This window comes from Micromonospora sp. CPCC 206171 (assembly GCF_036906755.1).
GTDB classification, from domain to species: Bacteria; Actinomycetota; Actinomycetes; order Mycobacteriales; family Micromonosporaceae; genus Micromonospora; species Micromonospora purpureochromogenes.
This window is the reverse complement of sequence record NZ_JBAKHT010000003.1, coordinates 342,485-396,785: the sequence shown is the minus strand read 5'-3', so window position 1 is coordinate 396,785 and position 54,301 is coordinate 342,485. Positions and strand designations below refer to the sequence as shown.

The following is a 54,301-nucleotide window of genomic DNA, read 5'->3' as shown; positions in this document are numbered from 1 at the left end:
GGGTCTGGAGCACCAGGAGGTCGAACCGGCCGTCCCAGGTGACCCGGCCGGTGCGGTAGATCCGGGCGCCCGCCTCGTCGAGTCGCCGGGCGGCCTTCGGTGTGATCGAATATCCCGGCCCGGTGGCCAGCCGGAGCGGGTCCAACCAGCCCTGGCGGACCATCCGGGAGACCGCGGTGCGCACGGCCGGAGGAGCGATCCCGAGCGGCGCCAGCAGCTTCACCAGGGCGGCGACCGGTGCACGGCCACCCCTCGGTCGGAGGTAGTCGCCGTACAGGTCGAAGAGTGCCGACCGTGCCTGCATGACCGCACATTGTGACAGGCCTTCTCAAGATAAGCTAGATGCTGTTACATCAATGCTGCTCCGGTTTGGGTCCGGCGGTGTTCATCAGGGAAAATCGTTGGTCGACACCTCCGCGTACGTTGCGGGTGGTCGTGACGAAGTGGCTGTGGGGCAACCCACCGACCCTGATACAGGTCTGAGGGGAGACAACATGGCGGCGATGAAGCCGCGGACGGGCGACGGTCCGCTGGAAGTCACCAAGGAGGGCCGGGGCATCGTCATGCGGGTCCCGCTGGAGGGCGGTGGCCGGCTCGTCGTCGAGATGACTCCCGACGAGGCCAATGCACTCGGTGACGCCCTCAAGGCGGCCGCCGGCTGATCGACCGACAGGCCGCGCGGCGACGCGCGGGCGGTTCGTCGTATCCCTGAGCCACCGGCCACGGCCGGTGGCTCAGGGTCTTCACCTGTGTACGCGGGTGGCCAGGCCCCGCACCACGATCCTTTCCCGGAGGTACGGTCCAGCGTGCTCGCCATCCGTCTGTCAGCCGGTCCGGACCGGCTCGACACCCTCGTCCTGCCCGTCCGCGCCGGGGCCGACACCGACGGGGGCGACACCCCGGCGACGCTGGCCCCGACCGGGCCGGCCCTGCCCGACGAGGTGCTGGCGGAGGCGACCGCCCTGCTGCCGGCCACCCGGCTGACCGGCCGGGCCGGTGAGACGTACGCGCACCTGCGCCCGGCCCGTACTCCGGCCCGGCTGCTGCTGCTCGGCATCGGCGACGGCGCCGACCGGGCCTGGCGGGCCGCCGGGGCGGCGTTGACCCGCGCCGGCAAGGATGAGACGCACATCACGTTTTCGGTGCCGACCGGCACCGGCGCGGAGGCCGTCCGCGCCCTCGTCGAGGGGCTGCTGCTCGCCTCCTACCGGTTCCGGATGACCGAGGCCGGTGAGTCGCCCGCCCTGACCGGGGTGGACCTGCTGGTCGACGACCCGGACGCGTACCGCGACGCGGTCGAGGTGGCCGAGACCACCGCCCGGATGACCCGGCTCGCCCGGGACCTCACCAACACCCCGTCCTCGGTGAAGAACCCGCAGTGGTTCGTCGCGCAGGTCGAGGCCGCCGCGGCCGACGAGCCCGACCTGCACCTGCGGGTACGCGGGCCCGAGGAGCTGGCCGCCGAGGGCTTCGGCGGCATCCTCGCCGTCGGCGGCGGCTCGGCCAGCACCCCCCGCCTGGTGGAGCTGGACTGGCGGCCCGCCGACGCCCGCACCCACGTGGTGCTGGTCGGCAAGGGCATCACCTTCGACACCGGCGGCATCTCGATCAAGCCGGTGCCGGCGATGAAGCTGATGCGCAAGGACATGGCCGGCGCGGCCGCGGTGGTCGCGGCGACGCTGGGCGCGGCCGCGCTGCGGCTGCCGGTGCGGATCACCACGCTCGCCCCGCTGGCGGAGAACATGGTCAGCGGGTCGGCGTTCCGCCCCGGCGACATCGTCCGCCACTACGGCGGCCTGACCAGCGAGACCACCAACTCCGACGCCGAGGGCCGGCTGGTCCTCGCCGACGCGCTGGCGTACGCGGTCCGGGAGCTCCAGCCGGACCTGCTGATCGACCTGGCCACCCTGACCGGCGCCAACGCGGTCGCGCTCGGCAAGCGCACCGGCGCCCTCTACAGCGAGAACGACCAGCTCGCCGCCGACCTGCTGGCCGCCGTCGACGCCGCCGGCGAGGCCGCCTGGCGGATGCCGCTGGCCGCCGACTACGTCGAGCACCTCGGCAGTGACCTGGCGGACCTGCACAGCTCGCCCGCCGTCGGCGCCGGCTCGGTGACCGCCGCGCTCTACCTGCGCGAGTTCACCGGCGACCTGCGCGACCGGTGGCTGCACATCGACATGTCCGCGCCGTCCTGGGCCGACGGCGACGACGCCGAACTGACCCGGGGCGCGACCGGTTGGGGCGTACGCGGACTGCTGCGCTGGCTGGCGACGCTGGACTGAGCCGGCGGTCCCGGCCGGCGCGCGGCGGACGCCGGGCCGGGCCGTCGGCGGCGGGTCAGCACTTCACGGCGGCGAGCAGGCCGTGCCCCACCGGCAGCAGCGCCGGGATCCAGTGCTCGGACTCCCGGAGCGCCTTGATCGTCTCGCGGACGGTCACCGTCTCGGCGTCCCGCGCGGCCGGGTCGCCGATCCGCCCGCCGGCCAGGGTGCCGTTGAGGGCCAGCACCCCGCCGGGTCGCAGCAGCCGCAGCGCGGCGTCGACGTACGCGGCGAAACCGGTCGCCTCGGCGTCGACGAAGACCAGGTCGTACGCGCCGTCCGCGAGCCGGGGCAGCACGTCCAGCGCCCGGCCGGTGATGATCCGGGTACGCCCCGACGGGAAGCCGGCCTCGACGAAGATGCGCCGGGCGATCCGCTGGTGCTCGACCTCCAGGTCGATGGTGGTGAGCACCCCGTCGGCCCGCATCCCGCGCAGCAGCCAGACGCCGCTGACCCCGGTGCCGGTGCCGATCTCCACCACCGCCCGGGCGTTGCCGGCGGCGGCGAGCAGGCGCAGCGCCGCCCCGGCCCCGGGCGTCACCGCGTCGAGGCCCACCTCCCGGGCGAGGCTGCGGGCGGTCCGCAGCACGAGGTCCTCGCCGACGTACGACTCGGCGAACTGCAGCGCCTGCGCCGTCGGAGTGCCGGAATTGGCGACCGTGGCGATGGGACACCTCCGGGCGGCGGGAGTGGTGCGGGGGGCGGGTTGGCGGTATGAGCCTAGAGGCGAGCCTTCCGGCGCGCAGCCGCGCCGTCCGCCGTCGACGATCACGCCCGGCAAGAGCTGATGCCATCCGGCTCATCCGTGCAATCCTGGAAGCGGTATCCCTCGTTTCGCGACGGCCGCCGCACCACGCGGCACGGGGGGTCGGGGGACGGACTGGGAGGCACCGACGTGACCGACGGCTGGGACTGGCGCCAGCCCGGCGGGACTCCGGCACCGGCGGGACCGCCGGCCGGGGCGACGCCGGTGGGGCCGCCTACGGCGCCGCACGGCGCCCCGGGCGGGACGACATCGCCCTGGTGGTCCGACGCGTTGGCCGACCCGTGGCGGGACCCGTACGCGCCGGCCGCCGTGGTCATCCCGGGCGCCCCCGACGCCGGGGCCGCGCCGGAACCGGTCAGCGACCCGGACGCCCCGGGCCGGCCGAAGCTGCGCCAGCTGCTGCTCGTCCCGCTGATCACCGCGCTGCTCGCCGGGTCCCTCGGCGGCGCCCTCGGGTACGCCTTCGCGGTCCGCGGCGGGGCCGGGGGCGGGGTGGCGCTCGGCGCCCGGCCGGCCGAGGCGCCGGGCCTGGCCCAGCGTCGCCCCGAGTCGCTGGCCGGGGTCGCCGAGAAGGTCCTGCCCAGCGTGGTGACCGTCCGGGTGTCCAGCCTGGGCGGGGTGAGCGAGGGTTCGGGCTTCATCGTCAGCGCCGACGGGCACGTGATCACCAACGACCACGTGGTCTCCGGCGCCACCGGCCGGGCCTCGGTGGTGTTCAACGACGGCAGCACCGCGCCGGCCACGGTTGTCGGCCAGGACCCGGAGTCGGACATCGCGGTGATCAAGGTCAGCCGCAGCGGGCTGCGCCCGGTGGAGTTCGGCGACTCCGACGCGCTGGCGGTCGGCGACCCGGTGCTCGCCATCGGCTCGCCGCTCTCGCTGGCCAACACCGTCACCGCGGGCATCGTCAGCGCCCTGGACCGCACCATGCAGGCCGGGGATCCCGGTGGCCCGGTCCGCTACTACGCGGCGATCCAGACCGACGCGGCGGTCAACCACGGCAACTCCGGCGGCCCGCTGGTCGACTCCGCCGGCCGGGTGATCGGGGTCAACTCCACGATCAAGTCACTGGTCGCCGAGGGGCAGGAGGCGGGCAACATCGGCCTCGCCTTCGCCATCCCGATCAACCAGGCCAAGCGGATCACGCAGGACATCATCGGCACCGGCAAGGCCCGCCGTACGGTGATCGGCGCGCAGGTGGGCGGCGCCGGCACGATCACCGGCGGCGCCGGCGTACGGCTGGCGGCGGTGGAGCCGTCCGGGCCGGCGGCCGGCGCCGGGCTGAAGGCCGGGGACGTGATCCTCAAGCTGAACGGCCGCCCGATGACCGAGCCGACCGACCTGATCGCGCTGGTACGCAAGTTCGCGCCGGGATCGGTGGTGACGGTGGAGTACCGGCGGGGATCGTCCCGGCAGAACACCTCGGTGACGCTCGCCGCAGACGCCAAGTGAGGACCGGTCACCCCCTCCCGGCCGGGCACCCGACGTGCGTAGTCTTGCCTTGACGCCGACGAGGAGGCCCCAGCAGTGCTCGACAACCTGAACTGGTGGGAGATCGGTGCGCTGCTGCTCCTGGCGCTGCTGATCTTCGGTGACCGGCTGCCGAACGTCATCAACGACGGCCTGCGGATGGTCCGCAACCTGCGCGGCATGGCCCGCAACGCGACCGGTGACCTGAGCCGCGAGCTGGGCACCGACATCCAGCTGGAGGACCTGCACCCCAAGGCGTTCATCCGCAAGCACCTGCTCAGCGAAGAGGACGAGCAGGCGATCCGGAAGCCGTTGCAGGGCGTCTACGACAACCTGCGGGCGGACGTGACCGGCGTGCACAACGAGCTCAAGGACGTCGCCGACGCCGCCGACCCGCGCGGCAGGGGCGGCCGCAAGGCCACCGCCACCGGCGGCGCGCCCGCCCCGGCCCCCCGCCCCAGCTACGACGACGCCACCTGACCCACTTCCCCTGGCCCCCCGGGTCGCGCGCGCTTCGCGCGCCCGCCCCGGACACGGCGCGCGGAGTGCGCAGATACAGAGAAAGAGTGGCCTCCCGCGCTCGGAAGGCCACTCTTTCTCTGTATCTGCGCGGATCTTGGGGCGCGCGGAGCGCGCGGGTGGGGTGGGGCGGGGTCAGCGGCCGGCGGGCTTGAGGCCGAGGGGCTTGCCGAGGAGGGACTCGCGGCGGACGGCGAGGCGGTCGGCGACCTGGGCCAGCGCCTTCGAGGCCGGGGCGTCCGGCTCGGCCAGCACGATCGGGTTGCCGGCGTCGCCGCCCTCGCGGACCCGGGTGTCGAGCGGGATCTGGCCCAGCAGCGGCACCTGCGCGCCGATCGTCCGGCTCAGCGAGTCGGCCACGGCCTGGCCGCCACCGGCGCCGAAGACCTCCATCCGCGAGCCGTCGGGCAGCTCCAGCCAGGCCATGTTCTCGATGACGCCGACCACCCGCTGGTGGGTCTGCAGGGCGATCGCGCCGGCCCGCTCGGCGACCTCGGCGGCCGCGGCCTGCGGCGTGGTCACCACCAGGATCTCGGCGTTCGGCAGCAGCTGGGCGACCGAGATGGCGATGTCGCCGGTGCCCGGAGGCAGGTCGAGCAGGAGCACGTCCAGGTCGCCCCAGTAGACGTCGCCGAGGAACTGCTGCAGCGCCCGGTGCAGCATCGGGCCGCGCCACACCACGGCGGCGTTGCCCGGGGTGAACATGCCGATCGAGATCACCTTCACGCCGTGCGCCTGCGGCGGCATGATCATGTCCTCGACCCGGGTCGGGCGGCCGTCCGCGCCGAGCATCCGGGGCACCGAGTGGCCGTAGATGTCGGCGTCGACCACGCCGACCGAGAGGCCCCGGGCGGCCAGCGCGGCGGCCAGGTTGACCGTCACGCTCGACTTGCCGACGCCACCCTTGCCGCTGGCCACCGCGTACACCCGGGTCCGAGAGCCGGGCTGGGCGAACGGGATCACCGGCTCCTCGGTGGCGTTGCCGCCGCGCAGCTTCGACTGGAGCTCCTGGCGCTGCTCGGGGCTCATCACGCCGAACTCGATCTCGACGCCCGTCACGCCGGGGACGGCGCCCACGGCGGCGGTGATGTCGGAGCGCAGCTTGTCCTTCAGCGGGCAGCCGGCGACGGTGAGCAGCAGCTCGACGCGTACGACGCCGTCGTCGCCGACCGCGGCGGAGCGGACCATGCCGAGGTCCGTGATCGGGCGGCGGATCTCCGGGTCGTTGACGGTGGCCAGGGCGGCCTGGATCGCGTCGGAGATGGTGCTGACGGGAGCTGACATGCTCGCAATGCTACGTCGGCGGTGATCCGTCGCCGCCGCCAGCGGGGCCGGTGTGAGCGAATCGATGGGGCCGGGTCGGCGCGCCGGTCAGCCGTCCGGGCGGCCGTCGCGGGCGTAGTCGCCGTCCAGGTCGTCGCGGGGCTCGTCGAGGCCCTCACCGCCCCGCCGGACCGCCTTCTCCTGCTGCCGGCGCTCCAGCCGCTGCCGGCGCTGGGCCGCCTCGTCCAGCTCCTCGGCCAGCCGGGCCAGCTCGGAGCGGAGGAAGTCCCGGGTGGCCACCTCACCCATGGCGATCCGCAGCGCGGCGATCTCCCGGGTCAGGTACTCCGTATCGGCCTTCTGCAGGGTGGCCCGCCGCCGGTCCTCCTCCAGCGCCACCCGGTCCCGGTCGGCCTGCCGGTTCTGCGCGAGCAGGATCAGCGGGGCCGCGTACGAGGCCTGCAACGACAGGATCAGGGTGAGGAAGGTGAAGGTGTACGGGTCGAAGCGCAGGTGCGCCGGCGCCAGGGTGTTCCAGCCGAACCAGAGCGCGATGACCACCGTCATGTAGACGATGAAGTTCGCCGTGCCCATGCCCCGGGCGATCCCCTCGGACCACCGGCCGAAGGCCTCCGGGTCGAACCGGGGCAGCTTGAGGCCCCGGGGCTCGCGCGGCTGGTCCAGTCGCTCGGCCCGTCGCTGGTCAGCCATCGGTGCCGTCCGTCCCCTCGGCTCCGCCCGTCGCCTCGGCGGGGCCCGGGGCCGGTACGGCGTCCCGGTCCCGCCAGTCGCGCGGCAGCGAGTGGTCGAGCACGTCGTCGACCGTGACCGCACCGACCAGCCGGTTGTTGCGGTCCACCACCGGCATCGCGACCAGGTCGTAGGTGGCCATCCGGCGGGTGATCTCCGGCAGCGGGGTGGTCGGCCGCAGCGGGTCGATGTCGTTGACCACCACCCCGCCGAGCATCTCCGCCGGCGGCTCCCGCAGCAGCCGCTGGAAGTGCACCATGCCCAGGTAGCGGCCGGTGGGCGTGGTCATCGGGGCGCGGGCCACGAACACCTGGGCCGCGACGGCCGGGGAGAGCTGCTCCTCCCGGATCCGGGCGAGCGCCTCCGCGACGGTGGCGTCCGGCGGCAGGATCACCGGCTCGGAGGTCATCACGCTGCCCGCCGTACCGGAGGCGTAGCGCAGCAACTGGCGGACCGGGTCGGCCTCGTTCGGCTCCATCAGGTCCAGCAGCACGTCCTGCTCCGGCGGCGGCAGCTCGTTGAGCAGGTCGGCGGCGTCGTCCGGGTCCATCTCCTCCAGCACGTCGGCGGCCCGTTCCCGGTCCAGCGCCGCGAGGATCTCCACCTGGTCGTGCTCCGGCAGTTCGCTGAGCACGTCGGCGAGGCGTTCGTCGTCCAGCGCCGCCGCGACCTCGTTGCGCCGCGCGTCGGGCAGGTCCTGCAGGGCGTTGGCCAGGTCGGCCGGGCGCATGTCCTCCAGTACGGCGAGCAGGTTGGCCGTACCCCGGTTGGCGGCGATGCCGCTCAGCCCGCGCACCCGGTCCCACTCGACCTGGTGCAGGTGGCCGCGACGGGTGAGCCGGCCGGTCTGCTCGCGGACGGCGACCCGGGACAGCGACCACTCACCACCCCGGCTGCACTCCATCGCCACGTCGACCACCGCGCCCGGCTGCCCGCCCGGTTCGAGCTGGACCCGCCGGTCCAGCAGTTCCTGGAGCACCAGCAGCTCGTTGGGGCGCTTCTCGAAGCGGCGCAGGTTGAGGGTGCCGGTACCGAGCACCACCGCGTCCGCGTCGATGGACGTGATCCGGTTGATGGACAGGAAGATCCGCCGGCGCATCGGCATCTCGGCGACCAGACCCACCACCTCGGGGGGACGTTGGGTCGGCCGGATCCGGGCCACCGCGTCACGCACCCGACCCACCTGGTCACCGTTCGGGTCGAAGACGGCGACTCCGGCGAGTCGGGCGATGTAGACCCGGTTCGGCGTGCTCACGGGCACCAGCCTAAGCGCCTAGTGTTTATCAACATGTCGACCTTGGCCTACGAGATCGTGGACGTCTTCACCGATCGCCCGTTCGCCGGCAACCCGCTGGCCGTGGTGTTCGGCGCCGAAGGGCTCGCCACCGAACAGATGCAGGCGCTCGCGCTGGAGTTCAACCTCTCGGAGACGGTGTTCGTGCTGCCGCCCACCCAGGTCGGGGCCACCTACCGGGCCCGGATCTTCACTCCGGCCGCCGAGTTGCCGTTCGCCGGGCACCCCAGCGTCGGCGCGGCGGTCACCGCCAGCCGGCGCGGCATGTTCGGTGTGGGCAGTATCACCCAGGAGTGCGCTGCCGGGGTGCTGCCGATCGAGGTCGGCGAGACCGGTGCCACCCTGACCGGCGGCACCCCCACCCTCGGGCCGGAGCTGGATCCGGAGCCGCTGCTGGAGATGGCCGGCCTCACCGCGGACGACCACGCCGGCCCGGCGCCCCGGGTGGCCGGCTGCGGGCTGGAGTTCCCCTACCTTCCGGTCCGCCCGGACGCGGTGGCCCGCGCCAAGGTAAACGCGGCGGCGGCGGAACGGTACGGGGTGGAGCATGTCAGCGTCTTCTCCTGGGACGCCGAGACGCAAACCGCGCACGCGCGCGTCTTCGTGCCCGGGCTCGGCGTCCCGGAGGACCCGGCCACCGGCTCGGCCGCCCTCGGGCTCGGCGTCTGGCTGGTCGCCAGCGGGCTGCTCCCCGGCGAGGGGCGCTCCGCGTACGCGGTCCGCCAGGGCATCGAGATCCACCGCCCGTCGGCACTGGCCTGCACGGTGACCGCGGCCGACGGGGCGGCGGTCGGCGCCACCGTCTCCGGCCAGGTCATGGCGGTGGCCCGGGGCGAGATCCTGGTCCCGCCGTTCGTCGGTTGACCGGTGACCGCACGCCCCACGTACGAGAGGATTCCGGTGTGACGGACGAGGTGGACGCCCCGGTGTCGACGCCCCTGGTCGACGAGGCGATGAAGAAGGCCGCCGTGGCCTGGGTGAGTGTCGGCGACGGCCCGGCGCTGGCGCTGTGGTGCGTACCGCTGGAGGGGTCGCTCTTCGTGGTCAGCGGGCCGGGCGAGCAGTCCGCGCCCGGGCTGGCCGAGGCGGCGCAGGCGCGGGTGACCCTGCGCGGCGACCACGGCGGGCGGATCGTGACCTGGCCGGCCCGGGTGATCCGGTTGGCGCCGGGCACCGAGGCGTGGGAGACCTCCGCCCCGCTGGTGGCGGCGAAGCGGCTGAACGCGCCCGGGCCCACCGCCGACCTGGTGGCCCGCTGGGCGGCCGACGGCTGCGCGCTGACCCGGCTCGCCCCGGCCGGCGCACCGGACGCCGGCACGGACCTGCCGGCCGGCTCGCTGGCCGAGGTGCCGCGCGAGACCCCCGCCGTGCGTCCCACCCGGAAACCGTTCCGCCTGCACAAGGTCCGCCGCCGCTGAGCCGGCGGCCCGGCGCTCAGCAACCCACCGGCACCGCGTCGACCAGCTCGACCACCTCGCTCAGCGAACCGACGACCAGGCCGTCCCAGTCCGGTTCGGCGTCGAAGACCAGGTGCCCGGCCAGGTCGGGGGCGGCCAGCCGCACGGCGGTCATCCCCGCCCGCTGCGCGCCGGTCAGCTCCCGGCTGCCGCCGTCACCGACGTAGAGGCAGTCCTCGGGTCGCACGTCGAGCCGACGGCAGGCGGCCAGGTAGAGCGCCGGGTCCGGCTTGCACCGGCCGAGGTGGACGGAGAAGATCCGCGCGTCGAGCAGCGGGGCGACGGCCAGCTGCGGCAGGAACGCCGGCAGCTCGTGGGTGCAGTCGCTGACCACCCCGGTGCGGACGCCCCGCTCCCGCAGCGCGGCGAGCGCGGGTACCGCGTCGTCGCGCAGCCGGGTGTCGGCGCGTACCGCCCGGTGCCGGGAGGCCACCGCCGCCCGGACGGCGTCGTCGGAGGGGTGGACGCCGGCCTGGGCGCAGACCCAGCGCAGCGTCGCCTCGGCGTTGCCGTGCCGGCCGCTGGCCCGCTGGTAGAAGGTGCGGTCGAGGACTGCGGCGAGCGTGTCGACGGGACAGCCGAGCAGCTCGGCGGTGGTTTCGTGGGCCGGGCCGCGCTGGACGCAGCGGGTCAGGGTGCCGAAGAAGTCGAACAGCACCGCGGGGTACCTGGGCATGGGAAAGCGCCTCCGGACGTCGAGGGATCGCCGGCGCGGACGCGCATGATCGTAACGGAGCGTTGACGCTCAGTGGTGACCGAAGGTGTGTGAGTATTGCTCCCCGTGCCTCCCAGCCCGCACCGGCCGACGGTGGACCCGCTGACCGTCGGCGTCCTCGCGCTCGCCGTCGCCGCCGTCTCCTCCTCCGCCCCGCTGATCGCCTTCGCCGCGGCCCCGGCGCTGGCCGTCGCATTCTGGCGCAACCTGCTCTCGGTCGCCGTGCTCGGCCCGTTCTCGCTGGCCCGCCGCCGGGCCGAGGTCCGGGCGCTGACCGTGGGTGCGGGCCGGCGGGAGGGCTGGTACTGCGTGCTCTCCGGCGTGGCGCTGGCCGCCCACTTCGCCACCTGGATGCCGAGCGCGCAGCTCACCTCGGTCGCGGCGGCGACCGCGCTCGGCGCCACCCAGCCGGTCTGGCAGGGGCTGATCGCCCGCTGGCAGGGCCGCCACCTGCCGTACGCCGTCTGGGTCGGCATCGCGGTGGCCGTGACGGGCGCGGTGCTCGCCACCGGCGCGGACGTCGCCGTCTCCGGGCGGGCCTTCGCCGGTGACCTGCTGGCGATCACCGGCGGCCTGTTCGCCGCGGTCTACACCGCGTTCGGCGAGCGCGCCCGGGCCACCATCAGCACCGCCACCTACACCACCATCTGTTACGGGGTGTGCGCGCTGATCCTGCTGGTGGTGTGCCTGGTCGGCGGCGTGCGACTGCGCGGGTACGACTCCGCCACCTGGCTGGCCATCCTCGGTCTGGTCGCCGGTGCCCAGTTGCTCGGGCACTCGATGTTCAACTACGCCCTGCGCCGCGTCTCGGCCACCACGGTCAGCGTGCTGATCCTGCTGGAGGCGCCCGGTGCCGCCCTGATCGGCTGGGTCTGGCTCGGCCAGCTGCCCCGCCCGCTCGCCCTGCCCGGGCTGGCCCTGCTGCTGGTCGGGGTGGCCGTGGTGGTGCTCGGTGGCGCCCGCGCCGGCCGCCGCCCCGAACCGGCCCCGGTCCCCGCCGACGCCGCCCCGCCGGCGGCCTGACGCCGGGTCGCCCCGTCCCCGCCGGCCGGCCAGCGGCCCGGCGCCGAGGCCGCCCGGCCTGCCCCGGACCGGCCCGCTCGGCCCACCGCCGGTTGCCCACCCGCTGGGCGGTTCGCGGGAGAACGCCGATTCCACCGCCACGACCGCCGTCGGAGCGTGAGAGTGCGGGGGGAGGTGTGGCGAGATGGCGCGGCGACCGGGCGACGAGGACGAGGCCGACAGCGGCACCGTCGTCACCCCGTCGGCCGAGTTCCCGCCGCTCGCCCCGGAGGAGCTGGGCACCCTGCGCCGGATCGGTGAGCGCTGGCGCGCCGACCATCCCGGTGAGCTGCCGATCGACCCGACCCTCGGTCGGCGCGGGGGACACCCCACCCCGACCCGTTTCGGCCGGCTGGCCCCGATCGCCATGTTCCGCCGGGAGCAGCCGGACGAACTGGTCGCCACCGAACCGGCCAACCTGCCCGGCACCCGGTTCGGCCGGGCGCTGACCCGGCTGCGCCGGGCCGTTTTCGGGCCGCCGCTGTCCAGCGCGGCGGTGCTCTACGAGCGGATGCGCAAGCTGGTGGCGCTGCCGGTGCTCTCCTCCGACCTGCTCAGTTCGGTGGCGTACGGGCCGGAGGCGATGCTGGCCGTGCTGGTGCTGGCCGGCAGCGCGGCGTTGGGGCTCTCCCTGCCGCTGGCCGCCGCGCTGGTGGTGCTCATGATCGCCGTCGGCGTCTCCTACCGGCAGACCATCCACGCCTACCCGCACGGCGCGGGGTCGTACATCGTCGCGGGGGACAACCTGGGCGCCGGGGCGGGGCTGACCGCCGCGGCCGGGCTGATCCTCGACTACGTGCTGACCGTGGCGGTCTCGGTGGCCGCCGGGGTGCACGCGGTCACCTCGGCGCTGCCCGGGCTGGCGCCGTTCGCCGTCCCGCTCGGGGTGCTGGTGATCGCGGTGCTGCTCGCCGGGAACCTGCGCGGGGTCCGGACCGCCGGCAACATCTTCGTGCTCCCCACGTACGCCTTCGTGGTCGCCCTGCTGGCGTTGCTGGTGGTCGGCTACCTGCGGGTGGCCGGGCGCGGCTTCACGCCGGTGCCGCCGCCGGCGGTGCCGGCGGTCGAGGGGCTCGGCCTGCTGCTGGTGCTGCGGGCCTTCGCCTCGGGCGCGGTGTCGATGACCGGCATCGAGGCGGTTTCCAACGCGGTCCCGGCGTTCCGCCCGTCGGAGTGGCGCAACGCCCGCACCACGCTCGGCTGGATGGTGGCGATGCTGGTGCTGCTCTTCGCCGCGCTCACCCTGCTGTTCCACCTGGCCGGCCTGGTGCCGAGGGCGGACCAGACGCTGCTGTCCCAGCTCGCCCGCAGCACCTTTCCGACCGGCCCCTGGTACGGCCTGATCCAGGCCGCCACCGCGCTGATCCTGATGCTGGCGGCGAACACCGCCTTCAACGACTTCCCCCGGCTGCTGTTCTTCATGGCCCGGGCCGGCCACGCGCCGCGCCGCTTCCTGCACATGGGGGACCGGCTGGCCTTCAGCAACGGCCTGGTCGCCCTCGCCGCGACCGCCGCGCTGGTCTTCGTCGCCTTCGGCGGGTACACCGAGGCGCTGATTCCGCTCTACGCGGTCGGGGTGTTCCTCGCCTTCACCCTCTCCCAGGCCGGGATGGTGGTGCACTGGCGCCGCCGGCGCGCGGCCGGCTGGCGGCGCCGGCTGGCGGTCAACGCGGTCGGCGCCACGCTCTCCGGGCTGGTGCTCGTCACCGCGGCGGTCGCCAAGTTCACCGAGGGCGCCTGGGTGGTGGTGATCGCCGTACCGCTGCTGGTGCTGCTCTTCCACCGGGTGCACCGGCACTACCGGAACCTGCACGCCGCGCTGGCCCTGCACCCGCCGCCGGTCGCGCCCGTCGCCGCCGGGCCCGCCGAGGGCGAGGAACTGCCCCAACAGGTACGCCACCTGGTGGTGGTCCCGATGGCCCGGCTCAACCGGGCGTCGCTGCGCGCCCTGGCGTACGCGGTGTCGCTGGGCCAGCCGACGCTGGCGGTGCACATCGCGCCGGAGGAGGCGGAGGCGGACCGGTTCCGTGAGCAGTGGAGGGCCTGGGGGGACCACGTGCGGCTGGAGACCATCGTGTCGCCGTACCGGGCGGTGATCGGGCCGCTGGCGCACTACCTGGAGGCGCTGCACGACAGCGGGCCGGAGCTGGTGCTGACCGTGATCGTGCCGGAGGTGGTGCTGCGCCGGAGCTGGCACCGCCCGCTGCACAGCCGGACCGAGCAGCGGCTGCGCCGCGCGTTGCGGCCGCTGTCGGGGGTGGTGGTCACCAGCGTCCCGGTGCACCTCAGCGAGTGACCGCCGGGCGGTCAGCGGTCGTGGACCTCGATCACCCGGGTGGTCGGTGCCGCGTCGCCGATCGCGGCCCGCTGGGCCAGCCGGTCCGGGTCGGCCAGGAACCCCGCCAGCCCGGCCCGCGAGGCGAACCGGATGAGGTGCACCTCGGTCCGGTCGTCGGTGCTGTGCCACCGCCGTTCCAGCCGTCCGCCGTGCCGGCCGAGCAGCCCGAGCACGGCGTCCTCGTACCGGTGGCCGGCGTCGACGGCGTCGGGTGCCAGGTCGACCACCGCCACCAGGAGCAGGCCCTCGCCCGGCGCGCTCATCCGTCGAGGCCGACGGCCTCGGCGCTGGCCGTCCAGAGCCGGGCGGCGAGCTGTGGGTCGGCTGCCTTGCGCAGCGGCCGGCGCAGCTTCCGGTCGGCGTAGTAGGCGCCGTCGACCAGCCGGGACGGATCCTGGTTGGCCAGCCAGACCAGCGTCTCCGCGCCCCGCTCCGGGCTGCGGAACGGCAGCAGCCGCATGCCGAGGGCGACCAGCCGGCTGTCCGCCCCGAACCGGGTCCGCACCACGCCGGGGTGGAAGCAGTACGACCGGACGTCCGGCCAGCGCCGGGCCGCCTCCGCGGTGAACAGGATGTTCGCCTGCTTGCTGGTGCCGTACGCGCGGACCGGCCGGTACGGGTGCAGCGTGGCGTTCAGGTCGTCCGGGTCGAGCGCCCCGCTGCGGTGCGCGCCGGAGGCCGTCACCACCATCCGGCCGACCCGGTCGGCCAGCAGGTTGCTCAGCAGGAACGGGGCCAGGTGGTTGGCCTGCATCGAGAGTTCGAAGCCGTCCACGGTGGTGAGCGGTTCCAGCACGATCGCCCCGGCGTTGTTGGCCAGCACGTCGATCCGGTCGTACGCGGCCCGTAGCCGCTCGGCGAGCCCGCGTACGTCGTCGAGCACCGCGAAGTCGGCGCGGAACAGCTCGGGGCGCTCGCCGCAGGCCTCGCGTACCCGGTCGCCGGCCGCCTGGAGCCGGGCCGGGTCCCGCCCGACCAGCACGACCCGGTCGCCCCGGCGGGCCAGGGCCGTCGCGGCGGCCAGGCCGATGCCGGAGCTGGCCCCGGTCACCACCACGGTCCGGCGGCCAGTGAGATCTTCCACAGGTCCATTCACCCCGGTCACGGCACGAGGTTACCGTGGCGTCACAACGCCCTTTGGGATCGTTAAGTTCTCGTTCTCGTCATCCAGGTGGCGTCGGCGTGCCCGCCGGACGCTGGAAGGAGCGCATCCTATGGCCGCAGTCGGTCGCCCCCGCCGGTCCTGCCTCGCCGTGCCGGGTTCCAGCGTGAAGATGCTCGGCAAGGCCCAGGGCCTCCCCGCCGACCAGGTCTTCCTCGACCTGGAGGACGCGGTCGCCCCGCTGGCCAAGCCGGACGCCCGCAAGAACATCGTCGCCGCGCTCAACGAGGGCGACTGGGCCGGCAAGACCCGGGTGGTCCGGGTCAACGACCTGACCACCCCGTGGACCTACCGGGACGTCATCGAGGTGGTCGAGGGCGCCGGCGCGAACCTCGACTGCATCATGCTGCCGAAGGTGCAGAACGCCGCCCAGGTGCAGTGGCTGGACCTGACGCTGACCCAGATCGAGAAGACCCTGGGCCTGGAGGTCGGCCGGATCGGCATCGAGGCGCAGATCGAGAACGCCGCCGGCCTGGTCAACGTCGACGCCATCGCCGCCGCCTCGCCCCGGGTGGAGACCATCATCTTCGGCCCGGCCGACTTCATGGCCTCGATCAACATGAAGTCGCTGGTGGTCGGCGCGCTGATCCCGGACTACCCGGGCGACCCCTACCACTACATCCTGATGCGGATCCTGATGGCCGCCCGGATGCACGACAAGCAGGCCATCGACGGCCCGTTCCTGCAGATCCGCGACGTCGACGCGTTCCGCGAGGTGGCCAAGCGCTCCGCGGCGCTGGGCTTCGACGGCAAGTGGGTGCTGCACCCCGGCCAGATCGACGCCGCCAACGAGGTCTACCAGCCGGCCCAGGCCGACTACGACCACGCCGAGCTGATCCTCGACGCGTACGAGCACTACACCTCGGAGGCCGGCGGCAAGCTCGGGGCGGTGATGCTCGGCGACGAGATGATCGACGAGGCGTCCCGCAAGATGGCCCTGGTGATCGCCGCCAAGGGGCGCGCCGCCGGGATGACCCGCACCTCCAGCTTCACCCCGCCCTCCGAGTGAGCCGTACGCCGCCGCCCCGGGCGACCGGGGCGGCGGCACCGGTCAGTAGGTGCTGCTGTCGTAGGTCGACGGGTCCTGGTTCGCCAGCCAGACGAAGAACACCACGATGGCGATGGTGGCCAGCAGCGCGATCACGGTGGCGATCCAGCCCACGATGATGCCGGCGGTGGCGAAGCCCTCGCCGCCTTCACCCCGCTCGCGGATCTGCTTGCGGGACACGTGGCCGAGGATCGCGCCGATGAGCCCGATCCAGCCGCCGAGCCCGTAGCCGCAGAGGCCGAGCGCGCCGAGGATCGAGACGACCATCGCGGCGATGGCCAGACCGTTGGTCTGCGGGGCGGGCGGGTAGCCGTACCCGGGGTAGCCGGTCGGGGGCGGGTAGCCGTGCGGCTGGTACGGATCGACCGGCGCCGCCTGCGGCGGCACGGCGGCGGCGTACGGGTCCGGCGGGGCGTACGGGTCCCGGCCCGTCGGCTGCGCCGGGATCGGTTGGCCGCTGACCGGCTGTGTCGGGTCGCCGGCCGGGTTGCTCCAGCCGCCGCCGGGCGGTGGGGGATAGGTCATCAGGTCTCTCCGTCGCGTGTGGGTGCGCCGTCAGGGTAGTCATGACCGGACAAACCCGAGGTCCCCGTGGTGCCGCGTTGCCCGGGACGTCGCGAGCGGGCAGGATCTCGGCATGGCTATCGACGCGCGTGGTGCCGACCGTTCCGGCAGCCGACCGAGGCGGGACGTGAGCCGCCCCGGCCTGGCCCGGCGCACCCGCGCCGTCGCCACGGCCGGGCCGGACGACCAGGACGAGCCGGTGCCGGTGGCCGAACCGGTCACCATGCGGTTGGACGGGCGGGTCGCCCTGGTCACCGGTGCGGGCAGCCCCGACGGCATCGGGTACGCGACCGCGCGCCGGCTGGCCGACCTGGGCGCCCGGGTGGCGATCGTCTCCACCACCCGGCGGATCCACGAACGGGCCGGCGAGCTGGGCGTGACCGGCTTCGTCGCCGACCTCACCGACGAGTCCGAGGTCGGCGCGCTCGCCGACGCGGTGGCCGAGCAGCTCGGCGACGTCGAGGTGCTGGTCAACAACGCGGGCCTGGCCAGCCGGGCCAGCCCCGAGGTGCTGCGCCCGGTGGCCCAGCTCAGCTACGACGAGTGGCGCGGCGAGATCGACCGGAACCTGACCACCGCGTTCCTGTGCAGCCGCGCCTTCATCGGTGGGATGGCCGAGCGGGGCTGGGGGCGGATCGTGAACCTGGCGGCCACCGCCGGGCCGGTGAACGCGCTGCCCACCGAGGCGGCGTACGCGGCGGCCAAGGCCGGCGTGGTCGGGCTGACCCGCGCCCTGGCGATGGAGATGATCGCCGACGGGGTGACCGTGAACTCGGTGGCCCCGGGCACCATCTACACGGCGGCCTCGACGGTGGCCGAGATCAAGCAGGGGATGGGCACCCCGGTCGGGCGCCCCGGCACCCCCGACGAGGTGGCCGCCGCCATCGCCTTCCTCTGCTCGCCGGCCGCGTCCTACATCACCGGGCAGATGCTGGTGGTGGACGGCGGCAACAGCGTCCGTGAGGCGCAGTTCCGCTGACCCCGCCGAGGTCAGTTGTAGGTGCCGCCGCCGTCGGAGTTGGCCCAGATGGCGAGGCCGATCCAGCCGCAGCAGACGAGCAGGCCGATCGCGGTGAAGACGTAGCTGAGGATCAGCCCCCAGGTGGCGAGCTGGTCACCGTCCTCGCCGGTCCGCCGGATCTGCCGCTTCGCCAGGTGGCCGAGGACGATCCCGGCCGGGGCGAAGACGAAGGCGAAGACCAGCGACAGGATCGCCATGGTGTTCGGCCCGCCGCCGCCTCCCGGTGGCGGGCCGTACTGGCCGTACGGGCCCTGCGGCGGGTACGCCGGCTGCTGCGCCCACTGCTGGTGCTCCTGCGGCTGCCCCCACTGCGGCTGATTCGGCTGCTGGCCCCACTGCGGCTGGTCCGGTTGCCGGCCCCACTGTTGCTGTTCGGGCTGCTGGCCCCACTGGGGCAGCCCGGAGGGCTGGCCCGGCTGCTCGTACGGCGACGGCGGCTGCTCCGGCTCGCCGGGTGGTGGATGACTCACGTCCGTTCGCCTCCTCCGCCGCAGGTCACAGCGCCTCTCTCTTGCGGACGCTACCCGCAGCGGTGAACCTTTTCACAGCGGTTGTGTGGACTGGTCACCTTGGCCTCGACGGTCCCGGGGCCGATACTGACCGAGCGTTCAGTTACCCATGAGTAATGCGCCGATCCCCCGGAGGCTGAGATGGCCAGACTCGCCCAGACGCCCGGCCTGACCGACGTGCAGCGGTCGATCCTGGAAACCGTCCGGGAGTTCGCCGACAAGGAGATCATTCCGCACGCGCAGCGGCTGGAGCACGCCGACGAGTACCCGACCGACATCCTCGACGGGATGCGGGAGATGGGCCTGTTCGGTCTCACCATCGACGAGGAGTACGGCGGCCTGGGCGAGTCCCTGCTGACCTACGCGCTGGTGGTCGAGCAGCTGTCGCGGGGCTGGATGTCGATCTCCGGCATCGTCAACACCCACTTCATCGTGGCGTACCTGATCTCCCAGCACGGCTCCGCCGAGCAGAAGGCCCGGCTGCTGCCGAAGATGGCCACCGGCGAGGTGCGCGGCGCGTTCTCGATGTCAGAACCGGAGACCGGTTCGGACGTCTCGGCCATCAAGTCCAGGGCCGTCCGGCAGGGCGACAACTACGTCCTCAACGGCCAGAAGATGTGGCTGACCAACGGGGCGTACTCGTCGGTGGTGGCCACCCTGGTCAAGACCGACACCGGCGCCGAGTCGGTCTACGGCAACATGAGCACCTTCCTGCTGGAGAAGGAGCCCGGCTTCGGCGAGACCGCGCCCGGCCTGACCATCCCCGGCAAGATCGACAAGATGGGCTACAAGGGCGTCGAGACCACCGAGATGGTGCTCGACGGCGTCACCGTCCCCGCGTCCGCCGTCCTCGGCGGCGCGGACCAGGTCGGCCGCGGCTTCTACCAGATGATGGACGGCATCGAGGTCGGCCGGGTGAACGTGGCCGCCCGGGCCTGCGGCATCTCCATCCGCGCCTTCGAGCTGGCTGTCCAGTACGCCCAGCAGCGCCGCACCTTCGGCCAGCCGCTCGCCAAGCACCAGGCCATCGCTTTCAAGCTCGCCGAGATGGGCACCAAGATCGAGGCCGCCCACGCGCTGATGGTCAACGCCGCCCGACTCAAGGACGCCGGCCAGCGCAACGACGTCGAGGCCGGCATGGCCAAGCTGCTCGCCTCGGAGTACTGCGCCGAGGTCGTCCAGGAGGCGTTCCGCATCCACGGTGGCTACGGCTACTCCAAGGAGTACGAGATCGAGCGGCTGATGCGGGAGGCACCCTTCCTGCTCATCGGCGAGGGCACCTCGGAGATCCAGAAGACCATCATCTCCCGCGGCCTGCTCAAGGAGTACAAGCTCTGAGGCGGTGCGCCGGTCACCGTCCGGCCGGCTCGGCAGCCGGCTCCGGGGCGGTGACCGGCCCGCCCGCCAGCACGTACGGGCGGGACCGGTACTCCTCGATCGCGGCGGCGAGCCGCTGCTCGGGCACCGCGGTGTCCCGACCGCCGACCACCGGCGCCGGCTCCAGCGACGGCCACCGGACCGGTCGCAGCCGTACCCCGTTCAGCCGGCCGTCCCGCTTGTGCAGGCTGACCCGGTCGATGTTGGACCAGTCGTAGGACTGGCTGCCGTAGCGGATCCCGCCGGCGGTCAGCGCCAACCGGCCGGTGAACCGCGCCTCCTGGTAGGCGATCCGTCCCACCGCCGCCGCCGCGCCGAGGACCAGCAGTGTCCGGACGATCCGGCCCCACTCCCGATCGCTCGGGAACCACGAGGTGATCACCAACGCCGGCCCGGTCACCAGGGTCAGGTCCGCCAGGAGATCCGTCCAGCCGGCCAGCGACCGGCGGGCCACCAGTCCGGGCTCGACCGCGTCCCGGCCGGCCACCCGGGCCGTCCAGGTCAGCCGGCCGTTCCGCCGCGGCCACCAGCGCCGTCCCAGTTGGTGCAGGCCGAACATCAGCCAGGCGACGCAGGCGAAGCCGTCGAAGGTCGCGGACCGGGACAGCGCCAGCAGCGGCGTGGCCACCGCCACCGCGACCACCGCGGCGACGGCCAGGGAGAGCAGGCGGCGCGACCTGAGCCCGTCCCGGGCCGGGGGCAGGCGCGGCGTCCGCAGCAGAGGCATGGGCGCAGGGTACGGTCCGGCCGCCAGCACGGGCTGGCCGACCGAACCCGGCCGCTCAGCCCAGCCGGGTCAGCCCGGCGGCGGCGCGCTCCACGATCAGGCAGCGGTCCTCGACGTAGTCCATGCCCGCCTCCTCGGCGATCCGCCGCGCCTGCGCCGAGACGATGCCCAGTTGCAGCCACACCGCCGGCGCGCCGATCGCCGCGGCGTCCCGGACCACCTGCACGGCGTCCGACGCCGGCCGGAACACGTCCACCAGATCGACCGGGTGCGGGATGTCGGCCAGCGACGCGTACGCCCGCTCGCCGAAGAGTTCGTCGACCGTCGGGTTGACCGGGATGATCCGCCAGCCGTACCGCTGCATCTGCAACGGCACGCTGTGGGCGGCCTTACGGGGGTCGCGGGACGCGCCCACGACGGCGATCACGGCCGAGTCGGCGAGGATCTGCTGAGCGGTACGCACCCGCCGACTCTAACCTCACCGGGGCGGTGGCCCGCCGACTACAGCAGCGACAGTTGCTCGGCGGCGGGCGGTGCCTCGGGGGCCGGCAGCCGCCGGTTGTCGCCTCGCTCGCCCCGGTGCAGCCCGTGCCGGCGCGCCGCGATCCGCACCCGCGCGGTCAACTCCCGCTGGTACGCCTGCGGCGCGTACGCGCCTGCCCGGTAGAGCTCGCGGTAACGCGGCACCAGGTGCGGGAACTCCCGGGCCAGCCAGTGCGCGTACCACTCGCGGGCGCCGGGTCGGAGGTGCAGCGCCATCGGGGTCACGCTGGCCGCCCCGGCCGCCGCCACCGCCGCCACCGTCGCGTCGATCGACTCGTCGCTGTCGCTGAGCCCGGGCAGGATCGGCGCCATCAGCACGCCGACCTCGAAACCCGCGTCGGTGAGTGCGCGCACCGCGTCGAGTCGCCGGCGCGGGCTCGGGGTGCCCGGCTCGACCGCCCGCCACAGCGCCTCGTCGACGAACCCCACCGAGTACGAGACGCCCACCCGGGTCACCTCGGCGGCCTGGCGCAGCAGCGGCAGGTCCCGCAGGATCAGCGTGCCCTTGGTCAGGATGGAGAACGGGTTGGCGAAGTCGCGCAGCGCCTCGATGATCGGCGGCATCAACCCGTACCGCCCCTCGGCCCGCTGGTAGCAGTCCACGTTGGTGCCCATCGCGATGTGCGCGCCGCGCCAACGCGGGGCCGCCAGCTCCCGCCGGACCAGCTCGCCGGCGTTGACCTTGACGATCACCTTGCGGTCGAAGTCCGCACCCGCGTCGAGGTCCAGGTAGGTGTGGGTGTTGCGCGCGAAGCAGTTGTGGCTCACCACGCCGTTGGCGATGAAGTCGCCGGTGCCGGTGGTGATGTCCCAGAGCGGAAGCTCCAGCCCGAGTGCCTCGATGCTCGTCACCCTGAGCCGGGCCTGACACTTCAGCGCGGCTCCCTCGATCGACCGCTTGCGGCTGATGGCGGGATCGGTCAGATGGAAGAAGCGGAGCCGCTCCGGCAGACCGCCGGTCAGGCGCAGTTGCCTGACGCGGTTCGGTCGCCCTGGATCCTCGAGCACGGCCCTGAAGCCGAAGCGGCTCAGGGCCGCCGCCGTCTGTTCGATGATCGTGTCGTCGCCGTTGCTGATCCTCAGTGCGCCCCGGCTGCAGCTTCCCTCCGCGTCGAAGATGCCGGCGAGGAAGCCGAGCCGCCAGTCGTCGGTCGGGTCCGCGGGCCATCGGATCAGGTCGCTGATCATTTGGACGTGCCGCCGCTTCGACGTGCGGATGCCGGCCATCGCCTGCCGGTTGCGCGTGACCGCTGAGAAGGAGAAGCGATGTGTCTCGACATCAGCCTCGCTGAGGTAGCGCTCCGTCCTTCGCAACGCTTCGTCGTCGATCAGCGCCAATCGGAACTGGTGCACGGTCCCGTAGGAATAGCTGTGGGTGCCGAGGTGGGCGTCTCCCCGCACCATGCCGCAGAGGTAGCCACGGCGGTAGTCGGCGGACTCCTTGGGGCCGGTCGCGAAGCGGCCGGTGCCGATCAGGCGGTTGTTGGTGGTCAGGTACGGGCGCTGCCCGCGGCCGTTCATCGCTCCCGTGACGTACTTCCAACCCCGCTCGGACAGGAAGCGGTGGTCACCGCTGGCGATCAGCGAGGTGCCGTCCTCCAGGGTGACGCGGTAGGCGGGCTTCGTCGTCGACCACTTGTCGAGGACGGTGGTCACGACGTAGCGGCGGTAGGCCCCCTCTTGGGCGGTGCCGTAGATCCGGTCGCCCGGCTCCAACTCGCTGATCGGCTTCGTGCGACCGTCCGCCATCAGGATCGGGGTTTCACCCGAGATGCAGTACACACATGCATGGCTGCATCCCCGGTACGGGTTGATCGTCCACTCGAACGGGACGCGGGACGCGCCGGGCACCTTGTTGATGATCGACCTGGCCCGCACCTCGTAGAAGGTCATGCCGGCGAAGCCGGGGGTGTCGAAGGTGCGGGCGATCGCGCCGGGCAGCGCCAGCGGCAGGGGTGGAGTCGCTGGCGCTGACCCGTCGGGATGCCCCTCGTCCGGGGGAGCGGAGAGGTTCTCCCAGCGCATGACCCTCATTCGAACATGTGTACGAGGAGAGTGCAAGTGACCCGCCGGACACCGGCTCCCGCCCGCCGGGCGGCGGGTGGAGGATGGAGCGATGGAGAGGTCGACCTTCGTCTACGACGGGGACTGCGCGTTCTGCACCCGGTGCGCCGAGTTCATCGAGCGGCGCATCCCGACCGGCGCCCGGGTGGTGCCGTGGCAGTTCGCCGACCTCGCCGCGCTCGGGCTGACCGAGGCCGAGTGCGAGGAGGCGGTCCAGTGGGTCGGCGCGGACGGCTCCCGCGCCGCCGGGCCCGACGCCATCGCCCGGCTGCTCGGCGACAGCGGTCCGCTCTGGCGGGTGGCCGGCGCGGGGCTGCGCGTCCCGCCGGTCCGCCGCGCGGCCTGGCCCGCGTACCGCTGGGTGGCCCGCAACCGGCATCGGCTTCCCGGCGGCACCGCCGCCTGCGCGCTGCCCCAGGAGGCGCGGGAGCGCCTGTACGGCCCGAGCGGCCGCCCCACCACCGACGCCTGACCCGCCGCCGGGCTACGGCGTCGCCGGCCCGACCGCCGGTGCCGGGCCGGGCACCGGCGGCGCCGCAGCGGGTACGTCGTCCGGTGCGGACGCCGGCCCCAGGTCCTTCCGCGCCAGGTCGGACGGCGCGGTGCCGTCGCGCCGACGGGTGATCAGCCGGCGGGCCCACACCACCGGCCTGATCCGCTCCAGCGGCAGGAAGCTCGTCATCGCCACCAGGTGCGGCGCGAACGAGATGGTGATCGTCGCGATGGTCACCAGGTGGAACGAGTAGAAGAAGCCGACCGTGGCCGCCCGCCAGCGCTCCGGCAGCAGGAACACCACGGGGCTGAGGAACTCGAAGGCGAGGATGCCGAACTGGGCGACGATCAGCAGGTACGGCACCTGCGCGATCAGGTCGGCGAAATCGGTGCCGCGCCGGATGATGGCCCGGGCGAGCACCGAGCCGGTCGCCCAGTCCGGCCCGCCGAAGCGCAGCTTGGCCCAGGCGGCGAGGAAATACGTGCAGATCACGGCGATCTGGGTGACCCGCAGCGCCCAGCCGCCGGCCTCGGTGCGGGTCGGGTCGCCGTGCCGGGCGCGGCCGGCGGTGGGCAGGGCGGCCAGCGCGACGAGGAGCCCGATCCGGTCGTGGTCGACCTTCCCGTAGCTCATCGCGATGATCATCCACTCGAAGTAGAGCGCGAAGACCGACCAGCCGAGCAGCCGGGGCGCGCGGCCGGTCGCGGCGAGCAGGGCCAGTGGCAGCAGCGTCCAGAAGATGGCCGCGACCATGGTGGGGGTCGGGGTGGGTAGCGGGAGCAGCCGGCCGATCAGCAACGGCTGGTAGAGCTCGCCCGGGACGTCGACCCGGGTGCGTACCCACGGGGTGAAGACGACCAGGTCGGCGGCGACGAAGAGGTAGATCAGGGTGCGGAAGGCGGCCACCCGGCCGCGGGGGACCGCCTCGGTCAGCCAGCGGGTCACCGTGCCTCCCGCCAGCGCACCGTGGTCTCGTCGGTCCACCGTCCGGTGGGCCGGCCCTGGTGGATGCCGTACCAGCGGATCACGATGCGGACCTCGACCAGTTCCGGCGCGCCGGGGTGGCGTTCGGCGTACGCGTCGGCGACCTGCCGCAGCAGCGTCGGGTCGGCGGCGTAGCGGTCCTGCTGGCCCTCGATCTCGGCGCGGCGGATGCCGGTGGCGTCCTGGCCCAGCGCGATCACCGCGCCGGTGCGGTCGACGCCCTCCACCCGGGTGTCGGGGGCGGGCGCGTTCGGTGGCTCCGACGTGGAGTACATCCGGAACGGCCCGAACGGGAAGTGATCGTCGACCCCCCAGAGGGTGCCGGTGAGCAGCAGGGCCAGGCCGAGCGCGGTCGCGCCCAGCCGGACCGCGCGGCCGCGGGGGGTCAACGTCTCCATCGGGTCGTGACGATACGGGATCGGGACGTCACGACGGTGTCCCTGCGCGGTCCACCGCCGGCCCTGCGTGTCGGCGGGTACGCCGACGGCCGGACCCCCTGCTGGGGCCCGGCCGTCGTGGGTGGTGCTCAGTGCTTGTGGTCGGCCAGCTGCTTGCGTACGTCGTCCATGTCGAGGGCCTGGACCTGCTCGATCAGGTTCTCCAGCGCCGACTCGGGCAGCGCGCCCGGCTGGGCGAAGACGATCACGCCGTCCCGGATCGCCATGATCGTCGGGATGGAGCGGATGTCGAACTTCGCGCCGAGCTCCTGCTGCGCCTCGGTGTCGACCTTGCCGAAGACGATGTCCGGGTGCTTCTCCGAGGAGCGCTCGTAGACCGGGGCGAACCGCTTGCACGGGCCGCACCACTCGGCCCAGAAGTCGACCAGAACGATGCCGTCGCTCCCGGTCACCTCGTCGAAGTTGGCCGTGGTCAGCTCAACCGTTGCCATTGCACTCTCCGATCAGCGGATTGCTTTTTCGTCCCGTAGAACCAGGGCAGCCCTGGTTGAATTCCCGACCCGGGCGGGCCGAAACCGGCGCGGTCCCGGGTGGCGCCGGCCGGCGGTCGGGCAACCCATCGAACCGCATCTGTCGATCCCGCGCTGCGGAACGCAAATGCACTGCGCACTTGCGTCACCTCCCGTGATGGGAGCGTTTCCAAGGAGATCCGCGTCACCCTCCGGTACGAATCGGTAACTTCAGCCTTGACAAGGGGTGATTGCGCCGCTAGAGATCGCGTAGCACGGTGCCGTCGACTACTCACAGTGATGTCACAAAAGGGTAAATGTGACGTCCGTCTCTGTCGATGTGTCCACCTCGTACGGCAGAATCTCAAGCATCAGAGCGTGGGCGGCGGGTGCCGGGGAGGGCCCCGCCGCTCATTGCGTCTCCCCCCGGATGCGCCCGGTGTGACATTTCCACTCGGCCTCCGCCCCCGTCATCGCCTTAACCACCGGTAAGGCATGCTGTGCCGAACTCCATCGCCGCCCGTCGAAGGGGACAAGGATGCAGTTCGGCCGCTACTTCGAGGAGTTCGAGGTCGGCGCGGTCTACCGGCACTGGCCCGGCAAGACCGTGACCGAGTACGACGACCACCTCTTCTGCCTGCTCACCATGAACCACCACCCGCTGCACATGGACGCGCACTACGCCGAGTCGGCGAGCCAGTTCAAGCGCAACGTGGTGGTCGGCAACTACATCTACTCGCTGCTCCTCGGTATGTCCGTACCGGACGTCAGCGGTAAGGCGATCGCCAATCTCGAGGTGGAGTCGCTGCGGCACGTCGCGCCGACCTTCCACGGCGACACCATCTACGGCGAGACCACCGTGCTGGACAAGCGCGAGTCCGGGTCGAAGCCGGACCGGGGCGTCGTCGCGGTGGAGACCCGCGGCTACAACCAGGACGGCACCCTGGTCTGCGTCTTCCGGCGCAAGGTCATGGTCCCCAAGAAGGAGTACGCCGCCGCGGCGGTGCCGGACGGCGTCGACCCGGAACGGCCGAGCTTCCCCGAGCCCCGCTGACCGCAGCCTCGACGGGGCCCCTTCCCACCGTGTTCTGGTTGGGAAGGGGCCCTTTTCGCGATCCGGGGCATATGCTGACGCCGGAGGTCTGAGATGAGCCACTCCCTCGCCGGAGAGCCGCCCTCTGCCGGACGCCGTGCCGCACCGCTGACCACCGCCGTCTACTCCGCCGCCGAGTGGGACCTGCTCACCACCCTGCCCGGCCGGGTGCTCGTGGCCGCCGCCTCCCCCACCCCCGGCCGCCCGCCCCGCGGCGTCGCCGCCGGGCTCGCCGGGCTCGACGCCGTGGCCGCCGGACGGGCCTCCGACAGTGACCTGGTGCGCGCCGTCGTCACCGCCATCTACGCCCGCCACGACGGCGCGCCGGCCCAGACCGACCGGCTCGCCGACCTGGTCGACCTCCTCGCCGCCTGCCGGGCCGCGGTACGCGTACTCGGCCGGCGGGCCGACCCGGCCGACTCGGCCGCGTACCGGCAGTGGGTGGAGTCGGTGGCCGCCCGGGTCTGCCGGGCCGGCGATCCGCCCGGTCCCGCCGACCGACGGTTGCTGGACCGGCTCGGTGGTGCCCTGGGGCTGCGGTGACCGGGGTGGCGTCCGGCGTTGCCCCGGCCGGCCGTACCCTCTTGTGACCGTGACCGAGGACCAGCTCGACGTGGGTGTCGGACCGTGGCCCGGCGACCCGCCGGACGACCCGCGCTACGACCCGGAGTTGCTCGCCGCCGGCGACCGGCGCAACGTGGTCGACCGCTACCGGTACTGGCGGCGCGAGGCCGTCGTCGCCGACCTGGACGAGCGCCGGCACGACTTCCATGTGGCGATCGAGAACTGGCAGCACGACTTCAACATCGGCACGGTGGTCCGCAACGCCAACGCCTTCCTCGCCGCCGAGGTGCACATCGTCGGGCTGCGCCGGTGGAACCGGCGCGGCGCCATGGTGACCGACCGCTACCAGCACGTCCGGCACCACCCGACGATCGAGGAGTTCGTCGCCTGGGCCGCCGGGCGGGACCTGCCGGTGGTGGGCATCGACAACCTGCCCGGCTCCCGGCCGCTGGAGACCACCACGCTGCCCCGCCGCTGCGTGCTCCTCTTCGGCCAGGAGGGACCGGGCCTGTCCGACCCGGCCCGCGCCGCCTGTGACCAGCTCTTCTCCATCGCCCAGTACGGCTCGACCCGGTCGATCAACGCCGGCGTGGCCAGCGGCATCGCCATGCACGCCTGGATCCGCGCCCACGCCGGCCCGCCGCCCGGCTGAGGCCGCCCGAGGCTCGCCGGAGGGAAACGGCCGCTCCGCTTGACGGGCCGCTGGCAGGGGGCCACGGTGGGGATGTGAGTGTCGTGGTGAGTTGTCCGAGGTGCGCCGGTCAGGTCCGGCTCCCCGACCTGATGCACCCCGAGTCGCGGTGCGCGCGGTGCGGCCCGGTCGCGCCGCTGCACGTACCGGAGCACATCGGAGCCGAGATCATGGCGAGCGTGGTCGACCGCGTCGTCGCCGACGAGAAGGCCGAGCGGCCCCGGGTGCCGCTCTGGTGTCCGTGGCCGCTGCCGCAGGGTTGGACGGTCACCGGGGTCGGCTGGGCCGGGGACGACCCCTCCGGCGTACGGGCCACGGCGGTCGCCTGCGCCGGTCCGGCGCCGCTGGGCGGGGGACCGGCCGAACTGCTGCTGGTGGCCGAGGAGCCGGGCGTCGGGCTGGGCGCCCGCTTCGCCGGGGTGTCCGGGCCGGACCCGGGGCCCGAACTCGCGGCGGCGCTCACCGGCCCCGGCCCCGGGCTCGGCCACCCGGAGCACGTCGAGCCGGCTCGGATCAAGGTCGGTGGCCACCCGACTCCACTGTGGCTGGTGAATTCGGCCGCGGATCGAAGCGCGTACGCGGGCGAGGCTCGGGGAATGTGGCTGCATGCGATAGCCTGGCCGGCGAGCGCGGGTCACCTCCTCGCGGAAGACGTCGTCCTGCACGACCTTTCCGAGTGGACACCGCCCGAGCTCGTGTACGGCGCACCGTCACCCAACCTGCACGGCAGGGCCTGACCGCCCTGACGGACATGTCAGGGAACGGACGCAGATATTCACTGTACGACACCATACTGATACTCTGGGTGCCGCTGCGGTAAACGGACCCGGCCCCGCGCGAGAGGATGGCCCGCTATGGTCAAGAAGGTCCTCACCTGGGCCGGCGTCGCATTCTTGATCTTCTTCGTCGCCTACCGGCCGAACTCCGCCGCGGACGTCTTCAAGTCGCTCGGCGGCGGCATCATGGACATCGCCCAGGGTTTCGGCGACTTCTTCACCAGCCTCGTCGCCTGACCGCCCATGGGCAGCCCCTCCGGACCCCCCTTCGATCCCGACGATCCCGACCGGGAGCGCCGGGAGCGGGACACCGAGCCGATCCCGCGGTTCCGTCCCGACGACGGTCCGGGTTACGGCTCCGGCCCGGGCCTGGGCGACGGTCCGTCCCTTTCGGACGACATCGGCTACGGCGAGGGGCCCGGATACGCCGGTGAGGGCCGCTCCGGGCGGACCTGGGCGCGCGACCCGGAGGCCGGCTACCAGCAGGCCACCATCTCCGAGGAGGAGTTGGCCGGGCTGCGGGTGGACGCCTCCGGCATGCCGATGGGTCCCCGGCGGGTGCTGCCCCTGGAGGACGAGCCCAGCTCACTGGTCGCCCGCTACCTCTTCCCCACCGAGCGCTACCGCGGCGAGTGGAAGCGGCACTGGATCCACCTCGCCACCCCGATCGTCGTCGGCATCGCCGCGACCTTCATCCTCGGCTACCTCTCCGGCTTCCTCGCCGGGCAGGACGTCGGCGCCCTCACCACCGTCGCGGTGCTGCTCTGGTTCGCGGTGATGGGCTGGGTCGCCTGGCGGGTCGCCGACTGGTGGTACGACCGCTTCATCCTCACCAACAAACGGGTCATGGTCGTCAACGGCATCATCACCCGCCGGGTCGCCATGATGCCGCTGGTCCGGGTCACCGACATGAAGTACGAGCAGACCCCGACCGGGCGCGCGCTCAACTACGGCACCTTCGTGCTGGAGTCGGCGGGCCAGGAGCAGGCGCTGCGGGAGATCAAGAACCTGCCCAACCCGAACGAGCTCTACCTGCGTGTGGTCGAGGAGATGTACGAGCCGCAGGCGGTCGAGGCGCGGCTGGGCAAGGAGGCCGACGAGGCCAAGGCCGACGACGGCGCCTGAAGCTTTTCGTCCGTTCATCGGAGGAACTGCGAACCTTTCGCCGTCGACCCCGCCGCCTCGGCCATGGCACCCTACCTGCAGCAACGGGTGCGGAGGTGACGCGTGGCCGAGCGGGACCCGCTCGAGGAGGAGTTCCGCGACTTCGTCGCGGCGCGCTCCAGTGCCCTGCTGCGCACCGCGTACCTGCTGGCGGGGGACTGGGCCACCGCCGAGGACCTGCTCCAGACCGCGCTGACCAAGACGTACCTGGCCTGCAAGCGGCTCGGCGGGATCGAGGCGATCGAGCCGTACGCCCGGCGGGTCATGGTCAACACCTCGACCAGTTGGTGGCGGCGGCGCTGGCACGGTGAACGCCCCACCGAGGTGCTGCCCGAGCGGGCCGGGGCCGACGAGATCGAGCAGCAGCTCGACCGGGACGTGCTGTGGCGGCACCTGACCGCGCTGCCCGCCCGGCAGCGGGCCGTGCTGGTCCTGCGCTTCTACGAGGACATGTCGGAGGCGCAGACCGCCGCGCTGCTGGAGATCTCGCCCGGCACGGTGAAGAGCCAGACCTCCCGTGCGCTGGCCACCCTGCGCCGTCGACTCGGCGAGGAGGCGGCCCGGGAACTGCCGGAGACGGCGACCCCGACCGAAGGGCGGCCCGCGTCGTCCGGGGCGGCTGCGGTCGTACCCCCGGAACCGGCCGGCCCACGGCGTGCCCCGCAGGCCGGGCGACCGGGGCGGACGGCCGGGAGCGGCGCGACCATCCCGTCGCCCCGCCCGGCCGAGGCCCGCGGCGCCGTCCGGGACGTGCCCGCCGGAGCGGGTCGGCGGCCCGAACTGCCCGCGCCCGGTGCCGTCCGCCCCCGGGCGGCCGTCCCGGCGGAGACCCGGTGAAGCCGACCCCGGCCGCCCGGGACAACCAGACCGGCGGCCCGGAGCGTCCAATGGCTGTGACGCAGGACGACCTGGAGCGGGCGCTGCGGGAGACCTTCTCCCGCCGGGTCGCCGTGCCTCCGCCGATGGCCGCCGATCCGGCGGGGCTGGCCATCGGCCGGGCCCGGCGGGTCCGCCACCGGCGGACCCTGACCGGGCTGTCGCTGGCCGCGGTCGCCACGGCGGCGGTGACCGCCGGGATGGCGCAACTCGGAGGCCACCCCGGCCGCTCCACCACGCCCACCGTGGTGCTCGGCGACCCGCGCGGCGGCGCCACCGCGGCCGCCTGGCCGGTCGCCCCCGATCCACCGGCCCCACGCGCCGAGGGAGAGGTCGAACTGATCGTCGGCGGTGCGCTGGTCACCGCCGAGGGAAAGCGGTACGACCTGGGCATCGGCCCGGTCGAACGGGCCCAGCGGCTGCCCGAGCACAGCGGCTGGCTGGTGGTGGGGGCACCCACCCCGGCCGGACGCACCCTCTGGGTCGTGCCGTCCGGCGACGCCCCGCAGGTGCTGCTGGCCGGTGCCGAAGCGGTCGTGCTCAGCCCGGACGGCCGGCAGGTCGCCTGGCGGGACGGCGACGGGCTCTTCGCGGCCGGCCTGATCGCCAACCGGCTTCTCGCCACCGCCGGCACGACCGCCGCGCACGGCGCCGCGCCGGTCCGCTTCATCGGCGACCGCGTCCTGGTGCGCTCCCGCACCGGCGGCCACCTGCTGTGGCGGCCCGCCGCCGGTCCGCTGCCCGACGGCGACCGCCGGGTCCTCGACGTCTACGGCGCACTGCCCGACGGCCGGCCCGTCGGGCGGGTGCCCGCCGACGGGAACCCGGGCCGGTCCTGCCTGGCGGTGCTCGACCCGGCCGATCTCGCGCCGACCGCCACCGGCTGCGCGGCGCCGCTGGCCGGGGACGGCCTCGGGGCCGTCTCGCCCGACGGTCGGTGGCTGCTGGTCAACGGCCGTACCGGCGGGACCGACGGCGCGCTCCTGGTCGACCTCACCGGCCCGGAACCGGGCCACGCCGCCCGGGCCGCCGGCCCGACGATCAGCGGCGACGTGGCCTGGAACGGCGCCACGACGGCCGCGTACGTCGACCGGGGCGGGGCGCTGGCGCGGGTCGACCCCGACAAGGTCCTGGCCGGGGGACGGGCCTCCACCACGATGCTGAGCGGGGTCACCTCGGGGGAGCGCCCGGTCGTGGTGGCCGGCGTCTCCTGACGGCCGGGCGGTAGCGTCGGAGCGTGATCTCGCGCCCGGCGATCGACCTGCACACCCACTCCACCGCCAGCGACGGCACGCTGAGCCCGGCCGAGCTGGTCCGCGCCGCCGCCGACGCCGGGCTGGACGTCGTCGCCATCACCGACCACGACACCACCGCCGGTTGGGACGCCGCGGTGCGGGCGCTGCCCCCCGGTCTCACCCTGATCCGGGGCGCGGAGATCTCCTGCCGGTGGCACGGGGTCGAGCCGGCCGTGCCGCTGCACCTGCTCGCGTACCTCTTCGATCCGGACCACCCGGAGCTCGTCGCCGAGCTGGCCCGGGTGCGGCTCGCCCGCGAGGTGCGCGGCGAGCGGATCGTCGAGCTGCTGCGCGCCGACGGGATCGACATCAGCTGGCCGGAGATCATGGCCGCGGCCGGCGGCGGGACGGTCGGCCGGCCGCACATCGCCGCGGCGCTCATCCGGGCCGGCCTGGTCGCCACCACCACCGAGGCGTTCGGGGCGGACTGGCTGGGTGAGCGCTACCGGCTGCCGAAGGAGGACGTGGACGTGTTCCGGGCGGTCGAGCTGATCCGGGCGGCCGGGGGCGTACCGGTCTTCGCCCACCCCCGGGCGACCCGGCGGGGCCGGATCGTGCCGGACGAGCTGATCGTCGAGCTGGCCGCGGCCGGGCTGGCCGGCCTGGAGGCCGACCACGAGGACCACTCCCCGGCCGAGGCCGCGCACGTGCGCGCGCTCGCTGCCGAGCTGGGCCTGCTGGTGACCGGCTCGTCGGACTTCCACGGCACGCACAAGACCGTCCGGCTGGGCGCGCACACCACCGCGCCGGAGGCGTACGAGCGGATCGTCGCGGCGGCCTCCGGGGTGACCGGGGTCGCTTCCGGGTGATCCGCGTTTCCGTCCACAGCGGCCCGACTACGGTAAGCCGGTGGATCTCAAGCTCTTCGGTGAGGTCTTCGTGACCCTGCTGGTAATCGTCGACCCGCCGGGCATGATGCCCATCTTCCTCGCCCTGACCGGGCCGCTGACCGCGCGCGACCGCAACCGGGCCGCCTGGCAGGCGGTCGCGTTGGCGCTCGGCGTGATCGTGATCTTCGCGGTGGCCGGTCAGACGCTCCTCGACTACCTGCACGTGGACCTGCCGGCGTTGCAGGCGGCCGGCGGCCTGCTGCTGGTGCTGGTCGCGCTGGAACTGCTGACCGGCAAGGCCGACGACCCCAGCCAGCAGGTCACCTCGAACATCGCGCTGGTGCCGCTGGGCACGCCGCTGCTGGCCGGTCCGGGCGCCATCGTGGCGACCATGCTCTTCGTGCAGCAGGCCGACGGCCTCGACGACCACTCCGCGATCGCCGCCGCGATCGTCGCCGTGATGATCGCGGTCTGGATCGTGCTGCGCTTCTCCGGCGGCATCGTCAAGATCCTGCGCCCCGGCGGCATCGAGGTGCTGACCCGGATCGCCGGCCTGCTGCTGGCCGCCATCGCCGTGCAGCTCATCGCCGACGCGGTCGCCGCGTTCGTCACCCAGTACGTGAACATGACCTGACCGGCGCCCGGCCCCCGCCCGGGCGGCGGCGGTGCGAGCGTGGCGGTGTCGGACCCGGGTGGCAGGATCGGACCCGTGCGACGAGCCTCCTCCGCCGGACGATCCGCGGGCACCCCCCGACGCCGCGCCGAGCAGGCCGAGCAGTTGGGCTTCGAGGGCATGCCGGAGCGGCTCTTCGTCTGCACCCCCAGCAAACTCGGCGCGTACGAGGACTGCCCCCGCCGCTACCGCTACTCCTACGTCGACCGGCCCGCCCCGCCCAAGGGGCCGCCGTGGGCGCACAACTCGCTCGGCGCCAGCGTGCACACCGCCCTGAAGAACTGGTACGCGCTCACCCCGGAGCGACGCCGGTCGGAGGCGCTGGCCGGGCTGCTCAAGGGCACCTGGGTGCGTGAGGGCTACCGCGACGACGAGCAGGAGCGGCAGGCCTACCGGCGGGCGCTCGGCTGGCTGGAGGCGTACGTCGAGACGCTGGAGCCGGGCGCCGACCCGCTCGGCGTGGAGCGGGTGGTCGCCGTCCGGACGGCGGTGCTGGCCTTCAACGGCCGCGCCGACCGGATCGACTCCCGACCCGGGCCGGACGGGCCCGAGCTGGTCATCGTCGACTACAAGACCGGCCGCACCGGGCTGGACACCGACGACGCGCGGGGCTCGCAGGCGCTGGCGCTGTACGCGTACGCCGCCGAGCGGACGTTCCGCCGGCCGTGCCGCCGGGTGGAGCTGCACCACCTGCCCACCGGGACGGTCGCCGCGCACGACCACACCACGGAGTCGCTGGCCCGGCAGCTCAGCCGTGCCGAGGACACCGCGCGCGACATCATGGCCGCTGAGCGGGCGGTCGCCGACGGGGCCGACCCCGACGAGGCGTTCCCGCCGGTGGCCGGGCCGCGCTGCGGCTGGTGCGACTACCGCCGCAGCTGCCCGGTGGGGTCGCAGGTGCCCGGCCGCGAGCCGTGGGCGGCGATGGACCGGCCGGCCGCACCCGACGCCGACACCCCCGCGGTGGCGGGCGGCGGGAGCTGAGGCGGGAAGGCGGTCAGGCGGCCGTGGCGGCGAGCCGGGCGGCGCGTTCCTTGGCCGCCTGCTGCATCGGGCCCTCGCGCCAGTCGCGGGGCAGCGCGGCCAGGGCGAGGCGCAGCGCGCGGACGCCCAGGTCGGCCGAGAGCGCGGTGGTGGGCAGCCCCAGGCCGCCGTACAACCGAAGCGCCCAGGGCGGCAGCAGGCCGAGCGCGGTGCCGGCGATCCCCAGGTACGCCCAGCGGGGCGGCCCGAGGCTCAGGCCCAGCCGAGCCGGCAGGCTCAGCTTCCACGGGATCGGCGGCGCGGTCAGGAACAGGGCGGTCTCGGCCGCCTCCCTGGTCATCCGCAGCTCGGGCCGTACCGCCCGGTAGTAGTCGGCGACCTCGGCGGCGCTGCCGGGGACCTCGGCCGGGTCGAGCCCGACCAGCACAGCGGCGCGCCGCTGCTCGGCGTAGTAGCCGTCCACCTCGGCGTCGGTCAGCGACAGCCCGGCCCGGCGGGCGGTGCTGACGAACGACTCGACCTCGGTGACGTGCACCCAGCGCAGCAGCGCCGGGTCGTCGATCCGGAACTCCTCGCCGGTCACCGGGTCGGTGGCGCGCATCCGGGCGTGCAGGCCACGCAACCGCCGACCGGCCGCCTCCGCCTCGGCGGTGGTGCCGTAGATGACGGTGCCGACGTACGTGGCGGTCCTGACCAGCCGGCCCCACGCGTCGGTGCGGTAGTTGCTGTTCTGCGCCACGCCGGCCATCGCCCGCGGATGCAGCGCCTGCAGGTAGAGGGAGCGCAGGCCGGCGACGATCAGGACCGGCTCGGCGTGCACCTTCCAGGTGACCGATCGCGGACCGAAGAGGCCGATGTCGTCGGAGTCCACCGCCCAAGAGTGCCACGGGACGCTCGGGTGCGACCGGGTCGTCGGGTTACCCGGTCCACCGCGGTGATCGTCGACGCGGCGGCTCCGGTCAGGCGTCGGCGGAGCGGCGGGCCTGGCAGGTGGGGCAGAGCCCCCAGAAGGTCACTTCCGCCTCGTCGACCTGGAAGCCGTGGGCGGTGCTCGCGTCGAGGCAGGGGGCGTCTCCGACGGCACAGTCGATGTCGGCGATCTCGCCGCAGCCCCGGCACACCACGTGGTGATGGTTGTCGCCGACCCGGGCCTCGTAGCGGGCGGGACTGCCGGCCGGCTCGATCCGGCGGGACAGGCCGGCGCGGGAGAGCGCGCCGAGGACGTCGTACACCGCCTGGGTGGAGACCGAGTCGAGGCGTTCGCGTACCCGGCGGGTGATCTCGTCGACCTCCAGGTGGCCGCCGGCGGCCAGCACGTCCAGGACGGCGAGGCGTGGCCGGGTGACCCGCAGGCCCCTCGACCGGAGCAACTCCTCACCACTGGACATGTGGCAATGACAGCACGGGGTCACCGGGTCGACAAGTGAACCCGGCGGCACGTGGCACCGGCCACAGCTCAACAGCTTGTCGTGGCCGGTGAACCGCATCGGCTGACACCGCGTGTGTCCGATCGGGGGCGTGCTGCGACGAGTCGGTCGTCGTACGCTTTCGCGGCCAACCGCAGCCATCGTCGGAGGTGTCGGTGTTCAAGGAGATCAACGGCCTGCCGGGCCACATCCTGGTGATCCACGCGGCGGTGGTGTTCGTTCCGCTGCTGGCGCTGCTCGCCTCCGCGTACGGGCTGGTGCCCCGCTGGCGCCCCCGGCTCGCCTGGGCGGTGGCGATCCTCTCCGTGGTGACGCCGGTGATCGCCTGGGTGGCCACCGAGTCCGGCGAGGCGTTCGAGGAGTTCCTGAAGGGCAAGAACTACCCGCCCCAGTTGCTCGCCAAGATCGAGGAGCATTCCGAGTACGGCGACACGACGCTCTGGCTCACCGTCGGGCTCGCCGTGGCGGCCCTGGTGCTGCTGGCGCTGACCAGCGACCGGGTGCGTACCCCGCGCCTGCCGTCCTGGGTCAACTGGCTGCTCAGCGGCGTCATCGTGGTGCTGGGGGTGTTCGCGCTGATCTACGTCGTACTGACCGGCGACACGGGCGCCCAGTCGGTCTGGGGCAACACCCTCTGACCGTCGTCCGCCTCAGAAGAGCGCCCGGGAGCAGAGCAGACAGAGCAGCACCAGCAACACCGCCCCGGCCACCCCGCCGACGGCGTAGGTGACCCGCTGCGCGCGCTGCTCCGCCGCGTCCATGGCCTCCATGTCCTGCGGCGGCAGCGCCCGCGGCGGCGTGGCCTGAAGGTGCACCGGCGGTCGCCACCCGGGCGGCGGCGGGGTGGTCGGTGGCGGACCGGCGTAGCCCGGCCGCGCGGTCGCCTGCCCGGGGACCGGTGCCGGGGGTACGTCCGTCGGGGCGGCCCACGGTGACGGCGAGGTCGGTGCGGCGGGGGCGCCGACACCCGCCACGCCGTTGGTCGGCGCGGTGGTGTCGGTGGCCGGCTCGAAGGGCTGTGGCCCCGCTGCCGGGGTGCGGCCGAAGGGGGGCTCGCCGAACGTCGCACCGTCGGTGCCGGGGGTCGTCCGGCCGGTGTCGGATGCCGTCGACTGGGCCTGCTCGGGCGGCCGTCGCCAGAACTCGTCCTCGGAGCTGGCACCGCTGGGCGTCGTCACGCCGTCCGACGCTACCAACGCGGGAAGCGCTCGGCCGCCCGACGCGGCGACCGGTCGGCGCCGGTGACAGCGGCGACCGGGACTGATGTGGGTCGCAGCCGAGCTGCGGGAGGGCGCAGTCCCGGGTCAGGCTCGTCTGGTGGATGAGGCCGGGCGGCCGCACCGCTCGCCGTCCTGGTCCACGTGTGGCCGCCAGGATGGGGCTGGGCTGGGATAGTGTTGCCGCTCGTGAGCATCGAGGATCCGGACGTGCGCGACGACGACCGCGCCGTCGATCTCAGCGAGGATTTCGTGGTGCTGCCCGAGCAGACGGTGGACGACACCGACCACGGTTGGGGTGAGCGCATCGGCGGCAACGACGACTGGCTGCTCGCCGAGCGCCCGCCGCACTGGGACTGACCAGCCTTCTTCCGCCGGGCCGCCGGGCCGCCGGGCCGCCGGGCCGCCGGGCCGCCGGGGTCGGACGTGTGACCGCCGGCGAAGCTGGTGGAGAGCGGCAGCAGCCTGTGCGGCAGCGCACATCCCGTCAGGGCCGTGCGTGGGTGCGGGCAGGCTGGCTCAGCCGCGCACCACGACGGCGAAGCGACTTCCCTCCGGTTGGCCGACGGCACGTTGTGCCTGGTCCGGGCGGAGCGCCAGGTAGAGGGCCGAGGATCCGTCGACGGCGTCCCCGCCCACCACGTCGAGCACCAGTGCTCCGGAGGCCACCAGGTCGGCCGCCACCGGCGTCCGGCCGGCCGGTACGACCAGCAGGTCGACCCGGGCTCCCGGCCGCAGCACGGCGAGCGCGGCGGGTTCGGCCAGCCGCACCGGTACGCCCACCGACCCGCTCGGCAGCGGCAGCGCGCCCGGCCGACCACCTCCGGTCGACGGCCCCGCCCCTGACCGCCCACCCTCGGTCGACGGCCCCGCCCCCGGCCAACCGCCTCCGGTCGGCGGCTCCGCTTCCGGCCGGCCACCTTCCGTCGGCGGCTCCGCTCCCGGCCGGCCACCTTCGGTCGGCGGCCCCGCCACCGGCACGCCTGAATTCGGCGACTCCCCACCCGACAGGTCACCCGCTGACCCGAGCCCGCCGCCTGATGCGGCCGGTGTGCCTCCGGCGATCGCGCCGTCAGCCGAGGAGCCCGGCGGAGCCGGAGTGGGACAGCCGCCGGACCAGTCGAGGACGACCACCGCGAGGCCCAGCAGGGCAGCGACCAGCCCGAGGCGCAGCAGCGTGCCGCCGCCGGGCCGGCGGAGCCAGCGCACCGGGCGCAGCGAGTCCCTCCCGTCCGGGCCACCACCAGCCATGCCGCCCACCTCCCACCTCGCCGTCGAGCCGCCTTCGGAACCCAGCGCGTGCCTGCCGCCGGGCCGCCCCGCATCCCGAGGGCCAACCGCCGACCCTCGCCTCGCCGTCCGGCGCCGTCGCGGCGCTCCGACAGCACGCTAGGCGGCAGGATCGGACGCCGGAGCGCCATGTGCACCGGCCTGTGGACAACCGGCAGGCCTGTGGACAACGCCCGAAGCGGCGCTCGACCTGCTAACGAAGGTCAGCCCGGACGGTGCGAGCTGCCCAACCCCGACCCCGCCAGGCTGCGTCGTTTGCGTCATCAGCTCCACAGCGCCGCACGGGGTCGGCAAGCCGGCCAGATGTCCGCGGCCCGGGACGCGCCACCTCAGGAGAGCCGAGCCTGGCTCGTCGCCCCGGCCACCGGGCGGCGCCTGATCAAGCGAGGACCGCACACCAGACCGGGCGAGGGGAGCGCGTACGCCAAACGCCCCCGCGGCCCGAACAGGGCGGCGGGGGCGGTGGCGTTCGAGATCAGGAGGAGGCGGAGGTGCTGGCTGCGGCCTTGGCCGACCCGCCGTTCGACGAGCCCGACGTGCTGCCGCCGTTGGACGAGGTGCCCGACGACCCGCTGCCCGACGAGGAGCCGCTGTCCGGCTTCGCCGGCTTCGGGGCGGTGCTGCCGGTCTTGCTCTCCGAGCCGGAGGTACGGGAGTCGGTGCGGTAGAAGCCGGAGCCCTTGAACACGACACCAACGGAGTTGAAGACCTTGCGCAGCCGCCCCTCGCACGCGGGGCACTCGGTCAGCGGCTCGTCAGAGAAGGACTGCACCGCCTCGAGCTGGTGGCCGCACGCGGTGCAGGCGTACTGGTACGTGGGCACGTTCTCCTCCGGATCTGGTACGGCCGGTTGGCACTCGACGGTTTCGAGTGCCAATGGTGCGTCATCGGGCCCGAGTTCGTCCAGCGGACGTGGGGGGATCGACACCGGGCGCGTCGGTCAGCGTACGCAGACCGCCCGACGGGGTGATGACGGCGTGCACCGGGCGGTCGTGCGGCTGGGCGGGCAGTGCCTCGACCAGCTCACCGTCGTGCAACAGCGCCACGATCAGGACTCTTCCCGGCACCCGGGCCAGCGCCCGGTCGTACGAGCCGCCGCCGCGCCCCAGGCGCAGGCCACGATGGTCCACCGCGAGCGCCGGCACCACCACCAGCTCCGCCTCGCCGATCGCGGCCCGGCCCAGCCGGGGGCCGGCCGGCTCCCGCATGCCGCGCCCGGCCGCCACCAGCGAGTCGGGCCCCTCGTACGCCGCCCAGTCGAGGTCCAGGTCGTCGCGGAGCACCGGCAGCAGCAGCTCGGCCCGGTCGGGCAGCGCCGCGCGCAGCGCCTCCGGCAGCTCCGGCCCGCCCGGCTCGGAGCCCACCGGCACGTACCCGGTCATCCGGCGCGGGCGCAGCCGGCGTACCAGATCCACCAGCTCGGCCCGGACGCGCGCGGCGGCTTCGGCCCGCTGCGGCGCGGTCAGCGCCCGGCGGTGGGCGAGCAGCGCGACCCGCGTCTCGCGTTTGGCCTCATGCGCTCCATCAGGAAATTCGGGCACGCAACACTCCCTTGCGCAAACCGCCTCTTCCGGTTGCTCTGTGTCAGCATCGCAGGAACGGGCGCGGAACTTCCGGGGGGAAGCTTGACGCTACGCGGGCGGTTGACGGCGGCCTTCCTCGCGGTGGTGCTCGGCCCGGTGCTGCTCGGAGCGGTCTTCGTCGGCACCACCCTCGCGGCCGTCGACCGCAGCCGCTCCACCGAACGCCTCGGGCTCGCCGCCTCGACCGTGCGTACCTCGGTGGACGCCCTCTGCCAGCAACTCCGGGCCGCCGCCGACGCGGTCGCGCTGCGCACCGATCCCGCCGCCCGCGCCGGCGCCGCCACCCAGGTGGTCAGCCGGGGGCTGGCCGGCGCGGTCCTGGTCACCGACGTCGCCGGTGCCACGACCTACGCCACCCCCGGCGCGCCCCCGACGCCCTGGCAGGACTGCTCCGGCGACCGGACCGCTGCCGGGCCGGTCCGGGCGCTCAGCGCCCGGGTGGACCTGCGCGACCCGGCCGGCGTCGCGCTCGGCACCGTCGCCGCCGCCCAGGTGGTCGACCCGGCCTTCGTCGCCCGGCTGGCCGCCGCCACCGGCGTCGCGGTCACCCTGCTCGACGGCCCCGCCGCCCCCGACCGGGTCACCCACACCACCGAGTCCAACCGGGTACGCGAGGCCGTGCTCGCCGCCGCGAGCACCGTCGACGGCGACCGGGTCACCGAGACCCCCGACGGCAGGTACGTACGCCGCCTCGGCCCGAGCCCCGGGCAGCCGCTGCCGCTGGTCCTCTCCGTCCCGGGCGAGCAGCCGGCCGGGCTGCCCGCCGTGCTGGTCGGCGCGGTGCTCCTCGCCGCCGTGCTGGCCGTGCTGGCCGCCTGGCGGCTGGCCCGGGTGACCACCCGGCCACTGGTCGAGCTGGCCGGCGCGGTGGACCGGGTGGCCCGCGGCGACCTGACCGCGCGGGTGCCGGTGCGCAGCCGGGACGAGATCGGCCGGCTGGCCGGCGCGTTCAACCGGATGACCCGGGAGACGGCCAGCTACGTGGCCGCGCTGACCAGCAGCCGGGACCAGTTGCGCGGGCACCTGGCGGTGCTCGGCGACACCCTGGCCAGCACCCACGACCTGCAACGCATCCTGCGGGTGATCCTGCACAGCGCGCTCGCGGCGACCGGGGCGCGGGCCGGGGCGGTGCTGCTGCTCGACCCGGACGGCGTGCTGGTGGGGCAGTGCGCCGAGGGGCTGGAGGGCCGGGTGCCGGACGCCGAACCGCTGCGGGTGCCGGTCGGCGCCGGGGTGATCGGCGCGGTCGCCGCCACCGGGGAGCCGCAGCGCGGGCGGGTCGAGCCGGCCGAGGCGCCGGCGGGGGAGCCGCACTGCGAGACGTACGTGGCGGTGCCCTTCGCCGCGCCCGGCAGCGCTGAACCGGCGGGCCGGAAGCCGGCGGGCCGGGAGCCGGCGGTCGGGGTGCTGGCCCTCTACGACCGGCTGGGCGGCGCGGAGTTCGACGACGACGACCTGGCCACCCTGCGCACCTTCGCCGGCCACGCGGCGGTCGCGGTGGAGAACGTCCGGGTGCACGAGGAGGCGCAACGGCTCTCGCTGACCGACCCGCTGACCGGGCTGTGGAACTACCGCTACCTGCGCGAGTCGCTGCGCCGCGAGGTGGAGCGGGCCAGCCGGTTCGGGCGGATGCTCAGCATCCTCGCCCTGGACGTGGACCGGTTCAAGCGGGTCAACGACACGTACGGGCACACCGCCGGCGACGTCGTGCTGGCCGAGTTCGCCCGCCGGGTACGCGGCGAGATCCGCGAGGTCGACCTGGCGTTCCGGCAGGGCGGCGAGGAGTTCGTGGTGCTGCTGCCGGAGACCGACGCCCGGGGCGCGGCGATCGTCGCCGAGCGGTTGGGCGCGGCCGTGCGGAACACCCCGATCGTGGTGGACGAGCACGTGGCGATCACGGTGACCGTCTCCATCGGCATCGCCGTCTACCCCGACCACGCCAGCACCGGCCAGCAGGTGCTCGACGCCGCCGACGAGGCGTTGTACGCGGCCAAGGCCGCCGGGCGGGACGGTTACCGGGTGACCGGGCTGCGCCCCGACGCGGTGACCGAGGAGATCCCGGTGCCGGCCGGCGCGGTCAGCCCGGACGACGAGCTGCCGCGCGCCGGGCCGGTGGCCGTCAGCGCGGCGGAGGGTTCGAGCCGGCAGGTCGCCGCAGTCCCGGCGCCCGCTCCGGGTGTGACACAGCCGGCTACCGGCGGCGCGTCTTCCGGTCCTCACCCGCCGCGGCAGAGCCGTGGCCGATAGTCTCGCGACATGTCGGAGCACTCAGCGAACCCCTCGACGGCCGCCGCGACCGGCCGTCCCCGTGCGGTCAAGGCCGTCATCCCGGCCGCCGGCCTGGCCACCCGGTTCCTGCCGGCGACGAAGGCGGTGCCCAAGGAACTGCTGCCGGTCGTCGACCGTCCGGTCCTGCAGTACATCGTCGAGGAGGCCGCCCAGGCGGGGCTCACCGACGTACTGCTGATCACCGGGCGCAACAAGACGGCCATGGTGGACCACTTCGACCGCCGGCCCGACCTGGAGGAACGGCTCGCGAAGAAGCCGGAGCTGCTGGCCGCCGTCCAGCGCACCACCGAGCTGGCCGAGATCCACACCCGCCGCCAGCCGGAGCAGCTCGGCCTCGGCCACGCCGTCGGGTACGCCGCGTCGCACGTCGGCGACGAGCCCTTCGCGGTGCTGCTCGGCGACGAGTTCGTCAAGCTCGACCAGCCGCTGCTGCCGGCCATGCTGGAACTCCAGGCGCGCACCGGCGGTGTGGTGCTGGCCTTCTTCGAGGTGGACCCGGCCGAGACCAGCCGGTACGGCATCGCCTCGGTCGCGCCGGCCGAGTCGGAGCTGACCGACATCGGCGAGGTGGTCAAGGTGACCGGCATGGTGGAGAAGCCGAAGCCGGAGGACGCGCCGAGCAACCTCGCCGTCCTCGGCCGGTACGTGCTGCCGGGCCGGATCTTCGACGCGATCCGCCGCACCGAGCCGGGCAGCGGCGGCGAGATCCAGCTGACCGACGCGATGGAACTGCTGCGCAACGAGGGCGTGCCGGTGCACGCCATCGTCTACCGGGGCACCCGCTACGACACCGGCATGCCGCTGGGCTACCTCCAGACGGTGGTGCAGATCGCCGTCGAGCGCGACGACATCGGCGGTGAGTTCCGCAAGTGGCTGGCCGAGTTCGTCAACTCCGACGCGTCGGGCGGTCCTAATACATGACAGCGACGGCCGACGCCGAGGCGGCCGCGAACGAGTTGACGCCGCTCGCCGACTACCTGGGCAGTGTGCTGCGCAGGTTGCGCGCGCTGCCTCCGCTCGACCTCGACCTCACCCAGGCGCACGGCAACGTCCTCGCCGAGGACGTCGTCGCGCCGCACTCGTTTCCCGCCTTCGACCAGGCGGCGGTGGACGGGTACGCGGCCCGCTGGGAGGACCTCGTCGGCTACGGCCCGGCCCCCTCCGGGGGGTCGGGCGGCCGTACCGTGCGGTTGAACGTCGTCGGCGACCTGGGCGCGGCGAGTTGGCGACCGGTCCGGCTCACCCCGGGCTCGTGCTTCTCGGTCGCCGCCGGGGCGCCGCTGCCGGTGGCCGCGGACGTGGTCGTCCCGGTCGAGTGGACCGACCAGGGCATGGCCGCGGTGGAGATCTTCCGGACCCCCAAGCGCGGGTACGGCGTCCGCCGCGCCGGTGAGGAACTACCCGCCGGCACCCTGCTCGCCCGCGCCGGCACGTACGTCTCCCCGGCGCTGGTCGCCGTCCTCGCCGCCACCGGGATCGGACACGTGGTGGTCCGGCCCAGCCCGCGGGTGGTCATCGTGGCCACCGGCGACGAACTCGTCGACGTCGGCCGGGGCAGCCAGCCCGGCCAGGTGGTGGACGCCAACTCGCACGCGCTGACCGCCGCCGCGGCCGAGGTGGGCGCGCTGGCGTACCGGGTGGGCATCTGCGACGACGACCCGGAGGGGCTGCGCGGCCTGCTGGAGGACCAGACCCTGCGGGCCGACCTGATCATCACCACCGGAGGCACCGGCACCGGCCCCGGTGACATGGTCCGGCGCATCCTGTCCAGGAGGGAGGGTGGCCGGGCCGGCCCGGTCACCTTCACCGAGGTGGCGCTCTATCCCGGCACCGCGCTCGGATTCGGTACCGTCGGCGCCGAGGAGGTGCCGGTGGTGTGTCTTCCCGGTGAGCCCGGCTCGGCGCTGATCGGCTTCGAGGTGCTGGCCCGCCCGGCGATCAACCTGCTGGCCGGGGCGGAGCCCGTGTTCCGGCCGAGCGTCCGCGCGCACCTGCTGGAGACCATCACCTCCCCGGGCGGGCTGCGCGAGTTCCGCCCCGCGCACGTCGCCGAGCGGCGCGGCGGGGGATACACGGTCCAGCCGCTGCCGGGTGGGCCGTTCACCCTGTCCGGCCTGGCCGAGGCGAACGGGCTGATGGTGCTCGGCGAGCGGGTGACCACCGCCGCCGCCGGGTCCACCGTGGACGTACTCCTGCTGGACCGGCGCCGGTGAGCCTGTTCGGCTTCGGGCGGGCGCCCGGTTGGCCGGTGGTGCTGGCCGATGGGCCGGTGGTGCTGCGGCCGTACCGACGCTCGGACGCGGCCGCCTGGTCGGCGGTGCGCCGCGCCAACCAGGCGTGGCTGGCGCCGTGGGAGTCGCACCTGCCGGGCACCTGGGACGAGACCAACTCGCCCACGGCGTTCCGCTACGTCCACAAGGACCAGCGACGCTCGGCGCGCACCGGTGAGGGAATGCCGTTCGCGGTCTGCCTCCGCCAGGACGGCCGGGACCGGCTGGTCGGGCACCTCAACGTGGGCAGCATCGTCCGGCGGGCGTTCTGCTCCGGGTACGTCGGGTACTGGGTGGATTCCGCAGTGGCCGGTCGCGGCGTGATCCCGACCGCGATGGCGCTCGCCGTGGACCACGCCTTCGGGCCGGGCGGGCTGCACCGGGTCGAGGTGAACATCCGGCCGGAGAACCGGCCGTCCCGCCGGGTGGTGGAGAAGCTGGGCTTCCGCGAGGAGGCGTATCACGTACGCTACATGCACATCGACGGGGCGTGGCGCGACCACATCGGATACGCGATGACCAGCGAGGAGGTGGCCGCCGAAGGCGGTCTGCTGGCCCGCTGGCACCGGATCCGGGACCGCGCGGGGTGAGCCGTCCCACGGACGGGATCGGCGCGGCGCGCCGGCATCAGGGTCGACGGCCCGTAACCTCAAGTAACTGCAAGCTGTGGCAAGCGCTGCCCGCCCGTACGATCTGCGCCGTGGACGACCATCCGGGGAAGATCCTGCGGTGGCCCGGCGATTGCCCCGAATTCGGTGACGGGAGGGGTGAGGGTGCCGACCTCGGTGCTCCTCGCCGTCCTCGCCGCCGCCGGCCTGCTCGCCCTCGCTCCGGCGCTGGTCCGCCGGTACGACGCCACCGAGCGGCTGGTGGCGGAGCGGGCGCAGTCGACGGCGCGGGTGCTCCAGCGCCGTCGGCGACGCCGTACTGTCCCGGGGCGGCGGCCGGTCAACCCGTCGCGTGCCCTCGTCGTTACGCTGAGTGAGGATGCGAACACCGGCGCCCTGAGCGCCCCGGTCTCCGCGCCCCCGGCGGCGGGTCGCCGCTCCGGCCGGCTGCGCGCCGTGCCGCCCGCCCCCCGCAAGGCCCGCCGTCGACCGCCGCCCCGGCGCCGCCACACCCCGGCCGTCTACCGGCGTCGCCGGGTGCTCGCCGCGCTGCTGCTGCTCAACTTCGTCGAGATGGTCGGCGTGATCGTGGTCAGCCCCGGCTTCTGGATCAGCATCTCGGTCACCGGGACGCTGCTGGTGGCGTACGTCGTACACCTGCGCAAGCGGGCGGTGGCGGAGCGCCGGCGGCGGCGGATCCAGGCCCGGGAGGCGGCGTGGCTGGCCGCCCGGCAGGCCGAGGTGCGGCGGGAGCAGGCCCGCCGGGCGGCGGCCCGCCGGGAGGCGCAGCGTCGCCTGGCGGCCCAGCGCGAGGCGGTACGCCGCACCGCGATGGGCCTGGACCGGTCGGGCGACCTGCCGGCCGCGGCCGGCGGAGGCGGCTCCGTCTCCTACCGTCGGGCCGGTGGGCTGCGGGGACGGCCGTACCAGTCCGGCCGCGGCTCCTCCCACCCCGCCTGACCGGTCGCTCTGGCCCGTGCGCTTCTGTCGCTTCTGTCACCATGTCGGCGGTATGGCGACCTTCTCCTGCGCTGGATACCGCCATATGCACGATTTCGGGAGCTGTGCCGTCGGGGCGGCGGCTCTTGGCGGCCGGTCTCCGGGTGCGGTGCGAGCGGTCGGGGCCGGTGGCGGGGCGGTTCGCGTGGGGGGCGAGGGGTCTGTTAGCCTTGTCGCCGGCCCGCCTGGTGAAAGCCAGGTGGGACCGAAGCCGGTTCGCCGGCGGAGGGGTTGTGGCGCAGTCCGGTAGCGCACCTCGTTCGCATCGAGGGGGTCAGGGGTTCGAATCCCCTCAACTCCACCCAGTTCAAAGGCCGTTTCCCCGTCGTGGGAGACGGCCTTTTTCGATCTTGTGCAGCGGCAGTCGAGCCAGCCGCAGTCAGCATCTGCCAGGTACCGGGGCGGTGCCACACACGTATGTCGCTGCCTCAAGGAGCTCTGGAGGTCGCGCTCATGTCCGGATCTTCGCAGCTGCCACCGACACCGCTGGGTGGCGCATACGCCCAGCGGAGCACCCTGCCAGCGCCATTCCTTCAGTTGCGGACGTCCCGGCAGTTCGATCCGGCCGGTGCACCAGCGCAGCGCCGCCCACGGGTCGACGGTGGCCAGTTCCTGCGCCGCTTCCGGGAACAGTCGAGCGAGTGCCCGAGTGCACACGTCACGCGGGGGATCGATGGCAGGACCCAGGCCCTGGGCGATGTCATCCCCGTGCAGCAACGTCTCCGCGCACCCCATCGCGGCGAAGCCCTCCGGGTCGGCTTGTCCGGTGGGGTGGTAGGCCCGAACATCCGGTCCGGACGTGCGTACCGTGGCTGCCAGAATGCGGCCACCCGCCTCGGCGAACTCCAGCACCTGTTCCGGGGAAGCGTCCCTGTCCGCGTTCGCCATGAAGCGCACATACCGGTTCTCCGGCCGGATCACGAGTTGACCCGCGAACGACAGCAGGCAATCACCGATGTGCTCGGCGGTGACGAACTGAGTGACAACGGGTGTGGACGCCGGCGGACCTGACGGACACAGCGGTTGATCCGTGGGCCGCGACCAAGCCGTAAGCCCGCATTGGTACTCCAACGTCACTTGGTTTCGGCGTTGGGCGTGGCGCGGGTATGAAGGACGGCCACCGCGTTGATCATCGATGGTTTGTGAGGTGCGGGCTCGGCCGGCGCGAGACTGGTCCACCTGGCGACGAACATTCCCGGCCCGTGCCGCAGAATCCGACCACCAGCGCAGACAGGTGAAATCATGTCGGAGCACTAGGCTGAACCTGTGATTCGGGCTGTGATCGTGGACGTTGACGACACCCTGTGCCTCACTCAGGCCGCCTCGTTCGCGTTGGAGAACGAAGTTCTGACGGAGATGGGCCGGCCTCCGGTGTCACGGGACGTGCATCTGTCCACCTGGGGAGAGCCCCTGCTGGACGCCATGCCGAAAAGGTCACCTGGCCTCGACCTTTCTCGGTTCTCGGCGCTTTATCAGAGTGCGCTGGAACGGCACATCGCCGACGGTCGGCTGGACGTGATCCCGCCAGAGAACCTGCGCGCGCTGGACGAGTGCGTGCTGGCCGGCCGATCGGTGTTCCTGTTGACGTCTCGGACCGAGGACGAGATCCGGCACATGCTGGCGCCGGGTCACGTCTTGGCCGGGCGGGTCAGCGGCGTCTACCACGCCGACAACACACGTTTCCGCAAGCCAGATCCGCGTGCCTTCGAGGAGTTGCTGACAACGACTGGAATACCGCCGCAGCAGTGCGTCTATGTGGGGGATTCGCCGGGCGACGCATTAGCCGCCGGTGGCGCGGGCATGAACTTCGTAGGCTGCCTGCAGAGCAGGATACGAAAGCCCGAGGACTTCCACCCTCGCTACGTCAACGCCTTCATCGACGCCTTTCCCGACATCGTCGATGTGGTCCAGGAACTCGACCAGTTCACTGCTGACGTCTACCCGGCAGCCGGCGACCCGGCCGGCGCAGCCGCCTCACCTGTACTTCGTGAGCGACCGGGAACCGGCACCCTCACAAACCAGTGATGATGAACGCCGTGGCCGTCCTCATAACCGCGCCACGCGCATCGCCGAGGCCAAGTGACGTTTCGCTCGGACTGGTGGTGCTGCTCGTCAGCGAAGCCGCGTACCGGGCGTGGGGCGTCCCGACGATGCTGGCCGCGCTCGGCCTGGCCGTGGCGTGGTGGCTCCTCAGTGGCCTGCGCGACCAGGCCCAGCGCAAGATGCGGCCCGGCCGGCACCTGTTGCTGACCCTCGCCGGCTTCTTCGGTGTCCAGTTCGTCCTCGTCGGGCTCGGGTGGGCCGCCGCCGTCTCGGGTGCGGGACGGTCACTTGCCGTCGCGTGGGTCGCGGTTGGCGTGACGCTCTTCAGCACCTTCTGGCGGGGGATCGTCTCCCACTACCGAGACGGGGCCTGAGATCGGGCCGGGGTTGCCACCGCAGCACGGTCTGACATCCCAACGACATCACATGCGCGGATCAGCGTGATGCCCCGGACTCTGGGCGAGGCACGCCACAATCGGGAGGGAGGTGGTTGCTGTGTCCAGGCGTACGAAGGAACCTCCTCGCGGCTGGCAGTTCTGGCGCCGAGCGTTCTGGACGCGGCCGGCGCTCCTCGTGCTCTACGGCTTGCTGGCGGGCGTGCTCGGACTGTTGGCGCTGGCCGACGTCCCGGACGGCATCCGCGACGCGGTCGCGATGCGGCGAGCCGTGGAGTGCCCTGCGGGGACCATGCGGGTAGAGCCGGATGCCGATCCCCCGAAGGGCTGCCTCGAGCGGATCCCGGTCACCTTGTCCGGCCCCTGGCACAGCCGTGGCCCCGGCAGTGACTGGCACCTGATGGTGGAGCGGGACGCTGAGTACGTGCTGTTCGCCGAGACCGACGTCCCCACCTCGGGCAGCCGCCGGCTCAGTGACGAGGCAGAGGCAGAGGCGTTGCTGTGGGAGGGCACCCCCGTGGCGATCGAACTGCCGGCCGGTGATCGGGTCGAAACCGAGTCCTGGGGCCACCGCGGCTGGTTGCGGGCCCTGTTCCTGGGGATGTTTGCCGCCTCCGGTCTGCCCATGCTGTTCGAGGCTGCGCGGCTCAAGCGCGGTACCGCAGGCGGTTGGTGGTCGGTCCGCGGCGAAAAGGTGGGACTGATGGTGTTGAGTCCGCTGATGGGAATCGCGTGCCTGCTGGCGATCCCGTCGATGCTCGGGCTCGTGCCGCTGATGCTGGGTCTGCGCCTGCAATGGGTGGCCGTCGTCGCCCTACTCGGTTTCGGTCTCGTCGTATTCGCCGTGATCAGAGGAGGGGCGGTGCGTGCTCGTCCGGACGTCGAGGGTTGATTCGCTGGCGCGGGCCGGCGGGTGCGCCGCGCCGGCGGTACCCGACATTTCTGGCGAGATCGGGGTTGCCGCGTGGGATCTCCGCATTATGGTCGGTGGGTGATCAATGGTGCTCATGTGATCATCTACAGCCGCGACCCAGAGGCGGACCGTGCCTTCTTCCGGGACACGCTCGGCTACCACCACGTCGACGCCGGCCATGGCTGGCTCATCTTCAAGCTCCCGCCGGCCGAGCTCGCCATGCACCCAACGGAGGGCGAGCCGGTCCACGAGCTCTTCCTCATGTGCGACGACGTCGCGGCGACCATGGCCGACCTGGCCGCGAAGGGCGTCGAGTTCACGATCCCGGTCACCGAGGAGCGGTGGGGGCTGCGTACCGCGCTGCGGCTGCCCGGCGGCGGCGAACTCGGTCTCTACGAACCGCGCCACCCGACCGCGATCTGACGCGCCGGCTCGGCGGTTGCCCGAGGTCGACGGACAGCTCGGCCGGCAGAGGACGTGATGCCGCGAACGAGACACCCCGCAACTGGCGAAGCAGTAGCGTCGTCACCGAGACCCTGCCCCACCGGCGGCGACACTCGGCAGACCGCATGAGGGCGCGCTCGGCCATTGGCCCAGTACACAGGCCAGGAAACACAACCCGGGAAGTCGCACGACGCCGCCGGGTAGACGCATGACGTCCTGACTCAGCCCAGGGAGGCCGCGATGAGCCCGAAGACCGACGCCAGCGGGACACCGGACATCCGGGACGTCGACTTGAAGCTCGAGGTCGTCGTCATTCCGGTCTCGGATGTCGATCGCGCGAAGGAGTTCTACGGGCGCCTCGGGTGGCGGCTCGACAAGACCCCGCCCGGCATCGTCCAGTTCACGCCGCAGGGCTCCGACTGCTCGGTGCAGTTCGGGTCGAACCTCACGTCGGCCGCGCCCGGTTCCGCCAAGGCGTACCTGATCGTGTCCGACGTCGAGGCGGCGCGGAACGCGCTGGTCGCCGCCGGTGTCGAGGCGAGCGAGGTCTTCCACCTCGGGCCGGAGGGGCCGGTGAACGGTCCGGATCCGGAGCGTCGCAGCTACTTCTCGCGCACCTCGTTCAGCGATCCCGACGGCAACAACTGGCAGGTTCAGGAGATCACGACCCGGCTGCCCGGCCGCGTCCAGGCTGCCGCGACGTCGTTCACCTCCGTGAGCGACCTGGCGAGCGCGCTCCGACGGGCGGCGGCCGCCCACGGCGAGCACGAGAAGCGCACCGGCCAGGCGGACCCGAACTGGCCCGACTGGTACGCGGAGTACATGGTGAGCGAGCAGTCGGGCGCGGAACCGCCCAAGTAAGCACCGCGCACGCCGGCCCGGACCAACGCTCACGGGCCGAAGGTGAACACGAACGCGCGGAGACCGGGTTGGCTGGTGCCGAGCGTCAGCAGGTGATCGTCCCGCGACGCGCCGGCGACGAGCCGGACCATCCCCGCCCGGTCGACGCGCGCGACCGCATCCGGGTCGACGTCCCCGCCGCGCTCGGCGCCGATCGGGTTCCCGTCGAGCAGCACGTCGATCGCCGCCCGTCCGGACGGACCGGGGTCCACGACGAGGTTCACCTCGCCGGCGTTGAAGGGCAGGGCGAGCTCCCCGGTGCCGCTGGCGAGTTCGACGTACTCGCCGCTGGTCTGCCAGTCGCCGGTCAGGGCGAACGTTCCCGGCTCGGCGCGGTGCGCGCCCACGTACGTCTCGGGCGTGACGCCGATGTAGGAGGGCTCCCCGGTCGTCGCGAACGCCATCGCCTCGGGGCTGACCGCCGGCAGCCTGGTGCCGGGCGCCCTGACCTCGATCAGCCGCCGGATCTCCGACTCCACGCGTTCGTAGCTGCCCTCGCCGACCCACTGGTCGACCAGTAGCCCGTCCGCGTCGAAGAGGTACTTCGCCGGCCAGGCGCTGTTGCCGAGGGCCCGCCAGATCTTGAAGTCGTTGTCGATCGCGATCGGATAGGTGAGCTGGTGGTCGCGGATTCCCCGGTCGATGTTCTCGGCGTGCTTGCCGAACTCGAACTCGGGCGCGTGTACGCCGATGACGACCAGGCCCAGGTCGGCGTAGTCGCGGTGCCACGCCTTGACGTAGGGCGACGTACGGATCCAGTTGATGCAGGTGTACTCCCAGATGTCGAGCAGGACCACCCGACCGTGCAGGGCGTCGGGAGCCAGCGGCGGCGAGTTCACCCACCGCTCGGCCATCAGGTGCGGGATTCGCATGGTCAGCTCTCCTCGACCGGAGTCGTCAGCTGGTGAAATCGCCCCTGACGTCCCGGGCGTCCTCCTGGACGTGTTCGCCGGGTTCCCGGCCCCGGATCTCGTCGCGCTTGGCCACCCGTTCCGCCTGCGACCGCTCGTCCTGGTTCATGTCGCCCAGCTGGGCCCGGGCAGGGCCGGCCACCTGCTCGACGCTGTCCTTCGCCCGTTCGGTGGAACTCATGCCGCCCCCCTTGTCGGTTCGTGGACCAGTCGCGCTGTCCGCGCCTCCCGCCCCGGGTCCCCGCCCGCCATGGCGGGAAACCCGGCGACCGCCGAGAAAAGGTCTGCCGAGGAACGGGGGCGGGCCGGCTCCCACGATGGGGAACCGGCCCGCCACGGAACCGGGGAGGTCACGGCTTCCAGGAGCCGGCGGCCTCGAACTTGTGCTGGTACTCGACAACACCCTTCTTGTCCTTGACGTCGAAGACCACCGCGCCGGAGCGCTTGCTGCCGGCGCGGATGCCGCTGCCGGAGTCCAGCATGTCGCCGCCGCAGCCGGAGAGCGCACCGGCCAGCCCGTTGACGGTGGTGCCGTCCTCGGCCACCCACCGGAAGTAGAACGGGTTGATCGACGCCTTGCCCTTGGTGACCGTCGCGGTGACGTCGGCGATCAGGTAGAGGCCCTTGTCCGGGGCGGGGGCGTAGGAGCGACACCCCTTGGTGGAGGTGGAGAACTTCCGGATGGTGATCTCGATGGTGCCCTCGTCGTCCTCGATCACCAGGGTGTCGCCGGGCTCCATGTTGAAGGTCTCGCCGTCGGCCGAGGCGGACGCGGAGGGCTTCGTGCCGGGGAAGGCCGGCGCGGCGGTGGTGCGCGGGGTGGGCAGCGAGCGCTCGATCTCCTCCGCCTTGTCGGCGGCCTTCTTGCCGCCGGCGACCAGGGCGGCGATGCCTCCACCGCAGCAGAGCAGGAGCAGCACGGCGACGATGATGCCGATGATGACCCACGGCTTCTTCTTCGCGCCGGACTGCATGGGCGGGCCGAGCGGCTGGCCTGGCGTCGGCGGGTAGCCGGGACCGGACACCGGCGGGTAGCCGCCGCCGGAGACCGGCGGGTACGGCGCGCCGGAGACCGGCGGCATCGACGCGTTCGGGTCGTACGGCGGGTACGGGCTGCCGGAGACCGGCGGCAGCGGCGCGGTCGGGTCCGCGGGGTACTGCTGGTGCGGCACCGGCGCCGTGGGGAACGGATCGACGGGCGGCTGGTTGGGGTCCTGCGGCCCGTAAGGGGGCTGGGGCTGGCTCACCGTACTCCTCGGCACTTCGGCTGCATCGGGAACTCTTCGACGCTAGTCGGTGCCAGCAACGCGGAATTGTCTCGGGGCCGACCCGCCGTTCGTCGATCCGGACCGGGCCGAACAGTCAATGCGTCAGCACGGCCGCGGTGCGCACGAGGTCGCCCTCGATGACGAAGCGTCCGATGACGACGGACGGCGGGTCGGCCACCGTCGCCGCCGCCACCCGTACCGGGTCGATCCGCGCGGTGAACGTCCCGGCGTCCGGGTTCAGCTCGATCGTGGCGTCCTGGAAGTCCAGCCAGGAGCCGACCACCGGGTGCCAGACCTTGTAGACGGTCTCCTTCGCGCTGAACAGCACGAGCGGCCAGGACGTGCCGGCCGGCAGCCGGGCGCAGTGCTCCTCCTCCTCGGGGCGGCAGATCAGCCGGCGTACCCCCTCGGTGAGCTCGCGGTGCCGCTCGGCGTCCATCCCGACGGACCGCACCTCGGTCGCCCGGGCGACCGCGGCGGCGCAGTAGCCGCGGGTGTGGGTGATGGTGCCGACCAGCCCGGCCGGCCAGGCGGGGGAGCGGTCCGCCGCCGCCGGGACCGGCAGCTCTGGCAGCCCCAGCTCGGCCATCGCCCGCCGGGCGCAGATCCGGCCGGCGGTGTAGTCGCGCCGCCGGCTCTCCACCGCGCGCGCCCCGAGACCGCTCTGCTCGGCGGGGAGCAGCTTGCCCGCCCAGTCCGTCGGCCCGGCCACCACGACCGAGACGGTCGGCGGCAGCAGGTCACGCATCACCCATCCCCTTTCAGGTACGACGACAGTCTGCCCCGTTCGGCGTCGAGCCGGTCGGCCGGCACGGGCGGCGACTCGGGCCAGCGCGTCACCTCGCTCGGCGGCGAGGTTCGTGGAAGCCATCGACGGTGAACGTACCGCAACCGTGTAACGCCGGAGCGTCCCGTAGCGCTGTTAGGTCGTCGCGGGGGATCTTCCGGCGTCCGCGTGTCGTCGACGCGGCGGGCCGGTGCCAGGTACGACCATCCGAGAGGAAGTGACGATGATCGGTGCCCCGGCACCCTCGGGTTCCCACCCCGACGAGCACGTTCCGGTGACACCGGCGTGGACCTGCGACTCCTGCGGCGAGGAGTGGCCGTGTCCGACCAAACGCACCCGGCTGCTCAGCGAGTACCAGGTGGACCGCGCCTCGCTCAGCGTCTACCTGGGCTCCTGTCTGGCGGCCGCCAGCGCCGACCTGCGCGCCGCCCCGATGGCGTCCCTTCAGGACCGGTTCATCGGCTGGGTCCCCCGGGGGCCGCTCAGGACCTGAGCGGGCGGTGACCGCCCTCGGTCGGGCGGCCACCGCCTCCGGTCAGGGCCGGCGGGGACGGCGGGTCAGCGCGAAGCCGACCACGCCGGCCACCGCCGCCAGGACCGCGCCGGCCGTGCTCCAGATCCACCGGGAGCCGAGGGCGGGCAGCCGGTCGCCGAACC

General features: G+C 73.5%; 63 protein-coding genes and 1 tRNA gene (2 of these 64 cut by a window edge). 37 read left to right on the top strand and 27 right to left on the bottom strand.

From position 1 onward, the window contains the following. Positions 1-304: the beginning of a PaaX family transcriptional regulator gene (locus tag V6U89_RS06940; RefSeq protein ID WP_088964130.1), read on the bottom strand. It extends 515 nt beyond the left edge of the window; 304 of the gene's 819 nt are visible here — the first part of the coding sequence; it begins with the start codon at positions 302-304; its stop codon lies beyond the left edge, outside the window. A gap of 190 nt (positions 305-494) precedes the next feature. Between V6U89_RS06940 and V6U89_RS06935 the strand changes: the two genes are divergently transcribed. Continuing rightward, a complete protein-coding gene (locus tag V6U89_RS06935) occupies positions 495-662 on the top strand; it encodes a DUF3117 domain-containing protein (RefSeq protein ID WP_007455245.1) in 168 nt (55 codons plus the stop codon). Positions 663-806: 144 nt separating this feature from the next. After that, the gene (locus V6U89_RS06930) at positions 807-2,282 is read left to right on the top strand and encodes a leucyl aminopeptidase family protein (protein ID WP_334569795.1); all 1,476 of its coding nucleotides are present in this window, start codon (positions 807-809) and stop codon (positions 2,280-2,282) included. Between the two features lie 55 nt (positions 2,283-2,337). Here V6U89_RS06930 and V6U89_RS06925 read toward each other — a convergent pair whose 3' ends face one another. Then, a complete protein-coding gene (locus V6U89_RS06925; protein ID WP_172894507.1) occupies positions 2,338-2,946 on the bottom strand; it encodes an O-methyltransferase in 609 nt (202 codons plus the stop codon). Positions 2,947-3,201: 255 nt separating this feature from the next. On the opposite strand from V6U89_RS06925, the gene V6U89_RS06920 reads away from it, so the two are divergent. Further along, positions 3,202-4,539 carry a S1C family serine protease gene (locus V6U89_RS06920; RefSeq protein ID WP_334569849.1) on the top strand — a complete coding sequence of 446 codons (1,338 nt, stop codon included), beginning with the start codon at positions 3,202-3,204 and terminating at the stop codon, positions 4,537-4,539. 75 nt (positions 4,540-4,614) lie between these two features. Beyond that, positions 4,615-5,037, top strand: coding sequence for a preprotein translocase subunit TatB (locus V6U89_RS06915; protein WP_088964127.1), 423 nt, complete (start codon positions 4,615-4,617; stop codon positions 5,035-5,037). A gap of 174 nt (positions 5,038-5,211) precedes the next feature. Here V6U89_RS06915 and V6U89_RS06910 read toward each other — a convergent pair whose 3' ends face one another. From V6U89_RS06910 to V6U89_RS06900, 3 genes are all read right to left on the bottom strand, one after another. Further along, positions 5,212-6,360 (bottom strand): Mrp/NBP35 family ATP-binding protein, encoded by a 1,149-nt coding sequence (locus V6U89_RS06910; RefSeq protein WP_334569794.1) that lies wholly within the window; start codon positions 6,358-6,360, stop codon positions 5,212-5,214. Between the two features lie 87 nt (positions 6,361-6,447). Then, entirely contained in the window at positions 6,448-7,050 is a 603-nt protein-coding gene (locus V6U89_RS06905; RefSeq protein ID WP_334569792.1) for a DUF1003 domain-containing protein, read from the bottom strand. After that, a complete protein-coding gene (locus tag V6U89_RS06900; RefSeq protein ID WP_334569791.1) occupies positions 7,043-8,344 on the bottom strand; it encodes a magnesium transporter MgtE N-terminal domain-containing protein in 1,302 nt (433 codons plus the stop codon). The genes V6U89_RS06905 and V6U89_RS06900 overlap by 8 nt, the downstream gene beginning before the upstream one ends. A 33-nt stretch (positions 8,345-8,377) precedes the next feature. Here V6U89_RS06900 and V6U89_RS06895 point away from each other — a divergent pair, with 33 nt between their 5' ends. Both V6U89_RS06895 and V6U89_RS06890 read left to right on the top strand, forming a co-directional pair. Continuing rightward, positions 8,378-9,247, top strand: a complete 870-nt coding sequence (locus V6U89_RS06895) for a PhzF family phenazine biosynthesis protein (protein ID WP_334569790.1) — start codon at positions 8,378-8,380, stop codon at positions 9,245-9,247. An 89-nt stretch (positions 9,248-9,336) separates the two neighbouring features. Further along, positions 9,337-9,801: a hypothetical protein gene (locus V6U89_RS06890; protein ID WP_334569848.1), complete on the top strand. Its 465-nt coding sequence runs from the start codon at positions 9,337-9,339 to the stop codon at positions 9,799-9,801. A gap of 16 nt (positions 9,802-9,817) precedes the next feature. Here V6U89_RS06890 and V6U89_RS06885 read toward each other — a convergent pair whose 3' ends face one another. After that, entirely contained in the window at positions 9,818-10,516 is a 699-nt protein-coding gene (locus V6U89_RS06885; protein ID WP_334569789.1) for an HAD family hydrolase, read from the bottom strand. Between the two features lie 105 nt (positions 10,517-10,621). On the opposite strand from V6U89_RS06885, the gene V6U89_RS06880 reads away from it, so the two are divergent. Continuing rightward, on the top strand, positions 10,622-11,578 hold the full coding sequence (locus V6U89_RS06880) for a DMT family transporter (protein ID WP_334569847.1): 957 nt from the start codon (positions 10,622-10,624) through the stop codon (positions 11,576-11,578). A gap of 184 nt (positions 11,579-11,762) precedes the next feature. Then, complete coding sequence (locus V6U89_RS06875) at positions 11,763-13,913, top strand: APC family permease (protein ID WP_334569788.1); 2,151 nt, start codon at positions 11,763-11,765, stop codon at positions 13,911-13,913. Positions 13,914-13,924: 11 nt separating this feature from the next. On the opposite strand, the gene V6U89_RS06870 is transcribed toward V6U89_RS06875, so the two are convergent. Together V6U89_RS06870 and V6U89_RS06865 are read right to left on the bottom strand one after the other, a co-directional pair. Next, on the bottom strand, positions 13,925-14,218 hold the full coding sequence (locus V6U89_RS06870) for a hypothetical protein (protein ID WP_334569787.1): 294 nt from the start codon (positions 14,216-14,218) through the stop codon (positions 13,925-13,927). Further along, the gene (locus V6U89_RS06865; protein WP_334569786.1) at positions 14,215-15,039 is read right to left on the bottom strand and encodes an SDR family NAD(P)-dependent oxidoreductase; all 825 of its coding nucleotides are present in this window, start codon (positions 15,037-15,039) and stop codon (positions 14,215-14,217) included. The genes V6U89_RS06870 and V6U89_RS06865 overlap by 4 nt, the downstream gene beginning before the upstream one ends. A gap of 130 nt (positions 15,040-15,169) precedes the next feature. On the opposite strand from V6U89_RS06865, the gene V6U89_RS06860 reads away from it, so the two are divergent. Beyond that, the gene (locus V6U89_RS06860) at positions 15,170-16,126 is read left to right on the top strand and encodes an HpcH/HpaI aldolase/citrate lyase family protein (protein ID WP_088964118.1); all 957 of its coding nucleotides are present in this window, start codon (positions 15,170-15,172) and stop codon (positions 16,124-16,126) included. A 42-nt stretch (positions 16,127-16,168) separates the two neighbouring features. Here the strand turns inward: V6U89_RS06860 and V6U89_RS06855 are convergent, their stop codons facing one another. Beyond that, positions 16,169-16,690, bottom strand: coding sequence for a DUF4190 domain-containing protein (locus V6U89_RS06855; protein WP_334569785.1), 522 nt, complete (start codon positions 16,688-16,690; stop codon positions 16,169-16,171). A gap of 112 nt (positions 16,691-16,802) precedes the next feature. Between V6U89_RS06855 and V6U89_RS06850 the strand changes: the two genes are divergently transcribed. After that, entirely contained in the window at positions 16,803-17,708 is a 906-nt protein-coding gene (locus V6U89_RS06850; RefSeq protein ID WP_334569784.1) for an SDR family NAD(P)-dependent oxidoreductase, read from the top strand. Between the two features lie 11 nt (positions 17,709-17,719). On the opposite strand, the gene V6U89_RS06845 is transcribed toward V6U89_RS06850, so the two are convergent. Then, entirely contained in the window at positions 17,720-18,220 is a 501-nt protein-coding gene (locus tag V6U89_RS06845; protein WP_334569783.1) for a DUF4190 domain-containing protein, read from the bottom strand. A gap of 180 nt (positions 18,221-18,400) precedes the next feature. Between V6U89_RS06845 and V6U89_RS06840 the strand changes: the two genes are divergently transcribed. Beyond that, complete coding sequence (locus V6U89_RS06840; protein WP_334569782.1) at positions 18,401-19,597, top strand: acyl-CoA dehydrogenase family protein; 1,197 nt, start codon at positions 18,401-18,403, stop codon at positions 19,595-19,597. Between the two features lie 13 nt (positions 19,598-19,610). Here V6U89_RS06840 and V6U89_RS06835 read toward each other — a convergent pair whose 3' ends face one another. Genes V6U89_RS06835 through V6U89_RS06825 form a run of 3 tightly spaced genes read right to left on the bottom strand, consistent with a single transcriptional unit; the run spans position 19,611 to position 22,931 of the window. Then, complete coding sequence (locus tag V6U89_RS06835) at positions 19,611-20,363, bottom strand: hypothetical protein (RefSeq protein WP_334569781.1); 753 nt, start codon at positions 20,361-20,363, stop codon at positions 19,611-19,613. 55 nt (positions 20,364-20,418) lie between these two features. After that, positions 20,419-20,826 carry a CoA-binding protein gene (locus V6U89_RS06830; RefSeq protein WP_334569780.1) on the bottom strand — a complete coding sequence of 136 codons (408 nt, stop codon included), beginning with the start codon at positions 20,824-20,826 and terminating at the stop codon, positions 20,419-20,421. A 38-nt stretch (positions 20,827-20,864) separates the two neighbouring features. Then, a complete protein-coding gene (locus V6U89_RS06825; RefSeq protein WP_334569846.1) occupies positions 20,865-22,931 on the bottom strand; it encodes an intein-containing Rv2578c family radical SAM protein in 2,067 nt (688 codons plus the stop codon). Positions 22,932-23,022: 91 nt separating this feature from the next. Between V6U89_RS06825 and V6U89_RS06820 the strand changes: the two genes are divergently transcribed. Continuing rightward, positions 23,023-23,442, top strand: a complete 420-nt coding sequence (locus tag V6U89_RS06820; protein WP_334569779.1) for a thiol-disulfide oxidoreductase DCC family protein — start codon at positions 23,023-23,025, stop codon at positions 23,440-23,442. 12 nt (positions 23,443-23,454) lie between these two features. Here V6U89_RS06820 and V6U89_RS06815 read toward each other — a convergent pair whose 3' ends face one another. The 3 genes from V6U89_RS06815 to trxA all read right to left on the bottom strand — a co-directional run bounded on the left by V6U89_RS06815 (position 23,455) and on the right by trxA (position 25,336). Continuing rightward, positions 23,455-24,408, bottom strand: a complete 954-nt coding sequence (locus V6U89_RS06815; protein WP_334569778.1) for an HTTM domain-containing protein — start codon at positions 24,406-24,408, stop codon at positions 23,455-23,457. After that, positions 24,405-24,845, bottom strand: a complete 441-nt coding sequence (locus V6U89_RS06810) for a hypothetical protein (protein WP_334569777.1) — start codon at positions 24,843-24,845, stop codon at positions 24,405-24,407. The genes V6U89_RS06815 and V6U89_RS06810 overlap by 4 nt, the downstream gene beginning before the upstream one ends. A 128-nt stretch (positions 24,846-24,973) precedes the next feature. Further along, positions 24,974-25,336 carry a thioredoxin gene (trxA, locus tag V6U89_RS06805; RefSeq protein WP_154939829.1) on the bottom strand — a complete coding sequence of 121 codons (363 nt, stop codon included), beginning with the start codon at positions 25,334-25,336 and terminating at the stop codon, positions 24,974-24,976. 556 nt (positions 25,337-25,892) lie between these two features. Between trxA and V6U89_RS06800 the strand changes: the two genes are divergently transcribed. From V6U89_RS06800 to V6U89_RS06750, 11 genes are all read left to right on the top strand, one after another. Beyond that, a complete protein-coding gene (locus tag V6U89_RS06800) occupies positions 25,893-26,408 on the top strand; it encodes a MaoC family dehydratase (protein WP_179802973.1) in 516 nt (171 codons plus the stop codon). Between the two features lie 93 nt (positions 26,409-26,501). Next, positions 26,502-26,990, top strand: a complete 489-nt coding sequence (locus V6U89_RS06795) for a hypothetical protein (protein ID WP_334569776.1) — start codon at positions 26,502-26,504, stop codon at positions 26,988-26,990. A gap of 49 nt (positions 26,991-27,039) precedes the next feature. Beyond that, positions 27,040-27,663: a TrmH family RNA methyltransferase gene (locus tag V6U89_RS06790; RefSeq protein ID WP_280839222.1), complete on the top strand. Its 624-nt coding sequence runs from the start codon at positions 27,040-27,042 to the stop codon at positions 27,661-27,663. A gap of 74 nt (positions 27,664-27,737) precedes the next feature. Then, on the top strand, positions 27,738-28,439 hold the full coding sequence (locus V6U89_RS06785; protein ID WP_334569775.1) for a DUF6758 family protein: 702 nt from the start codon (positions 27,738-27,740) through the stop codon (positions 28,437-28,439). Between the two features lie 117 nt (positions 28,440-28,556). Then, complete coding sequence (locus V6U89_RS06780) at positions 28,557-28,715, top strand: hypothetical protein (RefSeq protein ID WP_170285364.1); 159 nt, start codon at positions 28,557-28,559, stop codon at positions 28,713-28,715. 6 nt (positions 28,716-28,721) lie between these two features. Continuing rightward, positions 28,722-29,603 carry a PH domain-containing protein gene (locus V6U89_RS06775; protein WP_280839223.1) on the top strand — a complete coding sequence of 294 codons (882 nt, stop codon included), beginning with the start codon at positions 28,722-28,724 and terminating at the stop codon, positions 29,601-29,603. Between the two features lie 102 nt (positions 29,604-29,705). Next, entirely contained in the window at positions 29,706-30,479 is a 774-nt protein-coding gene (locus V6U89_RS06770; RefSeq protein WP_334569774.1) for a SigE family RNA polymerase sigma factor, read from the top strand. 50 nt (positions 30,480-30,529) lie between these two features. Then, a complete protein-coding gene (locus V6U89_RS06765; protein ID WP_334569773.1) occupies positions 30,530-31,732 on the top strand; it encodes a hypothetical protein in 1,203 nt (400 codons plus the stop codon). 26 nt (positions 31,733-31,758) lie between these two features. After that, positions 31,759-32,622, top strand: a complete 864-nt coding sequence (locus V6U89_RS06760; RefSeq protein ID WP_334569845.1) for a PHP domain-containing protein — start codon at positions 31,759-31,761, stop codon at positions 32,620-32,622. Positions 32,623-32,662: 40 nt separating this feature from the next. Beyond that, positions 32,663-33,277: a MarC family protein gene (locus V6U89_RS06755; protein ID WP_154939817.1), complete on the top strand. Its 615-nt coding sequence runs from the start codon at positions 32,663-32,665 to the stop codon at positions 33,275-33,277. A gap of 159 nt (positions 33,278-33,436) precedes the next feature. After that, positions 33,437-34,300: a RecB family exonuclease gene (locus tag V6U89_RS06750; protein ID WP_442933881.1), complete on the top strand. Its 864-nt coding sequence runs from the start codon at positions 33,437-33,439 to the stop codon at positions 34,298-34,300. A 13-nt stretch (positions 34,301-34,313) separates the two neighbouring features. Here the strand turns inward: V6U89_RS06750 and V6U89_RS06745 are convergent, their stop codons facing one another. Both V6U89_RS06745 and V6U89_RS06740 read right to left on the bottom strand, forming a co-directional pair. After that, positions 34,314-35,171, bottom strand: coding sequence for an oxygenase MpaB family protein (locus tag V6U89_RS06745; RefSeq protein WP_334569771.1), 858 nt, complete (start codon positions 35,169-35,171; stop codon positions 34,314-34,316). An 88-nt stretch (positions 35,172-35,259) separates the two neighbouring features. Next, positions 35,260-35,688: a Fur family transcriptional regulator gene (locus tag V6U89_RS06740; protein ID WP_238450938.1), complete on the bottom strand. Its 429-nt coding sequence runs from the start codon at positions 35,686-35,688 to the stop codon at positions 35,260-35,262. Positions 35,689-35,882: 194 nt separating this feature from the next. On the opposite strand from V6U89_RS06740, the gene V6U89_RS06735 reads away from it, so the two are divergent. Further along, a complete protein-coding gene (locus V6U89_RS06735) occupies positions 35,883-36,365 on the top strand; it encodes a DUF2231 domain-containing protein (RefSeq protein WP_334569770.1) in 483 nt (160 codons plus the stop codon). A gap of 12 nt (positions 36,366-36,377) precedes the next feature. On the opposite strand, the gene V6U89_RS06730 is transcribed toward V6U89_RS06735, so the two are convergent. Beyond that, a complete protein-coding gene (locus V6U89_RS06730; RefSeq protein WP_334569769.1) occupies positions 36,378-36,905 on the bottom strand; it encodes a hypothetical protein in 528 nt (175 codons plus the stop codon). Between the two features lie 219 nt (positions 36,906-37,124). On the opposite strand from V6U89_RS06730, the gene V6U89_RS06725 reads away from it, so the two are divergent. After that, positions 37,125-37,304 carry a hypothetical protein gene (locus V6U89_RS06725; protein ID WP_218896837.1) on the top strand — a complete coding sequence of 60 codons (180 nt, stop codon included), beginning with the start codon at positions 37,125-37,127 and terminating at the stop codon, positions 37,302-37,304. Positions 37,305-37,463: 159 nt separating this feature from the next. Here the strand turns inward: V6U89_RS06725 and V6U89_RS06720 are convergent, their stop codons facing one another. From V6U89_RS06720 to V6U89_RS06710, 3 genes are all read right to left on the bottom strand, one after another. Then, on the bottom strand, positions 37,464-38,195 hold the full coding sequence (locus tag V6U89_RS06720) for a hypothetical protein (protein ID WP_334569768.1): 732 nt from the start codon (positions 38,193-38,195) through the stop codon (positions 37,464-37,466). 514 nt (positions 38,196-38,709) lie between these two features. Further along, positions 38,710-39,057 (bottom strand): FmdB family zinc ribbon protein, encoded by a 348-nt coding sequence (locus V6U89_RS06715; RefSeq protein WP_334569767.1) that lies wholly within the window; start codon positions 39,055-39,057, stop codon positions 38,710-38,712. A 61-nt stretch (positions 39,058-39,118) separates the two neighbouring features. Further along, entirely contained in the window at positions 39,119-39,775 is a 657-nt protein-coding gene (locus V6U89_RS06710) for a 5-formyltetrahydrofolate cyclo-ligase (RefSeq protein WP_334569765.1), read from the bottom strand. Between the two features lie 84 nt (positions 39,776-39,859). Between V6U89_RS06710 and V6U89_RS06705 the strand changes: the two genes are divergently transcribed. The 11 genes from V6U89_RS06705 (at position 39,860) to V6U89_RS06655 (ending at position 50,639) form a co-directional block, all read left to right on the top strand. Continuing rightward, complete coding sequence (locus tag V6U89_RS06705; RefSeq protein ID WP_334569764.1) at positions 39,860-42,064, top strand: GGDEF domain-containing protein; 2,205 nt, start codon at positions 39,860-39,862, stop codon at positions 42,062-42,064. A 9-nt stretch (positions 42,065-42,073) separates the two neighbouring features. Beyond that, on the top strand, positions 42,074-43,027 hold the full coding sequence (locus V6U89_RS06700) for a UTP--glucose-1-phosphate uridylyltransferase (protein ID WP_334569763.1): 954 nt from the start codon (positions 42,074-42,076) through the stop codon (positions 43,025-43,027). Further along, the gene (locus V6U89_RS06695; protein WP_334451377.1) at positions 43,024-44,319 is read left to right on the top strand and encodes a molybdopterin molybdotransferase MoeA; all 1,296 of its coding nucleotides are present in this window, start codon (positions 43,024-43,026) and stop codon (positions 44,317-44,319) included. The genes V6U89_RS06700 and V6U89_RS06695 overlap by 4 nt, the downstream gene beginning before the upstream one ends. Continuing rightward, positions 44,316-44,966 (top strand): GNAT family N-acetyltransferase, encoded by a 651-nt coding sequence (locus tag V6U89_RS06690; protein ID WP_334569761.1) that lies wholly within the window; start codon positions 44,316-44,318, stop codon positions 44,964-44,966. Before V6U89_RS06695 ends, V6U89_RS06690 begins: the two co-directional genes overlap by 4 nt. Positions 44,967-45,143: 177 nt before the next feature. Beyond that, positions 45,144-45,944 (top strand): divisome protein SepX/GlpR, encoded by an 801-nt coding sequence (gene sepX / locus V6U89_RS06685; protein WP_334569760.1) that lies wholly within the window; start codon positions 45,144-45,146, stop codon positions 45,942-45,944. A gap of 266 nt (positions 45,945-46,210) precedes the next feature. Next, positions 46,211-46,284: transfer RNA gene (locus tag V6U89_RS06680), tRNA-Ala, on the top strand. Positions 46,285-47,249: 965 nt separating this feature from the next. Next, positions 47,250-48,008 (top strand): HAD family hydrolase, encoded by a 759-nt coding sequence (locus V6U89_RS06675; RefSeq protein WP_334569759.1) that lies wholly within the window; start codon positions 47,250-47,252, stop codon positions 48,006-48,008. Between the two features lie 74 nt (positions 48,009-48,082). After that, positions 48,083-48,400, top strand: a complete 318-nt coding sequence (locus V6U89_RS06670; RefSeq protein ID WP_334569758.1) for a hypothetical protein — start codon at positions 48,083-48,085, stop codon at positions 48,398-48,400. A gap of 121 nt (positions 48,401-48,521) precedes the next feature. Further along, positions 48,522-49,313: a hypothetical protein gene (locus tag V6U89_RS06665; protein ID WP_334569756.1), complete on the top strand. Its 792-nt coding sequence runs from the start codon at positions 48,522-48,524 to the stop codon at positions 49,311-49,313. 99 nt (positions 49,314-49,412) lie between these two features. Further along, positions 49,413-49,757 (top strand): VOC family protein, encoded by a 345-nt coding sequence (locus tag V6U89_RS06660; RefSeq protein WP_334569754.1) that lies wholly within the window; start codon positions 49,413-49,415, stop codon positions 49,755-49,757. Between the two features lie 261 nt (positions 49,758-50,018). Beyond that, positions 50,019-50,639 carry a VOC family protein gene (locus tag V6U89_RS06655; RefSeq protein WP_334569752.1) on the top strand — a complete coding sequence of 207 codons (621 nt, stop codon included), beginning with the start codon at positions 50,019-50,021 and terminating at the stop codon, positions 50,637-50,639. 29 nt (positions 50,640-50,668) lie between these two features. On the opposite strand, the gene V6U89_RS06650 is transcribed toward V6U89_RS06655, so the two are convergent. The 4 genes from V6U89_RS06650 to V6U89_RS06635 all read right to left on the bottom strand — a co-directional run bounded on the left by V6U89_RS06650 (position 50,669) and on the right by V6U89_RS06635 (position 53,605). Further along, positions 50,669-51,550, bottom strand: coding sequence for a redoxin (locus V6U89_RS06650; RefSeq protein WP_334569751.1), 882 nt, complete (start codon positions 51,548-51,550; stop codon positions 50,669-50,671). Between the two features lie 25 nt (positions 51,551-51,575). Then, positions 51,576-51,770, bottom strand: coding sequence for a general stress protein CsbD (locus V6U89_RS06645; RefSeq protein WP_210775062.1), 195 nt, complete (start codon positions 51,768-51,770; stop codon positions 51,576-51,578). Between the two features lie 169 nt (positions 51,771-51,939). Continuing rightward, positions 51,940-52,836, bottom strand: a complete 897-nt coding sequence (locus V6U89_RS06640) for a hypothetical protein (protein WP_334569750.1) — start codon at positions 52,834-52,836, stop codon at positions 51,940-51,942. A 115-nt stretch (positions 52,837-52,951) separates the two neighbouring features. After that, complete coding sequence (locus V6U89_RS06635) at positions 52,952-53,605, bottom strand: 4'-phosphopantetheinyl transferase family protein (RefSeq protein WP_334569749.1); 654 nt, start codon at positions 53,603-53,605, stop codon at positions 52,952-52,954. 262 nt (positions 53,606-53,867) lie between these two features. Between V6U89_RS06635 and V6U89_RS06630 the strand changes: the two genes are divergently transcribed. Then, positions 53,868-54,137 carry a hypothetical protein gene (locus tag V6U89_RS06630; protein WP_334569748.1) on the top strand — a complete coding sequence of 90 codons (270 nt, stop codon included), beginning with the start codon at positions 53,868-53,870 and terminating at the stop codon, positions 54,135-54,137. 42 nt (positions 54,138-54,179) lie between these two features. Here the strand turns inward: V6U89_RS06630 and V6U89_RS06625 are convergent, their stop codons facing one another. Beyond that, positions 54,180-54,301, bottom strand: the final stretch of a protein-coding gene (locus V6U89_RS06625) for a peptidase (RefSeq protein ID WP_334569747.1). 649 nt of this gene lie beyond the right edge of the window; the window shows 122 of its 771 coding nt (coding positions 650-771); the start codon falls outside the window, past its right edge; it ends in the stop codon at positions 54,180-54,182.

What these genes read in the sequence shown, in the direction of transcription:
- V6U89_RS06910 (WP_334569794.1), bottom strand. Translation starts at nt 6,360, where the DNA reads ATGTCAGCTCCCGTCAGCACCATCTCCGACGCGATCCAGGCCGCCCTG.
- V6U89_RS06825 (WP_334569846.1), bottom strand. Translation starts at nt 22,931, where the DNA reads ATGCGCTGGGAGAACCTCTCCGCTCCCCCGGACGAGGGGCATCCCGAC.
- V6U89_RS06890 (WP_334569848.1), top strand. Translation starts at nt 9,337, where the DNA reads ATGAAGAAGGCCGCCGTGGCCTGGGTGAGTGTCGGCGACGGCCCGGCG.
- V6U89_RS06820 (WP_334569779.1), top strand. Translation starts at nt 23,023, where the DNA reads ATGGAGAGGTCGACCTTCGTCTACGACGGGGACTGCGCGTTCTGCACC.
- V6U89_RS06780 (WP_170285364.1), top strand. Translation starts at nt 28,557, where the DNA reads ATGGTCAAGAAGGTCCTCACCTGGGCCGGCGTCGCATTCTTGATCTTC.
- trxA (WP_154939829.1), bottom strand. Translation starts at nt 25,336, where the DNA reads ATGGCAACGGTTGAGCTGACCACGGCCAACTTCGACGAGGTGACCGGG.
- V6U89_RS06835 (WP_334569781.1), bottom strand. Translation starts at nt 20,363, where the DNA reads ATGCCTCTGCTGCGGACGCCGCGCCTGCCCCCGGCCCGGGACGGGCTC.
- V6U89_RS06810 (WP_334569777.1), bottom strand. Translation starts at nt 24,845, where the DNA reads ATGGAGACGTTGACCCCCCGCGGCCGCGCGGTCCGGCTGGGCGCGACC.
- V6U89_RS06840 (WP_334569782.1), top strand. Translation starts at nt 18,401, where the DNA reads ATGGCCAGACTCGCCCAGACGCCCGGCCTGACCGACGTGCAGCGGTCG.
- V6U89_RS06885 (WP_334569789.1), bottom strand. Translation starts at nt 10,516, where the DNA reads ATGCCCAGGTACCCCGCGGTGCTGTTCGACTTCTTCGGCACCCTGACC.
- V6U89_RS06695 (WP_334451377.1), top strand. Translation starts at nt 43,024, where the DNA reads ATGACAGCGACGGCCGACGCCGAGGCGGCCGCGAACGAGTTGACGCCG.
- V6U89_RS06750 (WP_442933881.1), top strand. Translation starts at nt 33,437, where the DNA reads ATGCCGGAGCGGCTCTTCGTCTGCACCCCCAGCAAACTCGGCGCGTAC.
- V6U89_RS06655 (WP_334569752.1), top strand. Translation starts at nt 50,019, where the DNA reads ATGAGCCCGAAGACCGACGCCAGCGGGACACCGGACATCCGGGACGTC.
- V6U89_RS06765 (WP_334569773.1), top strand. Translation starts at nt 30,530, where the DNA reads ATGGCTGTGACGCAGGACGACCTGGAGCGGGCGCTGCGGGAGACCTTC.
- V6U89_RS06860 (WP_088964118.1), top strand. Translation starts at nt 15,170, where the DNA reads ATGGCCGCAGTCGGTCGCCCCCGCCGGTCCTGCCTCGCCGTGCCGGGT.
- V6U89_RS06740 (WP_238450938.1), bottom strand. Translation starts at nt 35,688, where the DNA reads ATGTCCAGTGGTGAGGAGTTGCTCCGGTCGAGGGGCCTGCGGGTCACC.
- V6U89_RS06775 (WP_280839223.1), top strand. Translation starts at nt 28,722, where the DNA reads ATGGGCAGCCCCTCCGGACCCCCCTTCGATCCCGACGATCCCGACCGG.
- V6U89_RS06650 (WP_334569751.1), bottom strand. Translation starts at nt 51,550, where the DNA reads ATGCGAATCCCGCACCTGATGGCCGAGCGGTGGGTGAACTCGCCGCCG.
- V6U89_RS06700 (WP_334569763.1), top strand. Translation starts at nt 42,074, where the DNA reads ATGTCGGAGCACTCAGCGAACCCCTCGACGGCCGCCGCGACCGGCCGT.
- V6U89_RS06850 (WP_334569784.1), top strand. Translation starts at nt 16,803, where the DNA reads ATGGCTATCGACGCGCGTGGTGCCGACCGTTCCGGCAGCCGACCGAGG.
- V6U89_RS06895 (WP_334569790.1), top strand. Translation starts at nt 8,378, where the DNA reads ATGTCGACCTTGGCCTACGAGATCGTGGACGTCTTCACCGATCGCCCG.
- V6U89_RS06935 (WP_007455245.1), top strand. Translation starts at nt 495, where the DNA reads ATGGCGGCGATGAAGCCGCGGACGGGCGACGGTCCGCTGGAAGTCACC.
- V6U89_RS06905 (WP_334569792.1), bottom strand. Translation starts at nt 7,050, where the DNA reads ATGGCTGACCAGCGACGGGCCGAGCGACTGGACCAGCCGCGCGAGCCC.
- V6U89_RS06635 (WP_334569749.1), bottom strand. Translation starts at nt 53,605, where the DNA reads ATGCGTGACCTGCTGCCGCCGACCGTCTCGGTCGTGGTGGCCGGGCCG.
- V6U89_RS06720 (WP_334569768.1), bottom strand. Translation starts at nt 38,195, where the DNA reads ATGGCTGGTGGTGGCCCGGACGGGAGGGACTCGCTGCGCCCGGTGCGC.
- V6U89_RS06795 (WP_334569776.1), top strand. Translation starts at nt 26,502, where the DNA reads ATGAGCCACTCCCTCGCCGGAGAGCCGCCCTCTGCCGGACGCCGTGCC.
- V6U89_RS06870 (WP_334569787.1), bottom strand. Translation starts at nt 14,218, where the DNA reads ATGAGCGCGCCGGGCGAGGGCCTGCTCCTGGTGGCGGTGGTCGACCTG.
- V6U89_RS06855 (WP_334569785.1), bottom strand. Translation starts at nt 16,690, where the DNA reads ATGACCTATCCCCCACCGCCCGGCGGCGGCTGGAGCAACCCGGCCGGC.
- V6U89_RS06800 (WP_179802973.1), top strand. Translation starts at nt 25,893, where the DNA reads ATGCAGTTCGGCCGCTACTTCGAGGAGTTCGAGGTCGGCGCGGTCTAC.
- V6U89_RS06630 (WP_334569748.1), top strand. Translation starts at nt 53,868, where the DNA reads ATGATCGGTGCCCCGGCACCCTCGGGTTCCCACCCCGACGAGCACGTT.
- V6U89_RS06645 (WP_210775062.1), bottom strand. Translation starts at nt 51,770, where the DNA reads ATGAGTTCCACCGAACGGGCGAAGGACAGCGTCGAGCAGGTGGCCGGC.
- V6U89_RS06875 (WP_334569788.1), top strand. Translation starts at nt 11,763, where the DNA reads ATGGCGCGGCGACCGGGCGACGAGGACGAGGCCGACAGCGGCACCGTC.